Raw genomic sequence first — 54,946 nt, 5'->3', positions numbered from 1 at the left:
TTGCTAACTTCTTCATTAGTTCTCCTACTAATTTATAATCGTTTGAATTCGACGCCTTAATCTCACAGCAAAATCACCATGACAGATCAATTCTCCAAGAAGGCGGAAGCCTGGTCCGCACGTTTCTCCGAACCTGTTTCCGACCTCGTGAAACGTTACACCGCCTCGGTGTTTTTTGACAAGCGCATGGCCAAGGCCGATATCCAGGGTTCCCTGGCCCACGCCGACATGCTGGCCGCGCAGGGCATCATCCCGGCCGCCGACCTGGCCGCCATCCAGAAAGGCCTGGCGCAGATCAGCGGTGAAATCGACGGCGGCCAGTTCGAATGGCAGCTGGACCTGGAAGACGTGCACCTGAATATCGAAAAGCGCCTGACCGAACTGGTTGGCGACGCCGGCAAGCGCCTGCACACCGGCCGCTCGCGCAACGACCAGGTGGCCACCGATATCCGCCTGTACGTGCGTTCCGCCATCGACGACATCACCGGCCTGCTGCAGCAGCTGCGCGGCGCCCTGGTCGACCTGGCCGAGAAGAATGCGGACGTGATCCTGCCCGGCTTCACCCATATGCAGGTGGCGCAGCCGATCACTTTCGGCCACCATATGCTGGCTTACGTTGAAATGTTCGGCCGCGACGTCGAACGCATGCAGGATTGCCGCAAGCGCGTGAACCGCCTGCCGCTGGGCGCCGCTGCCCTGGCCGGCACCACTTTCCCGATCGACCGCCTGCGCGTCGCCAAGACCCTGGGCTTCGACGACGTTTGCCACAACTCGCTGGATGCGGTGTCTGACCGCGACTTCGCGATCGAGTTCACGGCGGCCGCCTCGCTGGTGATGATGCACGTCTCGCGCATGTCGGAAGAACTGATCATCTGGATGAGCCCTCGCGTCGGCTTTATCGATATTGCGGATCGTTTCTGCACCGGCTCGTCGATCATGCCGCAGAAGAAAAACCCGGACGTGCCGGAACTGGCGCGTGGCAAAACTGGCCGTGTCTTTGGCCACCTGATGGGCCTTCTGACCTTGATGAAGGGCCAGCCGCTGGCTTATAACAAGGACAACCAGGAAGACAAAGAGCCGCTGTTCGATACCGTGGATACGATTGTCGATACGCTGCGCATCTTCGCCGATATGGCCGGCGGGATTACCGTCAAGCCGGATGCGATGCGTTCGGCTGCGCTGCAGGGCTATGCTACGGCGACTGACCTGGCGGATTACCTGGTGAAGAAAGGGCTGCCTTTCCGTGACGCGCACGAAGCGGTGGCGCATGCGGTGCGGGCTTGCGATGATCTGAAGATCGACCTGGCGGAGATGTCGCTCGAACAACTGCGCGCGTTCTCGCCGCTGGTGGGGGAGGATGTGTTTGCGGTGCTGACGCTGGAAGGTTCGGTGGCGGCGCGTGATCATGTGGGTGGTACGGCGCCTGACCAGGTGCGTGCGGCCATCGCACGCGTGCGTTCGCAGCTGGCCTAAACCGGGAAACCAGTGTCAGACCCACAGGGTCCGACACTGATACGCGGCGGCCGCGTGGCCAGGTGTCTGACCCCGTGGGTCAGACACCGGTTTACCGGTTTTCCCAAAGCCGCTAATATCCTTGCAATAACTATTCCAACAATGGAGAAAAGTAATGCAAGGATTCCTCCGCCTTTCAGGCTGGCTGGATCGCATCGGCTACCGCTGCGGCCAGCTGGCCAACCTGATGATACTGGCATCCTGCGTCATCAGCGCATCCAACGCCATGATCCGCTACGGCTTCGACTGGAGCTCGAACGCCCTGCTCGAAATGCAGTGGTACCTGTTTGGCGCCGCCGTCATGCTCGGCGCCAGCTACACCTTCCAGCGTAACGAACACGTCCGCGTCGACCTGGTCTACGGCCACGTCTCCGAACGCAAGCAGCTGTGGATTGACATCTTCGGCATCATCTTCTTCCTCTTCCCCGCCTGCATCCTGTTTGCCTGGCTGTCGTGGGAATCACTGTTCCTGCCCTCCTGGGCCATCATGGAACAATCGAGCAACGCCGGCGGCTTGCCGCGCTGGCCGATCAAGTTCGTGGTTCCGGTCGGCTTTGCCCTGCTCACGCTGCAAGGCGTATCGGAACTGATCAAACGCATCGCCCACCTCACCGGCCAAGCGGTCCTGGACAGCAAATACGAAAGGCCAGTGCAATGATTCCATTGGATTTGATGCCGCCGCTGATGTTCGGTGGCCTGGTGGTGTTCATGCTGGTCGGCTTCCCGGTAGCGTTCTCGCTGCTGGCGGTGGGCCTGTTCTTCGGCTTGATCGCGATTTCGGAAGGCTTCTTCGGCGTGCCCTTCCTGCAGGCGGTGCCGCAGAGGATTTTCGGCAGCGTGCTGGCCAACGACCTGCTGCTGGCCATCCCCTTCTTCACCTTCATGGGCGCCATCCTGGAGAAGTGCCGGCTGGCGGAAGACATGCTCGACTCCATGGGCCGCCTGTTCGGCAGCATCCGCGGAGGCCTGGGCTATTCGGTGATTATCGTCGGCTTCATCCTGGGCGCCATCACCGGCACGGTGGCGGCGCAGGTGATCGCCATGGCCATGATCTCGCTGCCGGTGATGATGCGCTACGGCTACCACATGCGCTACGCCACCGGCGTACTGGCCGCTTCGGGCACCATCACGCAGCTGGTACCGCCATCGCTGGTGCTGGTGGTTCTGGCCGACCAGCTGAAAACCCAGACCGCCGCCGCCGACGTGGGCAGCATGTACCTGGGCGCGTGGGGACCTTCACTGGTGCAGATCGCCCTGTTTGCACTGTACACCTTCGTACTGTCGCGCCTGCGGCCGGAATGGCTGCCTGCGGCGCCGCAAAACGAACTGGGCCCGCGTGGCTGGGCGCTGTGGAAACAGTGCCTGCAAGGCATCGTGCCGGCCGCCGTGCTGATCTTCATGGTGCTGGGCACCATGATGCTGGGCGTGGCTACGCCGACCGAGTCGGGCGCGATGGGGGCGCTGGGCGCGGTGATCCTGGCGGCGATCCGCCGGCCGGAATTCAAGGGACGGGATAAAGTCTTCTTCCGCGTCGGTATGGCAGCGTTGCTGGGCGCAGCCCTGGTCGGTGCTGTTATGCCGGAAGCCAAAGCCGCCGTCCAGCTCACCCTGGCCGTGCTGTACATCTGCGTTGCGTGGGTCGTATTCCGCGCCAGCCATATCACCGAGCTGCGCGAACTGATCCAGTTGAGCTACCAGTCCACCATGCGCCTGACCGCCATGGTGGTGTTCATCCTGATCGGCTCCACCTGCTTCTCGGTGGTGTTCCAAGGCGTGGACGGCGGGCTGTGGGTCGAGCACCTGTTCAACGGCATTCCAGGCGGCTGGATCGGCTTTGTGCTGGTGGTGAACCTGTTCGTATTCTTCCTGGCCTTCTTCCTCGATTTCTTCGAGATCGCCTTCATCGTGGTACCGATGCTGGCGCCAGTGGCGCAGAAAGTGCTGGCGCCGCAGCTGGAAGGCATCATGGGTAGTCCGGAAGCGGCGGCATCGGCGTCGCTGGTGTGGTTCGGCGTGATGTTGTGCGTGAACATGCAGACCTCCTTCATGCACCCGCCATTCGGCTTTGCGCTGTTCTACCTGCGCGGCGTGGCGCCGAAGGAAGTGAAATCTTCCGACATCTACTGGGGCGCCCTGCCCTGGGTCGGCCTGCAGATGCTGATGGTGCTGCTGGTGGTACTGCTGCCGCAGACGGTAACGGTCTTCCTGGACCGCGGCGTCGCCGGAAAAGTGGAGTCGGGCGACCTGCGCATCGAGCAGCCGGCCATTCCCGACGCGCTACCGGCGCAAAAGCCCGATGAGGAACAACAGCCGGAACTGAACTTCTCCCAGCCGGAAGAAGAGAAGAAAAAATAAGCGGCTAGAGCGGCCTGCTTAATCCAGCGGGCCGCAGGAGGCCTTGGTGTAGCTCGCCTCCAGCTTGTCGATTTCGTCCTGGGTCCTGGCCATGGCTTCAAGCTGGGAATTGCGGCGGTTGTCGTTGCGCTGGCCGTACAGTTCTTCGCGGCGAAGGCGCAGCTTGTCGCAATCCGACTTGGCCGCGACCTTGCCGGCATTGGCTTCCTTGGTCTCCTGCGCCTCTTCTTTCTCCTCCCTCGCCTTGCGCTCGCGCTCGACACGGTTGCGCTCAGCCAGCTGGTTGGCGCGGTCGCGGTCTTCCTTCAAGCGATCCTGGGCGGCCCTAACCTGGGCGGGGGTTGGCGGCGGCGGCACATCGAGCATCTCACCGCCTTTGGCGCACGGCATGGACTGGTAAGTCACCTTGCCGTCGGCCTTGCATTTGTACAGCCCTTGCGCACCGGCCTGTGATACCGCCGCAAAGCCGAGGACTGCGAACAACAGCGCTTTCTTCATTTTGCGCTTACTCCCAATGGGTCTGGGTCAAGAATTTGAGCCGGTTCCGGTCTGGGTCGAGTACCGACATGACACGCAGGTCGGGGCCCAGGCCGTTGTTCGGCGCTTCCTCTACACTCACGCCGTACTCGAGGAAATCATCGTACAGCGCATCCACGTCCGCAACATAAAAATGCACCAGGCCGCCGGGCTGGCAATCGCCGGTATGCTCGGTCAGGAAGACTTCCATACCGTCGAAGACCATCGAGGCAAAGGTCGGCAGGCCGGGCTCGAAATGGTGGGTCCATTCCTCGCGGAAGCCCAGCGACTCATAGAACGGCTTGCTGGCCGCATAGCTGGCCACCCGCAATGCCGGCACCACCCGCTGCAGTTCACGCTTCACGCCCATAATCCGCCTCCCGGTTATGTTGCTGGACGGCAATGATAATGTAAGCCAGGGCCATCCGGCAAAAATCAATCGTGCGCGGTCAATTTTACGGCAAAGGAACAACAGATTTGACGCCGCGGTTGCTCCGCCTCAAAAAGTACTCCCCAAATTCAAATTGCGCTTCCAGTACTGGATCAACCACTGGAGGCCAATCATGCCATACCGTTACGACCAAGTTGAGCAGCTTGAAAAGCATGAACTGGTAGGAAACGAACAGTGCGTTGCAGTAGTACAGGTTTTCGCCGGCGCTCCCGTTACGGCCAACTGGCGACAAGGTGAGGCAGTGGTCGGCAACAGACTGCTCAGGAAAGGCACCGCGATCGCTACATTCGTTGACGGCCGCTATCCCAACAGACCGCATGGAAATCACGCAGCACTTTATCTGCGACAAGGTATAGGCGGCATTCACGTGATGGACCAATGGAAAACCAAGAAGAGCCATCAGATAAGCTCTCGCTGCATCCCCTCGCTGAGAAAAGACAAAAACGGCAATTATGTTTCGCCGAGCGACAACGCCGATGCGTTCTTTGTCATTAGATGAACCATGGACCTCATCAGGACAACGGCCGCATTACTTGCAGCATTGGCGCTTACGGCATCGGCAAACCAAGCGCCTGCATCGCTGTCGTGCCCAGCTTCGGTCGGCATTACCGTACCAGAGGTAGCTGGTTGGAAAAGCCAAGCCTCATCTGAGCTGTATCTCAATTCGGCGACGCCGATCAGCGGCCCGCCGGACCGGCGTGGCGATCTGGCCAACTACACACGCAAGCAAATGAAGGATGGATGGAGCGAAACCTATGATCTCGACCGTCCTTTCCCGGACGGGAAATGGCTCGAGTGCGGGTATGGCACGCATAATGAAGTGACCTTATCACGTCCCCTGCCCGAACCGTCCAAAGCCTGCACATTCTTTTACCGTAAAGGCGCGAAGGCCGGCCAGCGCTCGATCAAGATCGAGTGCCGTTAGCTGCCCGGCGAAAGCGGCCGCCCGGGGGCGGCTGCTGGCGGCTCAGTGCTTGTGGGCGATCATGTTGGAGAGGACACTGAAGGCGGCGCCCGTGTGTTCCTTCTCCAGCAGCAGCGTGAGCTCGGTGTGGGTCGAGATCAGGTTGATCAGGTTGACCTTGTCCCACGCCAGCTTCTTGAGGATGGCGTGGTAGATGCCCGGCGTGCGCCACGAATCTGCGGTCAGCTGCAGCGTGACGGCGTTCAGGTTCTCCAGCCGCGCCAGCAGGCGTTCGTTGGCGAAGATCTGCTCCACCAGCCCGATGAACGGCCGGCTGCAGATCACCACCACCTCTTCGCTGCCGCGGGTCACGGTCAGGTACAGGCCGTGGCCGGTGCCGGCGCGTTCCAGCAGCTGGCGGTGGCAATCGTCAATGTGGTCGGACCGGCGGAAGGTGAACTCAACGAGGTCGGTACGCGCGGTCAGCTGGCCCGACTGCTGGGCCAACACAAGCTCCTGCGCATCGCGGTCCGGCAAACGGCCCGCCACGCGGCGCAAGGCCATCACCACGGCCGCCTGGCCGACAGGCTTCCACAGGTCGTTCTGGAGCTGCGGCTGCAGCTGGCGCGCCAGTTCCGACAGGTTGATCAAGCCACGACGCAGACCTTCGCTCAGGAAGGGCGACTCCGTGACGATCCTTTCGACTTTGGTAGATATAGACAACATGAGTGATGCGCCCTCACTAAGTGGTACCTCAACTAAACGACGGGCTAGTGTAAAACGGTAAATTCAACTAGTGCAACACGAGCGTGACAATTTGATACATATTTGTGTTGCGTCCAACACGAATCTAGAGAAAACCCTCTATTTCGTTGCATCCTCCCTACAAAATCCAGCAATCGTGCGCCATCTGAAAAAAATGCGAGTTATGGAAATATTCAGGAATATGTAATCAAATGTCTGAATTTGAACAAAATTTGTCGCAACGACTTTTTTTGCAAATTTTTTGACTAGCTCAAGAAAGAGGCATAACTTCCGGCTCTCCCAATAATCACCAAATCCCACAAGGAGAGACATGAAACTTCGCAAAAGCCTGCTAGCCGCAGCCGTCGCAGCTTCGTTCGCACCAGCATTCGCCGGTGTTCTGCCTGATTCCCTGATGGCCGCTCCAGGCCAGCAGATGAGTGTTGAAGCCAAAGCCAACCTGGTCGCCCGCCTGGACGCACGCCGCGCCGCCGCCGGCCTGGATCAAGAACATGGCTACAAGGTGCGCAGCCAGCACCCTGGCATGCACGGCGAGCGCATCGTGCGCGCCGACCACACCTTCAACGGCCTGCGCGTGTTCGGTTCCGAATCCGTGGTCGTGACCGATGAGAACGGCGAGATCGTCAGCGAGTCCGCTTCCGACCGCCGCAACGGCCTGGACGCTTCGCGCGCTTCGCTGGCCGCCGGCAAGACCCCTTCCACCACCGCCGCCTTCAGCGCCGACGAAGCAATCCGCGTCGCCGTTTCGCGCACCCCGGGCAGCGAGCACCGCTTCAAGCCGGAAGCCGAGCTGCTGATCTGGCCGGTGGTCAAGACCGTGCGCACCGCAGCAGCAGCCAACAAGGCCGAAAGCGCCCTGAACGCGCTGGACGTGCAGGACGTGGTCGACCACTACGAGCTGGCGTACCTGGTCAAGACCAAGATGGTCAAGGATGGCCGCGCTACCGCGCGTGACACCGTGATCAACGCCCAGACCGGCGCCGTGATCAAGCAATGGGATTCCCTGCAGACCGTGACCGGTGTAGGCCACAGCCAGTACAACGGCGACGTGCCGATCCAGACCACGCTGAACGGCTCGACCTACCAGATGCTGGACGCCACCCGCGGCACCGGCGGCACCTACGGCGGCATGGCCATCACCAACGCCAACCACTCCTCCGCTTCCAACCCAAGCGCCGGTTCCATCTACACCAACAGCACCAATACCTGGGGCGACGGCCAGAACTACATCAGCGGCGGCAGCACCACCAACGCCAACGGCCAGACCGCTGCAGTAAACGCGCTGTGGGGCCTGATGAACACCTACGACACGATGAAGAACGTGATGGGCTGGTCCTCGCTGGACGGCAACAACACCGCTACCTACATCGCTGTCCACGTTGACAACAACTACGACAACGCCTTCTTCGAATCCGGCTGCAAGTGCATGTACATCGGCGACGGCTCCAGCTTCTACAGCCTGGGCTCGATCGACGTGATCGGCCACGAAATGGGCCACGGCGTTACCGACGCTACTTCCAACCTGACCTACTCCGGCGAATCGGGCGGCCTGAACGAGTCGAACTCCGACATCAACGGCGAAATGGTGGAAGCCTACGCCCGTAACGGCGGCACCGGCACCGTTGTCCCAGCCGGCAACGACTGGATGATGGGCAAGGAAATCAGCAAGACCGGCCAGCCGCTGCGCTGGATGTGGAAGCCATCGAAGGACGGTTCGTCCAAGGACGCCTGGAGCAGCACCCTGGGCAGCCTGAACGTGCACTATTCCTCGGGCCCGAACAACCGCATGTTCTACTTCCTGTCGCAAGGCTCGAACTCCTCGTCCTCCAGCGAGATGTACAGCTCGTACCTGAACAAGCAGCCGCTGGCGATGACCGGTATCGGCAACGACAAGGCATACCGCATCTGGTTCAAGGCCAACACCACCAAGTTCACCGCATCGACCAACTATGCTGATGCGCGCCTGAAAGTGATCCAGTCCGCTGAAGAACTGTATGGCGTAGGCAGCGCTGAATCGATCGCTGTGAAGCGTGCTTACGCTGCGATTAACGTCGGTTCCGACGTTGACGAAATCGGCGCAAGCGGCGTGTCCATCACCACCCAGCCGAACAACGTGACCGTTGCTCCTGGCGGCACCGCCACCTTCTCGGTTGCGGCGACCGGCGGCACCTCGCCTTACAGCTACGCCTGGTACCGTAACGGCACCCAGATTGCGGGCGCGACTTCGGCTACCTACTCGTTCACCGCGCAGACCGCCGACAACGGCGCCGTGTTCAAGGCCATCGTCACCGACTCCTCGTCGCCTGTGAAGACTGCCACCTCGAACAACGCCACCCTGACCGTGGGCACCACCCAGGCGTCGGAACTGGTCGTCAACGGCGGCTTCGAGTCCGGCACCACGCCATGGGCCGGCACTACCGGCGTGATCGGCAACTACAGCGGCCAGACTGCGTACGAAGGCACCCGCTTCGCATGGCTGGGCGGTAACGGCACCACCGCTACCGAAACCCTGTACCAGACCGTGACCATCCCATCGACTGCAACCACCGCGAACTTCTCGTTCGCCCTGCACATCGATACCGCGGAATCGGGCAGCACCGCCTACGACAAGCTGGTTGTGACCGTGAAGAACAGCTCCGGCACCACCCTGGGCACCCTGGCAACCTACAGCAACGTGAACGCTGCCAGCGGCTACCAGATCCGTACCTTCAACCTGCTGCCTTACAAGGGCCAGACCGTGCGCCTGCACTTCAACATGACTGAAGACTCGTCGCTGCAGACTTCGTTCGTCGTTGACAAGGTAAGCCTGCAGGTTCAGTAATAACGCCGTCATGCGGGGGCCAGTCCTCAGGGGCTGGCCCCCGTTTTTTTGCGGCTAGCGTCATGTAATTCATTGTCTAGGAATTAACAAAATCCGGCAAACTGACTTATTTTGCAAGATTTTTGACTTGCCAAAAAAACAGGCATAACGTCGTCTCTCCCAACCACCCAAGTTCCCAAGGAGAGTCGATGAAACTTCGCAAAAGCCTGTTGGCCGCAGCCGTTGCCGCCTCGTTCGCCCCTGCATTTGCAGGCGTCCTGCCAGATACCCTGATGGCCTCTCCAGCGCAACCAATGAGCGTGGAAGCCAAGGCCAACCTGGTCTCGCGCCTGGACGCGCGCCGCGCCGCCGCCGGCCTGGACAGCGAGCATGGTTATAAGCTGCGCGAACAGCACCCAGGCGTCCACGGCGAGCGCATCGTGCGCGCCGACCACACCTTCCAGGGCCTGCGCGTATTCGGTTCCGAATCCGTCGTGGTCACCGATGAAAACGGGGACATCGTCAGCGAGTCCGCTTCCGACCGCCGCAATGGCCTGGACGCTTCACGGGCCGCCAAAGCCGCCGGCAAGGGCGCTCCCGATACCCATCCTGCATTCGCCGCCGATGAAGCGATCCGCGTCGCCGTCTCGCGCACCCCAGGCACCGAGCACCGCAGCAAGCCGGAAGCCGAGCTGCTGATCTGGCCGGTCATGAAGACCGTGCGTACCGCCGCCGCCGCCAACAAGGCTGAAAGCGCCCTGAACGCGCTGGACGTGCAGGACGTGGTCGATCATTATGAGCTGGCCTACCTGGTCAAGACTCGCATGAACAAGGACGGCCGCCCTGTGTTCCGCGACACCGTGATCAACGCCCACACCGGCGCCGTGATCAAGCAGTGGAACGCCCTGCAGACCGTTGTCGGCGTAGGCCATAGCCAGTACAACGGCGACGTGCCGATCCAGACCACCCTGTCCGGCTCCACCTACAAGATGCTGGATGCGACGCGTGGCACCGGCGGTAGCTTCGGCGGCATGGCCATCACCAACGCCAACCACTCGTCGGCGAACAACCCGAGCCCGGGTGCGATCTACACCAACAGCACCAATACCTGGGGCGACGGCCAGAACTACATCAGCGGCGGCAGCACCACCAACGCCAACGGCCAGACCGCTGCAGTGAACGCGCTGTGGGGCATGATGAACACCTACGACACGATGAACAATGCGCTGGGCTGGAAATCGCTGGATGGCAACAACACCGCCACCTACATCGCCGTCCACGTCGACAACAACTACGACAACGCCTTCTACGACTCCGGCTGCAAGTGCATGTATATCGGCGACGGCTCCAGCTTCTACAGCCTGGGCTCGCTCGACGTGATCGGCCACGAAATGGGCCACGGCGTGACCGACGCCACCTCCAACCTGACCTACTCCGGCGAATCTGGCGGCTTGAACGAATCGAGTTCCGACATCAACGGCGAAATGGTGGAAGCCTACGCCCGTAACGGCGGCACCGGCACCACTATCCCTGCCGGCAACGACTGGATGATGGGCAAGGAGATCAGCAAGTCCGGCCAGCCGCTGCGCTGGATGTGGAAGCCTTCCAAGGACGGCTCGTCGCGCGATGCCTGGAGCAGCACCCTGGGCAACCTGGACCCGCACTACTCCTCGGGCCCGAACAACCGCATGTTCTACTTCCTGTCGCAGGGGTCGAACTCCTCGTCTTCCAGTGAGATGTACAGCCAGTACCTGAACAAGACGCCGCTGGCCATGACCGGTATCGGCAACGACAAGGCGTACCGCATCTGGTTCAAGGCCAATACCACCAAGCTGACCTCCTCCTCCAACTACGCCGACGCACGTACCAAGATGATCCAGTCGGCTGAAGAACTGTACGGCGTGGGCAGCGCGGAATCGATCGCCGTGAAACGCGCATACGCCGCGATCAACGTCGGTACCGACGTGGACGAAGCCAACCCAGGCAGCGTCTCGATCACCACCCAGCCAAACAACGTGACTGTTGCTCCTGGCGGCACGGCAAGCTTCACCGTGGGCGCTGCGGGCGGCACCTCGCCTTACAGCTATGCGTGGTACCGCAACGGCACCCAGATCGCGGGCGCTACTTCGGCTACCTACTCCTTCGTCGCGCAGTCGGCCGACAACGGTGCGGTGTTCAAGGCCATCGTCAGCGACTCCTCATCGCCTGTGAAGACCGCCACATCGAACAATGCCACCCTGACCGTGAGCACCACGCCGCCGCCATCGGAGCTGATCGTCAACGGCGGCTTCGAATCCGGCACGTCGCCATGGGCCGGCACCACCGGCGTGATCGGCAACTACAGCGGCCAGACTCCATACGAAGGCACCCGCTTCGCATGGCTGGGCGGTAACGGCACCACCGCTACCGAAACCCTGTACCAGACCATCACCATTCCGTCGACCGCAACGGCGGCAACCCTGTCGTTCGCGCTGCATATCGATACCAACGAATCGGGCAGCACGCCTTACGACAAGATGGTCGTGTCCGTGAAGAACAGCTCCGGCACCACCCTGGGTACCCTGGCGACCTACACCAACGTGAACGCTGCCAGCGGCTACCAGATCCGCACTTTCAACCTGCTGCCATACAAAGGCCAGACCGTGCGCATCCACTTCAACATGAACGAAGACTACTCGCTGCAGACTTCCTTTGTGGTCGATAAGGTCAGCGTGCAAATTCAATAAAGTTAAGTGATTTGAGCAGTTTCCCGGCCGGTATGCGGCTATCGTCATCCCAAAGTACGATAGCTGCATAGCCGGCTTTTTTGCGCCAGCGCGGTGCTATGATGTTCCCCTTGTTTTTAAAGGAGGCAGCATGGGCATTGGTATTGGCGGCAAGACTATGGAAGAGGCACTGGCATCCCTGTCGGACATGACGGCGGGCGCCACGCCGATCTGCAAGGATGAACACCTGGCGCGCATCGAAAAGGCACAGGCCTTCATGCGCCAGCAAGGCATCGCCGCCATCTATATCAACGCCGGCTCCGGCCTGCTCTACTTCACTGGCACCAAATGGCATCCCAGCGAGCGCATGGTCGGCGCCATCCTGCCCGCCAGCGGCGCCGTGGAATACATCGCCCCCGCCTTCGAGGAAGACACGCTGAAGGACTTCATGCTGGTAGAAGGCGCGGTCAATTGCTGGCACGAGCATGAAAGCCCGTACGCGCTGTTCATCGCGGTCCTGAAGAAAATGGGCATTATGCCGAATGCCGCACAGCCGCCGCGGATCGGGCTGGACGAAAGCAGCGCCTTCTTCATCTTCGACGGCATCCGTCCGCTGGCCGAAGGCTATGTACTGGAGAACGCGCGCCCGGTCACCGCCCATTGCCGCACCCGCAAGTCGAAGGCGGAAATCGCCCTGATGCAGCGCGCCAAGGACATGACCCTGGCCGTGCATGTCGCCGCCGCCAGCATCCTGCGTGAAGGCATCACCACCACCGAGGTGGCTGAATTCATCGACAAGGCGCACCGCAAGGTCGGCGCGCCGGCCGGCTCCTATTTCGTGATCGTGCTGTTCGGCGTAGCCAGCTCCTTCCCGCACGGCGTGTCATACGTGCAGACGCTGAAAAAAGGCGACACGGTGCTGATCGACACCGGCTGCAAGCTGCACAACTATATTTCCGACATCACCCGCACCTATGTGTACGGCGAGCCGAGCGCACGCCAGCGCGAAGTGTGGAATGCAGAGAAGGCAGCGCAGCAGGCCGCGTTTGAAGCCGCCAAGCTGGGCGTGCCGTGCGAAGAAGTGGACCAGGCCGCGCGCCGTTCGCTGCTGTCCAACGGCTTCGGCCCGGAATACAAGCTGCCAGGCCTGCCGCACCGCACCGGCCACGGCATCGGCCTGGACATCCACGAGTGGCCGTATCTGGTGGGCGGCGACAAGACACCGCTGGACGTGGGCATGACTTTCTCCAACGAGCCGATGATCGTGGCGCCGGGCGAATTCGGCGTACGCCTGGAAGACCACTTCTACATGGCGGAGGACGGCCCGCGCTGGTTCACGCAGCCATCCCACTCGATCGACGATCCGTTCGGACTGGAAGCCTGAATTTAAATAGCCTTTTGTGGAAAAGTGTGAGAGTTCAGTGCGGGGGAGTCGATTATCATTTCCCCGCACCAAAACTTGTTATCAACTTCCACATAAAACATGAAAATCCTTCCACTCATCGCTATTTCCGCCTCTTTCCTCGTCACCGGTTGCGCATCGGTCAGCATGGCCTCCAAAGAGGATTCAAGCAAAGCGAAACAATTCAATGCACCTGCCGCCAATAATGCCGGGCTCTATGTTTACCGGAACAGCTTTGCAGGCAAGGCGCTGAAAAAGGATATCTGGGTTGACGGCAAATGCCTGGGCGAGAGCGCTGCGGACGTGTTCTTCTACACCGAAGTTGAGGGTGGAAAAATGATCAAGGTCTCCACCGAGTCCGAGTTTTCCCCCAATGACCTGAACCTGAAGGTCGAATCCGGCAAAAACTACTTTGTGCGCCAATATATCAAGCTGGGCGTTTTCGTCGGCGGCGCTGGCGTTGAACAAATGAGCGAAGAACAAGGTAAAACAGATGTCGCCAAGCTTGAAATGGCCAAGCCTGGCACCTGCAGCGGCGCCAAATCCTGAGCTGGCTCCTGCAGCAGCAATTTATTTGCTTCCTGATCCTTGCTGTGGCGGCAGCGTGCGCAAATAGGCCACGATAGCCGCCATGTCCGCGTCGTTGATGTTGTGGTACCAGTCAAAGGCCATGGGCGGCTTGTAGGGCTTGCCGCTGCGGTCTTTGCCGGTACGGATTGCAGCGGCGATCTGTTCGTCGCTCCAGTCGCGCAGGCCTTCAGCGTGCGGCGTCAGGTTGCGCGAGATGCTGTCGCCCCATGGGCCTTTGATATTCTGTCCTCCCGCGCCCAGGCTCGTCATCACCAGCATGCCCCGCTCATCGCGCGGCGTGTGGCACTCCATGCAGTGGGCAATGGCGACCAGGTAGCCGCCATAAGCCACTTTGTCTTTCGGTGATGGCGAAGCGACGTTCTTCAGCGGTGGGCCGTAGTTCGGCGGCAGCGGGAAGTTGAAGGTCGATTTGGGAACCTGGTTCACCACGGCCGGCTGGGCGCGCAAGTACCTGATGGTCGCCGCCAGGTCCGCGTCCGACAGTGACCGGTAGAACTGGATGGGCATGGGCGGTCCGATCAAGCTGCCATCGGGCCTGATGCCCTCGCGTATGGCCTTTGCCAGCTGGGCGTCGGTCCATTTGCCGATGCCGGTTTCGCGGTCCGGCGTGATATTGGAAGCGTAGGACTTGAACATCTCCTCGGCGAACTCGAAGCCGCCCGCCATGCCTTTTTCGGCAATCACCGCACCGGTCTTGTCGCGCACCGCGTGGCAGTTGGCGCAGGCCAGCACCCCCTCGACCAGGTATTTTCCGCGTACCAGTTTCGCATCCGCCGCAACCGCTGCTTGCGCCGACAGCACTGCGCAAGCGAACAACCAGGCGCCAGTCCTCATTTTTCGCCTCCCCTCGCAAAGCATTCATGCTTGCACAGGATTCCGTTATTGCAATACCATTTACTCAACTGTTGCAAAATTTACCCAAGCAGGCAAACGATGTTTCGACTTTCCCCGGTGGGCCAGGCAGTCCGCCTTGCCCTGGCCGCCGCCTTGTGCGCCAGCCCTTTCGCCATCTTCACCCTGTCCGCCCAGGCCCAGACGCCGCCCGCGCAGCAAAGCGCGCCGCAGGCCGAGCGCTCCTTTGAGCGTGGGGCGCCGCTGCCGGCCTGGGTCGATCGCCTGGCCACCCTGCCGGATGCGCTGCAAGGCGAAACTGCCAGCATGCGGTTTGCGGACCTGCAAATCTACGTGGCCGATACCACCAGCTATTACGTGCGGCGGGCGGCGATTGCGCACCAGCCGTCCGGCCTTGAGGGTCTGGCGCAGATCCCGATCGACTTCCAGCCTGACTACCAGCGGCTGTACCTGCACAAGGTAGCCATCCATCGCGGCGGCCAGGTGATCGACAAGACGGCCAGCGCCGACATCCGCTTCCTGCAGCGCGAACGCAACCTGGAACAGGGTATCTACGACGGCACCGTGACCGCGCAAATCGTGGTGAGCGACCTGCGCGTGGGCGATACGCTCGAATATGAATACACCACCAGCGGCCAGAACCCCGTGTTCGGCCAGCACGTGCTGCAGGACGGCCACTGGGACAACAGCTTCCCCTCCGCCTACCGCCGCATCATCCTGAACATGCCGGCAGAGCGCTTCATCAATTACCGCCTGGTTGGCGCCGCCGAAGGCAAAATGGCGCGCCAGTCCGCCGAATACAAGGATGGCCGCCGCATCATGCGCTTCGAGGAAAAAGGCCTGGAGGCGGTGCTGCCGGAGCAGTACGTGCCGGACGACGTGGAGCAGGTGCGCTGGATGCAGTTCTCCGATTTCAAGGACTGGGGCGCGGTCAACGACTGGGCGCTGGACCTGTTCGGCGCCCGCACCGAAGCGGGCGTGCTGGAAGGGCCGCTGCGCGCCGCGCGTGCCGCCCGAACGAAGGAAGAACAGGTTGCAAAGGTGCTGGAATACGTTCAGAACGAGATCCGCTACCTGTCGGTGTCGATGGGAGAGAATTCCCACCGCCCCTTCCCACCGGCGCAGGTGCTGGAGCGACGCTACGGCGATTGCAAGGACAAGAGCCTGCTGGCCGTCTCCATGCTGCGCGCTCTGGGCATCGATGCCGACCCGGTGCTGGTGGCCACCACCACGCACAAGGGATTGGCCAACGTGCTGCCCTCACCCATCGTCTTCAACCACGCCATTGTCCACGTCACGCTGAACGGCAAGGAGTACTACCTGGATCCGACGCGCCGCGGCCAGTACGGCAAGCTCGATGCCATGGGCCAGGCGCACGCGGGGCGCCAGGTGCTGGTGGTCAAGCCCGGCAGCACGGCGCTCAGCGTGATTCCGCAGTCGGCGCCGCAAACCTTGCAGCATCGGCTCAGCGAACGTTTCAACGCACCATCCTTCGACAAGCCGGCCGACCTGGTGCAAAACAGCGAGTTGCACGGCGTAGCGGCGGAGGAAATGCGCGTGGCGCTGGCCGGCATGAGCAAGCAGGAGATTCACAAGGCGTATGAGACCGTGATGGCGCGCCGCTATGCGGAAGCCCAGCTGCTCGGCGAGCCGAAGGTCGAGGATGACCGCATCAACAATATGCTCAAGGTGGAGCTGCGCTTCAGTATTCCAAACCTGTTTTCCGAAATGCGCACGGGCGAAGGCTGGAACATGTCCTACACCCCGAGCAATATGACGGAGATCTTCGCGCCGCCCGGCACTTCGCATCGTAAGCATTCATTGGCGGTGCCGGCATTCCCGGGCAATGCCGAATACGATATCAGCCTGCGCCTGCCGCAAGCGTTCAATATCACGCGCGGCAATGCGGCACGCGATATCGATGACCACGCCTTCCAGCTGCAGCGCAAGCTCGATGTCGACCGCAACAACGTGCACCTGAACCTGCAGCTGTCCATCAAGGCCGACCGCGTGCAGCCGGCGGACATGCCGCAGCACGTGAAGAACATCCAGCAGTACAACGAGATCGTGTCCGGCTCGCTGAACGCCTTCAAGTCCGACATGATTGGCGCTGCCGCGCAGCCTGCGCCTGCCGCGGCACCGGCGGCTGTCCCGGCCCCGCCACTGCAGACGGAGGAGCAGCGCATTGCCGTGCTGGTGGCGAGCACCAGCCGCGCCATCGCGAACACCGAGGCAAGCGGGCGCGATCCGGTGCCGGCCCTGTGTGAGCGCGCCGTCGCACTGGCCTGGCTGGGCCGCAAGGAAGAAGCCTTGAAAGATGCGGCGCGCGCCGTGCAGCTGCAGCCGAGCTCCAGTGCCGCCTTGCGCTGCCGTGCGGAAGCGAACTTCACACTGGGCCGCTTCAAGGAAAGCGAGGCCGATTACAGCAAGGTCATTGCGCGCGGCGCCGATGACGCAGAGGCCTACCTCGCGCGCGGACTGGCCAGCCTTTACCAGGACAAGCTGGCGCCAGCGCAAGCCGACTTCCGCGATGCCATGGTGCGCTACGAGGACCGCACCGACAAGGCGCGCGCTGCACTGTGGCTGCAGATCGCCGGCGGCAAGCCAGCCGCCGCGGACAATGGCGGCGATGCCGACGCCGCCTGGCTCGGCGACGTCAGCGCCATGTTGGACGGAAAGACCGATCCGGAACAGATGATCACCCGTGCCACGCGCAACGCCGGCAGTGGCATCGATGCGCGGCTGGTCGAGACCTATTTCTACATCGGCCGCCACCTGCTCGCAAGCGGCCAGAAGGTCAAAGCCAAAACTTACTTCCAGCGCGCGGTGAACAAGCGCTTGCTGGACAACCCTTACCACGTGGCGGCCCAGCATGAGCTGGCGCGCCTGTGAAAGAAAGCCCCGACGCCAAATGAAATTGAAATCCATCGCCCGTGAATTGCTGCTGGCTCTCGCCGTGGGCGGCGCGCTGGCTGTACCTGCCTTCGCAGCAAATACGGCCGTCACCGCGCCGCCTGCGGCACTGGCTCCGGCATACGCCAAGGACCTGACCGACATCCTGGACGGCCTGCCGTTCTACGAGGCCATGGTTTATGCCAAAGTGACAGAGAATTACAACCGTGCGATGCGCGATTACTTTGTACGCAGGATTTCGAAACAAGAACTCAGCGCCAAGGTGGCGCCGCGCCTCGCAGAAATCCTGCCCCAGGATCTCGCTGCCAGCGTGGCGGCGTCCGTGCGCCATCCTGCATACCGCCATCGGCTGAAAGCCTATGTCGCAGAATGGGGAGCAACAGGTGAAAAAGTCGCGCCGTTGACTGCGGAAGAAACCAAGGTGCTGCAGCGTATCGATAACGACGCATCGAGCAAGAAATTCGCAGAGCTGATGCCGAAGATTTCGGACCTGCTGCGGTCCACAATGGACAGCATCCGCGCAGAACTGGACACCCAGTTGGCCCTGGAAGCGCTGAAAACCATCGAAACGACGCAGGCCGAACTGGCAAAGGTGAGCGAGACCGGCCGTCCGATCGAGATCCGCACCATCGGTTTCGGCCCTTGGGACCAGATCATCCTGGCCCTTGGCCACAGCACGCAAAGATGGCGCTGACTTTCCATCGCTATAATGCGGAGCTCGACAAGATGGATTTCTTCGAGCAGACCAAGCCGGGCGGCATCGTCACAAAACAGAACTATGACGAAGCGGCCGGCGTGGTGGACAAGGCAGAAGACGCGCTGGCCATCGCCCTGAAAGACCTGGACGGCGCGATTCACGACCGCGAGCAGGATATTGGCAAAAGCGAATTTGCGGGGCACCCTAAGTTCCGCGCCAAGATGGACGAGGTGACGGCCAATCTGTACACCTTTGCCGGCGACCTGGGCGAAGCCTATCGCCGGATGTTCTCAGCGCAGCGGCAACTGATCGCCTTCCTGCAGGCGCATAAAGAGCTGGCCAGTGTCGAAGGCGAGACCATCATATTCGAAGACGAAGCCAACGTCGCCGCCGTGAACGGCCTGCTGGGTAGAATCGTTACCGCCGCCAAAGACGTGGAGGCACTGGTCAATCGCCAGACCGCGCTTGAAAATGCGGAATTCGACAAGGCGCGGAAAGCCCTGAAGAAGTCCTGATAAGAAACTGAAGCGGCTTCACCGCCGCTTCATCTCCAGCGCACACAGGCCCGCTACAGTGCGGGCCATGAATACCAATACCTCCCTTGAACGCGTCACGTACGCCTACCTGCTTGCCGTCAGCTGCGCCACAGTGACTTTTGTGAGCGGCAACGAGTTGTGGGACTTCTTCACCAATGGCGATGCGCACATCCGCTTTCCGCTAGCCACGCTGGTACTGGCCTGGATCATGGCTTTTGCCGCCTCGCTGCCGCCATTTGCAGTGAGCATCGCGCTGGCGATCCGCCGCGGCTACGGCAGCGCGCGGTATTTCATGGGCGGCGCCGTTGCCACTGCGCTTGCCTGGCTTCCCTTCCTGGCCTGCGCGTATGCGCCACGCCACCTGCTTCGCCTTGGCCCAATGCTGGCGCTCGCGGGCCTCGCCGCGGGGGGCGCGTGCTGGCTTGTGCTAAAGTCGGCGCACGATGAAGATACTGTTCCTGCTTTTTAGCGCGCTGCTGGTGGCGGCGCTGCTGATGGACCGGCTGCGCCAGTGGCGCGGCGGCCGGCGCAATCAGCGCAGCGCGTGCGCGTTGTGTGCCGCCGAAATCAGACGGAATAACTATGAGGAGCTGCCGCTCGCCAGTGGCGGCGGCGCGAAGATGCGGGTTTGCCAGCGCTGCCACGCAGTCCACTACAGGGTGAAGTGGACTGCGGTGCTGCTGATAGCACTGGGCTTTGCGGCCGTGGCCTTTATGCTCGCTTGGACACCAGCGTAAGGATGTCGTAGCTGGCCACCAGTTCATCGTTCTGGTTGGTCACCTGCACGTCCCACGCCACGACGCCCTGGCCGCGGCCTTTATCGTCGGTGCGGTTGCGGTCAACCTTGCGCTTGCAGGTCAGGCGCGCGCGGATGGTGTCGCCGATCGCCACGGGAGTGATGAAGCGCAGGTTGTCCAGGCCGTAGTTGGCCAGCACAGGGCCTGGCGCAGGCGACACGAACAGGCCCGCCGCTGCCGACAGCACGAAGTAGCCGTGGGCGATGCGCTTGCCGAACTGCGTGTCCTTGGCCGCGATCTCGTCGAAGTGCATGTAGAAGAAGTCGCCGGAAATGCCGCCGAAGTTGACGATATCCGCTTCGCTCACGGTGCGGCGATGGGTCAGCAGCGAGTCGCCGATCTCCAGGTCTTCGAAACACTTGCGGAACGGATGGATATCGCTTTCCTTGACGGCGCCGCCGCGCACGTATTCGCCGATGATGGCGGTCAGCATGGTCGGCGAGCCTTGCACTGCGGCGCGCTGCAGGAAGTGGCGCACCGCGCGGATGCCGCCCAGTTCTTCACCGCCGCCGGCGCGGCCAGGGCCGCCGTGCTTCAGCTGCGGCAGCGGCGAGCCGTGGCCGGTGGAATCGACCGCCGCTTCGCGGTCCAGCACGTGCACACGACCGTGCGAGGCGGCGGCGATCGGCACGGCGTAGGCGGCGATGGCGGGGTCCTTGGTGATCAGCGAAGACACCAGCGAACCCTTGCCGCGTGCGGCCAGTTCCAGTGCTTCGTCGATGGTGTCATAGGTCATCATGGTGCTGACCGGGCCGAAGGCCTCCACGTTGTGTACCGCATCGTTGCTCAGCGCATCGCGGCACAGCAACAGGGTCGGCGAGAAGAAGGCGCCATTCTCAACGCCCTGCCCCACCAGCTTCAGCACACCCGCGCCGCCGAACAGGATCTCGTTGCCTTGCGCCAGTTGCGCCACGCGTTCGGCCACGTCGCGCTGCTGGTCCTTGGAAGCCAATGCGCCCATGCGCACCCCTTCCACCGATGGATCGCCCACCACGACCTTGGCCAAGCGCTCGCGCAGCTTTTCAGCCACGGCATCGGCACGGTCGCGCGGCACGATGATACGGCGCACGGCGGTACACTTCTGGCCGGCCTTGGTGGTCATTTCGCGCTGCACTTCTTTCACGAACAGGTCGAATTCAGGATCGTCAGGCGTGACGTCCGGTGCCAAGATGGCGCAGTTCAGCGAGTCCGCTTCGGCGGTGAACGGTACGGAGTTGGCAATGAGGTTGCGGTTGGAGCGCAGCTTGGCGGCTGTGTCGGCGGAACCGGTGAAGGTCACCACGTCGGCGCCGCCCAGGCGATCCAGCAGGTCGCCGGTGCTGCCGATCACCAGCTGCAGCGAGCCTTCCGGCAGCAGTCCGGAATCGTTGATCATGCGGATCAGGGCTTCAGTCAGGTAGGACGTGGCGCTGGCTGGCTTGCCGATGCACGGCATGGCGGCCAGGAAGGATGGCGCGAACTTTTCCAGCAGGCCCCAGATCGGGAAGTTGAAGGCGTTGATGTGCACCGCGATGCCGCCGCGCGGCACCAGGATGTGGGTACCGGAGAAGCCGCCGCGCTTGCCCAGCGCCATGGCCGGGCCTTCGTGCAGCACGTTCGACGAAGGCAGCTCGCGGCTGCCCATGCTGGCGTAGGCGAACAGGGTGCCGATGCCGCCTTCCACGTCGACCCAGCTGTCCGGGCGGGTGGCGCCGGTCAGGTGCGAGATCGCATACAGTTCTTCCTTGCGCTCCATCAGGTACATCGCCAGGGCTTTCAGGCGCTGGGCGCGAGTCTGGAAGTCCAGCTTCATCAGGCCCGGGATGCCGGTCTTGCGGCCGTAGTGCACGGCTTCGGCAAAGTCGATCTGCTCGGCGTGGGTGTGATAGATGACTCGGTTGTCCAAGGCGCTGTGCAGCGCGTTCGCTGCCTCCTTGCCTTGCCAGCGGCCGCCGATGAAGCTTTGCAGGGTATGTACCATTTAGGGTCTCCGATTACTGTTTATTGTCGAATGCTTGTTTGTGCAGGTGCATGGGGAGCGACGTGTCCCATTGCATGCGCTGGCGGCCCGGCGCAGCCTCTGTGTCGGGCTGGCACTCCACCATCGTCTGCATGGAACGCACGGCAAGCTCGTGATACTGGCCGGTGCCCAGGGTCTTCCAGGCGATCTCGCTGTCGCTGACCTGGCGCAGGATCTTGGCCGGCGCCCCAACCACCATGCTGCGCGGAGGAATTTCCATGCCGGCCTTGACGAAGGCCGCGGCGCCGATGATGCACTCGGCGCCCACCACGGCGTTATCCATCACCACCGCGTTCATGCCCACCAGCGCATTGCGGCCGATGCGGCAGCCGTGCAGCACGGCGCCATGGCCGATATGGCCATCCTGTTCAACCACCGTGTCGCCGCCGGGGAAGCCGTGCATCACGCAGGTGTCCTGCACATTGGCGCCCTCTTCCAGGATCAGGCGGCCGAAGTCGCCGCGCAGCGAGGCCAGCGGCGCGACGTAGCAGCGCGGGCCGACAATCACGTCGCCGACCAGCACTGCGGTCGGGTGCACATAGGCGGTGGGATGGACCACCGGCCTTACACCATTGATTTCGTAGCAAGGCATGCTCAGACTCGCTCAATGACCAGCGCAATACCCTGGCCCACGCCGATGCACATGGTGCACAGCGCGTAGCGGCCGCCGGTACGTTCCAGCTGGTTCAGCGCCGTGGTCACCAGGCGTGCGCCCGAGGCTCCCAGCGGATGGCCGATGGCGATGGCGCCGCCGTTCGGGTTCACGCGGGCGTCGTCGTCGGCCAGGCCCAGGTCGCGGGTTACGGCGAGGCCCTGTGCGGCAAAGGCTTCGTTCAGCTCGATCACGTCCATCTGCTCGATGGTCATGCCCAGCTGCGCCAGCAGCTTCTTGCTGGCCGGCGACGGGCCAAAGCCCATGATGCGCGGCGCCAGGCCGGCAGTGGCCATGCCCAGCACCTTGGCGCGCGGCTTCAGCCCGAATTTGTCGACGGCGGCGCCGGATGCCAGCAGCAGCGCGCAGGCGCCGTCGTTGACACCGGATGCGTTGCCGGCGGTGACCGAGCCATCGGGCTTGACCACGCCTTTCAGCTTGGCCAGCGCTTCGATGGTAGTGTCCGGGCGCGGATGCTCGTCGGTGTCGACGACCTTGGGATCACCTTTCTTCTGAGGGATGGTGACCGGCACGATCTCGCCTTTGAAGAAACCTGCCGCGTGCGCGGCGGCCCAGCGCTGCTGGCTGCGGATGGCGAAGGCATCCTGGTCGGCGCGCGCCACGGTCCATTGCTCGGCCACGTTTTCTGCGGTCTCCGGCATGGAGTCGATGCCGTACTGCTGCTTCATCAGCGGATTGACGAAGCGCCAGCCGATGGTGGTGTCTTCGATCCTGGCGCTGCGCGAGAACGCGCTGTCGGCCTTGCCCATCACGAACGGCGCGCGGGTCATGCTCTCCACGCCGCCGGCGATGATCAGCTGCGCCTCGCCGGATTTGATGGCGCGCGCCGCCATGCCCACCGCGTCCAGCGAGGAGCCGCACAGGCGGTTGATGGTGGTGCCCGGCACTTCCACCGGCAGGCCTGCCAGCAGGCCCGCCATGCGGCCCACGTTGCGGTTGTCCTCACCCGCGCCGTTGGCGCAGCCGTAGTAGACGTCGTCCACCTGCTTCCAGTCCACGGAAGGATTGCGCGCCACCAGGGCGGCAATCGGGATCGCCGCCAGGTCGTCTGCGCGCACGCCTGCCAGTGCGCCGCCGTAGCGGCCGAATGGGGTGCGAACGGCGTCGCAGATGAATGCTTCGGTCATGTTATTCCTTTGGTCGTTTGTCTATTACTCGTTTGGCCTTGCCGGTCGCGGTGCGTTCGATGCCGCCCGGTCCCAGCAGCGTGACTTTTGTGCTCACGCCGACATTGGTCTTGATACGGTGCTCCAGCTCGCGCGCCACGTCCCCCGCATCGCTGCGGGCGATGCCGGCGCGCAGCTCCACCAGCACTTCCAGCTTGTCCAGGTGGCCGTCGCGGCTGACCACCAGCTGGTATTGCGGTTCAAGCTTCGGCAGTTTGCAGATCTGTTCCTCGATCTGGGTCGGGAACACGTTCACGCCGCGGATGATCAGCATGTCGTCCGAGCGGCCGGTGATCTTGCCGATGCGGCGCATGGAGCGCGAAGTCGGCGGCAGCAGGCGCGTGAGGTCACGCGTGCGGTAGCGCACCACCGGCATCGCTTCCTTGCTCAGGGAAGTGAATACCAGCTCGCCCTCTTCGCCGTCCGGCAGGACTTCGCCCGTTTCCGGGTCGATGATCTCGGGGTAGAAATGGTCTTCCCAGATGACCGGACCGTCCTTCGACTCGATGCATTCGCTGGCCACGCCGGGGCCGATCACTTCGGACAGGCCGTAGATGTCGACCGCGTCGATGCCGGCGCGCTGCTCGATCTCGCCGCGCATGGCGTTGGTCCAGGGCTCGGCGCCGAAGATGCCGACCTTCAGCGACGACTCGGCGCACTCCAGTCCTTGCCGCTGGAATTCTTCCACGATGTTCAGCATGTAGGAAGGCGTGACCATGATGATCGACGGCTTGAAGTCCTGGATCAGCTGCACCTGTTTTTCGGTCTGGCCGCCGGACATCGGGATCACGGTGCAGCCCAGGCGCTCGGCGCCGTAGTGCGCACCCAGGCCGCCGGTGAACAGGCCGTAGCCGTACGAGATGTGCACCATGTCGCCGGCGCGCCCGCCTGCGGCGCGGATGGAACGGGCCACCATATCGGCCCACATGTCGACGTCCTTCTGCGTGTACCCGACCACGGTCGGCCTGCCGGTGGTGCCGCTGGAAGCGTGCACGCGCACGACTTTCTCGCGCGGCACGGCGAACAGGCCGAAGGGATAGTTGTCGCGCAGGGTCTTCTTGTCGGTGAAGGGGAACTTCGCCAGGTCGGACAGCGATTTCAGGTCGTCCGGGTGCACGCCTTTGGCGTCAAAGGCGTCGCGGTAGTGCTTGACGTTCTCGTAGGCGTGCTTCAGCGACCACTTCAGGCGCTCAAGCTGCAGCGCTTGCAGTTCATCGCGGCTGGCGCGCTCGATCGGCTCCAGGTCGTTCGGTGCGGGGGTGCGTTGGACCATCGGTACTACCTCCATCAACTAGCTATGGGTTGGAACCACCTCTCCGGCCACGCGGTGCGATTTGCCGCGGAAGGTGGCGATCATCTTGCCCTCCTGGTTGGTGACGTTGACATCGTAGATGCCGGTCTTGCCGGCCAGCGTGCGCTCGATCGCTTCCGCCGTCAGCAGGTCGTCCAACCGCCCAGGGGCGAGGTAGTCGATCGTGCAGCCTGCGCCAACCGTCGTGTGGTTATGGCTGTTGCACGCGAATGCGAAAGCACTATCCGCCAACGCAAAGATGAAGCCGCCGTGGCAAGTCTGGTGCCCGTTCAGCATATCGGTCCGCACCGGCATGGCCATGCGCGCATAGCCGGGGCGGATTTCTACCAACTTCATACCCAGGGCCTGGCTGGCGGCGTCGCGCGCGTACATGGCCGCGCCGGCGGCTTCTGCCAGGGCCTGTGGATTCGTCTTAGGGTTATGCATGGATCCTCGCTCCGCTCAGTTGGCGGCGGCGCAGCAGGGGCGACACGCGATAGCGGTCCTCTCCATAGCTGCTTGCCAGGTTTTCCAGCACGGTAACGATGTGCGGCACACCGACCAAATCCGCCCAGGCCAGCGGGCCGCGCGGATAATTGACGCCCTTCTGCATCGCCACGTCGGCGGCCTGCGCGCTGCAAACGCCCTGGTTGACGGCATCGGCTGCCTCGTTGGCCAGCATGGCGACGGTGCGCATCACGGCCAGGCCAGGCACGTCATCCAGGCGCGTGACCGTGAAGCCGGCCGCCTGGAACATGCCGATGGCCGATGCCATGGCACGCGGGCTGCACTGGTCGGAGCAGGCGATGGCGATGCGCGGCGACTTGGCAAAATCGAATACCAGGTCGTACACCACCATGTCGTCGTGCTTGTCGTCGCGCGCGCGCTGGGTCGCGGTGCGGCCGTCGGTGAGGTAGATGGCGGCGCCGTTGCAGTGAAATGCCGGCGCTTCAGTCGAACGGTGGCCTTCGGCGGAGTTACGCTTGGTGACGGCGATACCGCGCTCTTTCATGCGCTCGATGATGGTGGTGGCGATGGCCGTGTGTGCGCCCGGCTCAAAACTGTAGCCGATGTATTCCGGCGTCGGTTGCGGCGCTTCGGCACGCGGCTGCGGCGCCGCGGCACCTTCGCCGTAGTCGTAGAAACCGCGGCCCGATTTGCGGCCCAGGAAGCCGGCGTTGACCATCTCCTGCTGCAGCACCGACGGCGTGAAGCGCGGGTCGTTGTAGTAGGCGCGGAATACGGATTCGGTGACGGAGTAATTCACGTCATGGCCGATCAGGTCCATCAGCTCGAATGGGCCCATGCGGAAGCCGCCGCCTTCACGCATCACCGCGTCGATGGTGGCGGGGTCGGCGGCCTGCTCGTTCAGCAGGCGCCAGCCTTCGGCGTAGTACGGGCGCGCCACGCGGTTGACGATAAAACCTGGGGTGGACTTGGCATGCACTGGGTTCTTGGCCCAGGCGATAGAGGTGTCGTACACCGTTTCCGCGACGGCGGCGTCGGTCGCCAGGCCGCTGATCACCTCCACCAGCGCCATCAGCGGCACCGGGTTGAAGAAGTGCATGCCAACCAGGCGCTGCGGCTTGCGCAGCCTGGCGGCGATGGCGGTGACGGAAATCGAGGAAGTGTTGGTGGCCAGGATGGCGTCGTCGGCGACGATGCCTTCCAGGTCGGAGAACAGGCCGCGCTTGACGTCCAGGTTTTCGACGATGGCTTCGACCACCAGCTTTGCATCGGCGACATCGGCCAGGCCGGCAACGCCGTGCAGGCGTGCACGCGCACTGTCCGCATCGGCGGCGCTCATCTTGCCTTTTTCAACCAGCTTGCCGTACACCTTGCCGATATCGGCGATGGCCTTCGCCACCGCCTCCGCACGCGTGTCGAACAGCTTGACCGTGTAGCCGGACGCTGCCGCCACCTGCGCGATGCCGGAACCCATTGCCCCGCTGCCGATCACGGCAACGACACTGCCTTGCGCCAGAGCCGCCATGCTTATTCTCCCTTGAAGTTTGGAGCGCGCTTATTGATGAAGGCGTCCACGCCTTCGCGGTAGTCGTGGCTGTAGCCAAGCTCGCGCATCATTTCGCCTTCCAGTTTGAGCTGGTCGGCCAGGGTGTTGCCGTAGCTTGCCTGCAATGCGTGCTTGGTGAAAGCCAGTCCCTTGGTCGGGGCGCCGGCGAAGTGTTTGGCCATGGCCATGGCTTCGTTCATCAGTTCTTCATCCGGTACCGCTTTCCAGATCAGGCCCCATTGCTCGGCGCGTTCGGCGGACAGCTTTTCGCCCAGCATGGCGAGGCCGGTGGCGCGCGCGTGGCCGATCAAGCGCGGCAGATGCCAGGTGCCGCCGGTGTCGGGGATCAGGCCCAGTTTGCAGAAAGCCTCGATGAAGCTGGCGGATTTGGCGGCGAGGACGATGTCGCAGGCCAGGGCCAGGTTGGCGCCGGCGCCGGCGGCGACGCCATTCACGGCGCAGATGACGGGCATCGGCAGTTCGCGCAGGGCGAGGACCAGGGGGGCGTAGAACTTTTCGACGGATTCGCCAAGGTCCACTGCGGCGCCGCCCGGGGCGACGGCGCGGTCGCCGAGGTCCTGGCCGGCGCAGAAGCCGCGGCCGGCGCCTGTCAGCACCAGGACGCGGACGGATTTGTCGGCGCGCAGTTGCTGCAGCGCTTCGCGCACTTCAAGGTGCATGGCTTGCGTGAAGCTGTTCAGCTTATCGGGACGGTTCAGGGTCAGCTTGGCGACGCCTGCTTCGATTTCAAACTGGATGTTCTCGTAGGTCACTCTTGTCTCCTCTTTTCTTAGACCCTGTAAACCCGGGTCTGACCCAGGTTTACCGGGTTTGGGGTTATTCAGCCTGGTCGAAATCGACAACCACTTTATCAGTCACCGGGAACGCCTGGCAGCTCAACACAAACCCACGTGCAATCTCGTAGTCTTCCAGCGCGTAGTTGACGTCCATATCCACCTTCCCCTCCACCATCTTGCAGCGGCAGGTAGAGCATACGCCTCCCTTGCAGGAGTAGCGCATATCCAGTCCAGCACGCAAGCCGGCATCAAGGATCGATTCCTTATCCTTCTCCATGGTGAAGGACGCCGCATTGCCATCCATGATCACAGTGACTTCGGTCAGGTGCGGCGCCGCATCGGCCACTGGACGCGGCTTATGCGTGTGCTTTGGAATGCTGGCGGCGAACAGTTCGATCTTGATGTTCGATTTCGGCATGCCCGCCTCCTGCAGCGCAGCCGAAACGCCCAGCATCATGTCTTCCGGCCCGCAGATAAAGGCGGTGTCGTAATCCTTGATATCGATCCAGTGCTGCAGGAACTGCTCGGTCTTTTCCTTGGTGATGCGGCCGTTGAACAGCTCAATATCCTGCTGCTCGCGCGACATCACATAGACGATATTCAAGCGCTCCAGGTAAGTATCCTTCAGCTCCATCAGCTCCGTCTTGAAGATCACCGACGACGACGCGCGATTACCGTAGAACAGCGTGAAGCGGCTGGTCGGTTCCGTCATCAGCGTGGTCTTGATAATCGACAGGATAGGCGTGATACCGCTGCCGGCCGCAAAGGCCAGGTAGTTCTTGCACTGCCCCGCGTCCAGCGGCACGTTGAAGTGGCCCATCGGCGGCATGACTTCGATGGTGGCGCCAGGCTTGAGCGATTCATTGGCCCAGGTGGAGAACATGCCGCCCGGCGTGCGCTTGATCGCCACGCGCAGGGCGCCGTCCTGCACGGCGGAGCAGATCGAGTACGAACGGCGCACGTCTTCGTTATTGATATTGGTGCGCAAGGTCAGGTGCTGGCCTTGCTGGTACTTGAAGCTTTCCTGCAGTTCGGCAGGCACGGCGAAGGTGACGGCGATGCAATCGCGGGTTTCCTGCTGCACCTTGGCGACGGACAGTGGATAGAATTTGCTCATGATGTCAGTGGCACTTGAAGTAGTCAAAAGGCTCGCGGCAGTCGAGGCACTTGTACAGCGCCTTGCAGGGCGTGGAACCGAACTGGCTGGTGATTTCCGTGTGGTCGGAGCCGCAGTGCGGGCAGATCACTTTCGGCGCTGGCACGGCGCCGCGCGCAATGCCGGCCTTGAGCGGATCGAGCGGCGCGGCGGCCGGACGCGGCGTACGCAGGCCGCTGATGTCGACCACTTTCTGGGCCGGAGGGGCAATGCCGTAGCCTTTCAGCTTGGCCTTGCCCGAGTCGCTCATCCAGTCGGTGGTCCATGCCGGCGACAGACGGGTGATGATATCGACCTGCTGGATGCCGGCGTCCTGCAGTGCGCTCTGCACCGCATCCGCAATCACCTGCATGGCCGGGCAGCCGGAATAAGTCGGCGTGATCGTGACCGCGCAGGAAGAAGGCCCGGTCACCTGCACATCGCGCACGATGCCCAGGTCCACCACTGAAATCACCGGGATCTCCGGGTCGGACACCTGTTCCAGCAGGGACCAGACACGCGTCGCGTCCATCACCACTCCGAACCAGGGTAGGCGCGCTGCAGGAACTGCATCTCGGCCAGCAGGTAGCCCAGGTGCTCGCTATGGCGGCCTTGCTTGCCGCCCTTCTGCATCCATGCGTCGGCCGGCGGCATGGCCAGCGTTGCCTCGCCAAGGATATCGGAAACGTGCGACAGCCACTGTTCGCGCAGCATGGCGGCCGGCGGCGCAATGCCTTCCGCAACCATGGCTTCATCGACAGCGTCGTAGTTGAACACCTCACCTGTGTACATCCACAGTTCATCAACAGCAGTCTGCGTGAAATGGTGAGAAACATCGGTGCCATCGCCCAGGCGCACCACCAGGTCGCCGCTGCGGCGCAGGTGGTAGGTCACCTCCTTCAGCGATTTCTCGGCAATTTCCGCGATGCGCGCATCGCTGCACTTGGTCAGCGCGCCGATCAGGAAGTAATGCCAGGCATCGAAGAAGAACTGGCGCACCAGCGTGTGCGCGTAGTTGCCGTTCGGCTGTTCGACCAGCAGCACATTCTTGTAGTCCTGCGCATCGCGCAGGTAAGCCAGCTTGTCCTCATCGCGGCCCGCGCCTTCCAGTTCGGCGGCGAAGGTGTACCACATGCGGGTCTGGCCCAGCAGGTCCAGCGACACATTGGACAGCGCCATGTCCTCTTCCAGCGCCGGGCCCTTGCCGCACAACTCGCACAGGCGCTGGCTCAGCACCATGGCGTTGTCGCCCAGGCGCAGCAGGTAATTGACCTTGTTATCCATGTCGCAGCCTTACAGGTTCTTCACTTCTTCCGGCATCGGGAAGAAGGTCGGGTGGCGATACACCTTGCTGTTGGAAGGCTCGAACAGCGGGCCCTTGTCGGCCGGCGCGCTGGCGACGATGTCGGAAGCGCGCACCACCCAGATGCTCACGCCTTCATTGCGGCGGGTGTAGACGTCGCGCGCGTTATTGACTGCCATCTCCGCATCCGGTGCATGCAGGCTGCCCACATGCTTGTGCGCCAGGCCGTGCTGGCTGCGAATGAAGACTTCCCACAGTGGCCATTCTTTGCTCATCTTGTCTCCTCTCAGGCCGCAGCCTGCTCCTTATTGTGTTTGTCGGCGTAGGCTACCAGCGCGTCGCGGAACCATGCGCCGTCTTCGTAGGCTTTGACGCGGGTGCGCAGGCGCTCGCGGTTGCAAGGGCCATTGCCCTTCAGGACCTGGTGGAATTCTTCCCAATCGATTTCACCGAAGTCGTAGGAGCCGCGCTCCTCGTTCCACTTCAAGTCAGGGTCGGGGATGGTCAGGCCCAGGAATTCGGCTTGCGGCACGGTCTGGTCGACCATGCGCTGGCGCAGTTCATCGTTGGAGAACAGCTTGATGCGCCATGCGCTCGATTGCGCGCTGTTGACGGAAGCCGCATCGGAAGGGCCGAACATCATCAGAGATGGCCACCACCAGCGGTTCAGCGCATCCTGCGCCATCGCCTTCTGCTCCGGCGTGCCCTTGGCCAGCGACATCATGATGTCGTAGCCCTGGCGCGCGTGGAAGGACTCCTCCTTGCAGACGCGGATCATGGCGCGCGAGTACGGGCCGTAAGAGCAGCGGCACAGCGGGATCTGGTTGATGATGGCCGAACCATCCACCAGCCAGCCGATGGCGCCCATATCGGCCCAGCTCAGGGTCGGATAATTGAAGATCGACGAGTACTTGGCTTTGCCGCTATGCAGGGCCGCCAGCAGTTCATCGCGCGATACGCCCAGGGTTTCTGCGGCGCTGTACAGATAGAGGCCATGGCCCGCTTCATCCTGGATTTTGGCCAGCAGGATGGATTTGCGCTTCAAGGTCGGCGCGCGGGTCACCCAGTTACCTTCAGGCAACTGCCCGACGATTTCGGAGTGGGCGTGCTGGGAGATCTGGCGGATCAGGGTCTTGCGGTAAGCCTCCGGCATCCAGTCTTTCGGCTCGATCTTGATACCGGCGTCGATGCGCGCCTGGAACTCGCGCTCCTGCGCGTCCATATCTTCTACGGTCTGGACCTTCTTCAGGCCGGTTTCCACCATTTGTGCGTACATAAGGAGGGCCTCCTTGTTCGGGATAGACTCATAATACGATACAAAATCGGATTTGCAAACGAATTTTGTGTGTCATTTAAAAATTCTGTATCCAGATCAATGACAGTGTATAAAATCGGTCTATGCAAAAAAACCAGAAAATCAATGGCTGGATTGAAGAATTCCTGGCCAGCGACCCGCCACGCTCCAAATCGCTGGTCATGACCATCTTCGGCGATGCCATCGTCCCGCACGGCGGCATGGTGTGGACGGGCAGCCTGATCGAGCTGCTGGCCCCCTTCGGCGTGAACGACCGCCTGCTGCGCACCTCCGTTTTCCGGCTGGCGCAGGAAGGCTGGCTGGGCGCCCAGCGCGACGGCCGCCGCAGCAGCTACGCCATCACGCCCGACGCCATGCGCCGCTTCAGCCGCGCCTTCCGCCGCATCTACGCCCCTCTGAACGTGCACTGGAACGGCCAGTGGACCCTGGTGCTGGCCGCCGACGGGCTGGACGCGCCGGCGCGCAGCCAGCTGCGCAAGGAGTTGTTGTGGGAAGGCTATAGCGTGATCGCGCCAGGAATCGCCGGCCATCCCGCCGGCGACATCGAAGCCCTGGAAGCCCTGCTGACGCGCCTTAGCCTGCTGCACAAAGTGTACGTGGTCCAAGCGAGCGAAGTGCCCGGCCTGCGCGCGCGCCCGCTGGGCGAAATGATCGCCGAAGGCTGGGACCTGAGCGAGGTGATCGCAGGCTACGAAAAATTCGCCGCCCAGTTCGGGAGCCTGCCTGCGCTGCTGGACGAAGCAGGAACGGCAGGCATCGACCCCGAGCAAGCCTTCGTCCTGCGCACCCTGCTGATCCACGCCTACCGCCGCGTGCAGCTGCACGACCCGCAATTGCCGATCGAGCTGCTGCCCGAGCCCTGGCCCGGCGCCCGCGCCTACGAACTGGCCAGCCAGCTCTACCGTCAGCTGCAAGCCCCCGCCGAGCAACACATCCTCGCCGCCCTGCAGCGCGAAGACCCAAGCGCCCCGCACCCCGAGGCCAGCTTCTACCAGCGCTTCAGCGGCCAATAGCAGAGCTCGTGTCCCCCTGGGGTCACACCCGAAATGAGACACAAGCCCAACCGTGACCACGGTTGGGCTTGTGTCTCATTTCGGGTGTGACCCCAGGGTGGGACACGAGCGCGGCTGTAGGGGGTGGTGTATCATGTCGGGCTTCGCGCGACGGCGCCCCTTTTTCCGACAGGACACACAATGTCTATCAAAATCAGCAGCCAGTTCGATGCTGGCGCCATCGATGTGGTCAGCGTTACCTCCGCTGGCGATATCGACGTCAATATCCGCAAGGACTCCCACGCGGACATCATCCAGTGGTTCTATTTCCGTGTGCAGGGCGCGCAAGCGGTGCCTCTGACCATCCGTTTCCTGAACGCCGGCAAGGCCGCGTATGCCGAGGGCTGGAAGGGCTACAACGCCGTCGCTTCCTACGACCGCGATAACTGGTTCCGTGTACCGACTTCCTTCGATGGCGATGTGATGACCATCGAGCACGCGCCGGAACATGATTCCGTCTACTACGCCTATTTCGAGCCGTATTCGTGGGAACGCCACCTGTCCCTGCTGGACTCCGCGCAGTTGCACCCGCTGACCGAACTGGTGGACCTGGGCAGCACCGTGGAAGGCCGCGACATGAACATGCTGGTGATCGGCGACCAGCAGGCCGAGAAAAAGGTGTGGGTCATCGCCCGCCAGCACCCTGGCGAAACCATGGCTGAATGGTTCGTGGAAGGCATGGTCGAAGCCCTGCTCGACGCGGCCAATCCATACGCCCGCCAATGCCTGCAGGACGCTTGCTTCTACGTGGTGCCGAACATGAACCCGGACGGCTCCGTGCGCGGCAACCTGCGCACCAATGCCGCCGGCGCCAACCTGAACCGCGAGTGGAACGAGCCGACCATGGAGCGTTCGCCGGAAGTCTTCCTGGTCAAAGAGAAGATGAAGGAAATCGGCTGCGACCTGTTCCTGGACGTGCACGGCGACGAAGGCCTGCCGTACGTCTTCGTGGCCGGCAGCGATGCCCTGCCGAACTTCACCAGGGAGCAGAAGGCCGCGCAGGAAAAGTTCATCGCCGACTTCAAGCTGGCGTCGCCGGACTTCCAATCGGAACACGGCTACCCTGACTCGCCCTACACGCCGGAAGTGCTGACCATGGGTTCGCCGCACATCACCCACCTGTTCGGCTGCCTGTCGCTGACCCTGGAACTGCCGTTCAAGGACAACGCCAACGATCCGGACGAACTGGTAGGCTGGAATGGCGCCCGCTCCGCCAAGCTGGGTGCTGACGTGCTGCAAGCTATCCTGCGCACCCTGCGCAACTTCTAAGCCTTTACGCCGCTTAGCGCTGCAGCGCCCGGAATGCTTTCGGTATCCACGGGCGCGCAGCCAGCATGATGGTCACGGCGCGGCGCTGCTCCCACGGCAGCCGCGCATCATCCTGGTGCTGCAGCGAGAATTCGTCCGCCACCTGCTTCAAACGTTCCAGCAAGGCGCGCGTCGATTGCTGCGACAGCATCACGCTCACCAGCCGCTGCACCTCATGATGGCCGTCGAAACGGCTATCGAAATAGTCGCCATATGCCTCTTCGCGGAAGAAAGCCTGGATCGGGCCATTCGGCAGCCAGCTGAAGGTACGCGACACCAGCAGCTTGACCTTGTTGTTCGGCTTGAGCATCAGGAAGCCGATCTTGTCCAGCCTTAGCAGGCAGGCCGTCGCTTCCGCGGCGCTGATCTTGTAATTGGCCACCACTTCCTCGATCGGCACCTGGTTCAGTGCCAGCACGGCCACCACCAGCAGCTTGGTGTCGCTGATGATTTCCTTTTCCTGCGCATAGGTGAGCTGCGATATCAGCTGCGGCGTATCGGCACTGGCTTGCGCCAGTTCGGCAAAGTCCATGTCCAGCACGGCCAGCACCTGCTCCAGCCGCTCCAGCGTGAAATTGCGGGCCGCGAACATACGCTTGATGCTCGGTTCGGACAGGCCGATTTCCTGGCCCAGCGCGGCGTAGGTAATGCCGCGCGCCTTGAGCTGGCGTTTGAGTGCTTCAACCAGGCGGCTGACGTTGGACATAATGCAATTCCGATAATTGGTATCGGATTATGATACCACCAGCATGGCCGGGCGCTACAGTGCGGACCGCGGTTGCCCCAGGCGCGGGTCCGCGCCAAGATTGCCGCACTTTCATCCACAGGAGTACGAAATGAAACGCGTCCTGATCGCCACCATGCTCGCCATGGCGTGCACCGCCAGCCAGGCGGAAGGCGATTCGCAAACATTGAGCAACGGCGCCAGCGGCCTGTCCGCCGTCGTGGTAGCCGGTTCCGCGCTGACGGTATCGGGCGCCGGTGCGCTGGTGGTCGAATCGGTTGAAGTCGTGGGCGACAGCGTCGTCGTCGTGCTGAAAGCCGCCGGCGATGGCAGCAAGGCCAGCGTGCAGTTCAGCGGCAAGGCGCTGGAAGGCGTTTCTGTCGCAGCCGGAACCGCCGTCAGCGTCGTAGCCATGTCGGCGGGCCACGCGCTCGTCGTGTCAGGCCAGGTCATCGCTTTCCTGCCGAACGAGGCGGGCAAAGCGCTGCTGCACCATAGCCGCGTGAGCTAAGCGATGAAGCGCCTCTTGGCAGCCATGCTGCTGCTCGCCGCGGCGATCGCCCACGCCGGCCAGAACTGCGAGCCGAAACCCATGACGGTGGATGAAGTCCGGCGCTCACTGGACCTTGCCGAGCGCAGCATGCAGGCACTCGATGCCAGCGGCGCGCAAGTGGCGATCATTGCGCGCGCAGGACAGAACCTGTCGCAGTACGGCTTGCGTTATTCCCACGTCGGCCTGGCATGGCGCGATCACCCTGCCGGACGCTGGGTCGTGGTGCAGTTGCTGAACGATTGCGGCACCGCCGATTCCGCGCTGTACAACGACGGCTTGGGCAACTTCTTCATGAGCGGCCTGTATCGCTACCAGGCGCTGGTGATGCTGCCTTCGCCCGAAGTGCAGCAACGGCTGGCGCAGGTACTCGCATCGCGCACGCCGCTGCGCCTGCACGAAGCGAACTACAGCATGCTGGCCTACGCCTTCTCCACCCGCTACCAGAACTCCAACCAGTGGGCATTGGAGACGCTGGCCGCAGCCAGCGCGCCCCCAGGCAAGGTGGAGACGCGCGCCGAGGCGCAGCAGTGGCTTGCTGAAGCGGGCTTTCACCCTGTCGGCGTAGACGTTGGGCTGGGCGCGCGCGTCGGCGCCCGCCTGTTCCGCGCCAATGTGGCATTTGACGATCACCCGACCGGGCCGCGCCTGCGTGGCCACTTCGATACCGTGACGGTAGATGGGATCGAACAGTTCGTGCGCAGCCACGATCGTGGCGCGCAGATTCTCGAACTGTGATTATTTGCGGCTGAGCTTACGCAGGCAGATAAGGTGCTTGCGCCGCAGCCGCTCCAGTTCCCTCGCCTGCGGATAGCCCGGCTGGCCAGGTGAACGCAGGTGGGGCGGGACGCCCGGCTGAGCAAGCTCCGGTTCGCTATTCAGCGGCGGCAGGCGCTCGATTTGTCGTTTGCTGACCATGCTTCATGTTAGCTGCGGCGTTCCGAAGTTGCCAGTTTTGCGCCGCCGCAAGGGCCGTGCTGCGATCTGCGGCGATCACGCGGCTTTGTGGTGGCGAACATGAAGCTAATTTTCATAGCGCTCGCTTGCGGCTTGCTCGTCGGCAGCGCAAACGATACGCATCAACCCAGGCGTTGCCCGAATGGCCGCGTGTGGCCGGCCGCGTAGTGCGCTTTGCGAATGATCTCGTACACCTTGCCTGCATCCGCAATGGTGTCGAAGCGTGGAATCGTATTGTCGCCCGGCCAGGCAGCCAGGCCGGTGAAGCGGGTGCCCGCAGCCGACACGCCGAAAGAAATTGTCCCTTCGCCCTTGTTATTTTCCGTCAAGGCAAAATCGCCCAGCGCGCGCAGTTCCAGGCTTTGCGCGCGGCGGCGCAAAATGCCGGAACGGATAATGATGCGTTCATTGGTCACCACATATTCGGTCCTTGCGCGCTGCCAGGCTTCGATAACGAAGCGGCCGCCGACCATATAAGCGCCCATCAGCACGAAAGGAATGCTCCACAGGCGCAGCACCATCGGCGCATCGGAGCGCATCACCGAGTATTCGAGGAACAGGCTGAAACCGCCCCACAGCAGGCTGAATGGAATCATCAGGACATCTGCGCCGCGCAGCATCAGGCCTTGGCGCGGAACGCCTTGCCATAAAACGCGTTCATTGGTCGAAAGAGCATCCATACCGCTATCTTACCCGGCAGCAAGGCGCTTAAATCTGGCAGATTCTCACTTCCAGAAGAAAAGTACGCGATTCCACCAGCTGCGGCGCGGCCCCGGCAGGTCGCGGATTCCCGGCACGACGGCAAAATCAGTGACCAGTGCGGTCACGCGGCCGGCGCCATCGTAAGCAAAATAAGAAGGATAAAGGCCGGCGCCAACTGAGAATTCGACGCTGCTGTCGCCGCTGGCGAAGCAGGCGCTCCCCGATGCCACGGCGTAGCCGAACATTTCGCCATCATTCAGCGTGCGCGCATCCTGGTCGGCGGTGAGTGCGGGATACCAGTGTGCAGGAGCTGCGCCATCGAGCAGTACGCGTGCATATGCGATGCGCTCTTCGCCATTCTCGAAGCGCGCCAGCGCCAGCGTGACGGGAAATTCGCCATTCGGCACGCACTGCGTGAAAGGTTCCGGCGCGGGATCAGCCTGCGTGTCGCCGGCGGCGATCCTGCCATTGGCGACCGTCAGCCGGCCGGCTTCCACCAGCGCGAACTGCACAGAGGTCTCTTCAAACGAAAAGCGCTCCGCGGCAAAGGCGGAGCGCAGTCCTTCGGGGTTTGGCGCGTAACTCATGCGCCCATCATATTACTTTTGCAGCCGCGCCAGCAATTCCTTGCCCACCAGTGGCGCCGATGCAGGGTTCTGGCCGGTGACCAGTTCGCGGTCCGTCACCATATTGCCCTGCCAGTTGGGGGCTTTGGAGAAGGTAAGGCCAGCCTTTACCAGCGCGGTCTCCGGGTAGAACTTCATTTCGCCGCCACCCAGCTGGCCCTTGGACGCTTCCTCTTCATCGTTGGTGAAGACGGTCACCTTGTAGCCGGAGTAGATCCACTTCGGCTGCGTTGGCGTCGCGCCTTGCGCCAGCTTCATCGTGAAGCCTTTCGCGTCCGGCATGGCCGACAGCAGCGCGATCGGGCCATGGCATACCAGCGCGGTTGTTTTGCCGTCCTGGTGGAAGGCGGCCAGCACCTTACCCAAAGCGGCGCTGGTGAGCAAGTCCTGCATCGGCGCGTGGCCGCCCGGCACGTAGACCGCATCGTATTTGCCGTAGCCCTGCTGCTCAACGCGCGCCAGGCTGATGACAGGCGAGTTGGCGCTGTCGGTCAGGCGCAGCTGCTCCAGCAGTTTCTGGTGCGCTTCCAATGCGGCCTGGTCGCCGCCGAAGAACATGGCGTTGACCGAACCCTTGTCCAGGGTAGGCGCTTTGCCGGTCGGAGTGGCGAAGGTCACGGTATGGCCGGCGTCCAGCAGCATCTTCACGGGCTGCATCAGCTCGTTCAGGTAGAAGCCGGTCTGGAAGGTCTTGCCGGCCTTCAGGTCCAGCGTGGACTCATCGGACAGGACGACCAGCACGTTGCCGGCGTGGGCAGCGCTGGCGCCCAATGCGGCGGCTGCAAGGGCGATTGCGGTGAATTTCTTGAACATCGTTAGCTCCTTGGGAAGTTGATGGTGCTACTTTATTCAAACCTCCAACGGCGATAAACTACCGCCCAGCCAAACCATTTTTCCCTTAAAGGCAATAATGAGCCGGAAATACGATCACCTGAGCGATGTCGAGACCTTTGTCACGGTCGTCGAGCGCGGCTCGCTGACGGCGGCCGCCGTGGCCCTGTCCACCACGCCCTCCGTGGTCAGCCGCGCGCTGGCGCGGCTGGAAAAGCGCCTTGGCACCCAACTGCTGCGCCGCACCACGCGCAGCCTGGGCCTGACCGATGCCGGCAGCCTTTACCTGGAGCAGACGCGCACCGCGCTCTGCCTCATCGACGATGCCGAGCGCGCCGTGCAGGCTAAAGGCGGCGAGGTGACGGGCCGCCTGCGCATCAGCGCGCCCACTACCTACGGCCACTACCGCCTGCCTGCCCTGCTGCGGCAATTCGCCGAGCGCTATCCCGCAGTGCGCGTCGAGTTGAATATCACCAACCGCAACGTCGACCTGGCCGCAGAGAATTTCGACTTCGCCATCCGCCAGGGCGTATTGAAGGACAGCGGCATGATCGCCCGCAAACTGGAAGACGCGGAACTGGTGCTGGTCTGCGCGCCCGCCTACGCAAAGCGGCGCGGCCTGCCGCGCAACCTCGACGCCCTGGCACAGCACGACTGCCTCACCTTCCAGCTCCCAAGCACCGGCCGCACCTTCCCCTGGCAATTCATGCGCAACGGAGAAGAACTCGATTGGCCGCCGGAATCCGCGCTGCAGGTAACGGACGACGCCTTGGGTACGGTATCGCTGGCGGAAGCAGGCCTGGGCATCTGCCAGACCTTCCGCTTCATCGCGCAAGACCGCCTTCGACGCGGCGTACTGGTGGAAGTGCTGCCGGCACTGAAGGGGCGCAGCCGTCCTTTCTCGCTGCTCTACACGCCGCAGCGCCGTATGACGGCAGCGGCGCGCGCGCTGCTGACCTGCCTCGCCGAGCAGGTGTGAGAATCCAAGCATTTTTTCGCCCCGGCAAGATGGTATTCTCGGCTCAGTGGAAACCGGCATTCGGCCGGCAATGGACGATCAACATTGAGGACTCAGCGTGAAACTCCTGTCATTCATCAGCTTCCTGCCTTTTGTGCTTGGCAGTCCGCTTGCCGCGGCACAGGAACAACCTCCAGCGAACTTTGAGAACTGGGGAGTCTGTCCCTTTGAATGCTGTCAGTACCGGGACTGGGTTGCCGATGACGACATTCCGGTGCATCAAAGCCGCAGCGACCAATCGGCGGTCATCTTTCATCTACACCGGCAAGAGAAGTTCTGCGCCCTGACGGGGGTCGTGGTCACTGAAAAACCTGGTGTCGTTCTGATCGACAAGCCCGTTCAAGACGGCTATGTCAAAGGCAACAACAAGCCACAACTTACGCTTAACGCAGGCGACAAAATTTACATGCTGTCTCCCTTGGGAGAAGGCGCCTACCTCTTCTGGTATCGGGGCAAGGTATATTCGAGCGGCACCGGCCTCGCGGCAATGCCCGGCGCAGATGGCAAAGATGCTCGCATGACTTGGTGGAAGCAGGTCAAGAATAAAGCGGGGAAACGGGGATGGACAACGTCGGACAAGTTTTCGAATGCAGATAGCTGCGGGTGAAGGGTGGCCGCGACAGCGTATGACCTGCTCAATTGCCACGCCGGGCGGCATTAAGTGGGGTTTTCCTACACATGAGAGAAGATATCAATGAAGTTCGGGCGCCGATTGTTGCTGGTAGGATCAGTCGTTACGCTGATTGCCGTCAGCGGAGGATATACGATCAGAAATTCCTTCAAGGCCGAGCCATTAATTGGATACGTCAACAATTTCCCGTCTGAAGACAATCAATGGATTGCAACCTTGGAAGAAGTCGACAATGGCCTCGGGTTCGGCCAAGGCATGTTGTACGACGAAATTCATATTCATCACCCAGGAGAAGTAATCGCCGATCATGGTGAAAACGATCGATCGGCAATTTTCTATGCCAACTCGATGGGGCGACAGTCAGACGAACGGCCCCAAATCCAATGGATCGATTCGACTCATCTCTTGATCACATATAGTCCGTCAAGAATCGAAGGCGGGATGCCGGGCAAAGCACTGAAGCTGTATGGAGACATACATGTAAGCTACCTTCACGCACAGTGAAGCGATAGGTTAGATTACCTTGGCTCCTTTTGTCGCTGCGCACCTCCGCGGCCAATTGCGTCAAACGTTAGGGACCACCATGAACCACTTCAAACTAGCTGCATCCCTATTTGCTACGGTATTTGCTTTTAGCGCATTTTCCGCGGATTTCAATTTTAGCGCCTACACACCTAAGCCACTTGCTCAGATCCAGAGTGATTATGATGCAGTCGCAATGGATCTCGAAAAAGGCAAAAGCTTGTATTTACCCGTCCTGGAGAAACGAAATTTTGAAATAAACTATACGGGCGAGTTCAGCGATATCGATGAAACCAGGACAAAATTCATCAGGAATTTTAGCAAATACGCCAATTTGGATTCCGCACATGTAAATCTCTACAGACATGTGTTAAAGGTGAGCGATGCCGGTAAGGATTACTACCTTCCTGTTCAAGAGCCGCTAATCTCTTATATGGTCCGTGAGTTGGCAATCGGCCAAAAAATAAATGTTTACGTACTTTTCGCTGGTAGCGATTCCAACGGCTTAGTGCTCTTGATTAGCGAATTCAAAGATTCCTAACATTTGCTCGCAAGCTCGCTCCACTTCGTTCCGCCGGACGCACTGACGTACGCCACTTAGCTCTACGCTAAACGACCGCCTGCACGCCGCAACGCCGGATGGCGGCTGCGGCGCATGTCCCGCTTATTTGCCTCCGCGGCCAGCCTTGATCAGGTAGTTCTGGATGGTGGACTCGGCGATCGAGGCCCACTGGTTCTGGTCACTGCGGAAGCGCTTCCACGGCTCGTAGATCTTGGCGAACTTGGAGTTCTTGGACGCTTCTTCGTTCATCTGTTCGATGGTGGCCTTGTAAGCCGCATCCATGATGTCCGGCGAGTAGTTGCGCAGCTTGACGCCGTTCTTCAGCAAGCGGCCCAGCGCGGTCGGGTTCTTGAAGTCGTACTCGGCCTGCATCACTACGTGCGCCTCGTAGGAAGCGCATTCCAGAGCGGCCTGGTATTCCTTCGGCAGTTTCTCCCACTCCTTGATGTTGACGTACAGGGTGAACGAAGCACCAGCTTCCCACCAGCCCGGATAGTAGTAGTACGGCGCGATCTTATAGAAGCCCAGCTTCTCGTCGTCGTATGGGCCGACCCACTCCGCCGCATCAATGGTGCCTTTTTCCAGCGCCGGGTAGATGTCGCCGCCGGCCAGCTGCTGCGGCACCGCGCCGAGGCGCTCCATCACCTTGCCGGCCAGGCCGGCGATACGCATCTTGGTGCCTTTCAGGTCGGCCACGGTTTTCACTTCCTTGCGGAACCAGCCGCCCATCTGGGTGCCCGAGTTGCCGGCGATGAAGTTGATGATGCCGTAGTCCTTGAAGAAGGAACGCAGCAGCTCCTTGCCGCCGCCCTGGTCGTACCAGGCGGTCTGCTGGCGCGAGGTCAAGCCGAACGGCACCGCGCAGTCGAAGGAGAACGTCGCGTCCTTGCCGTAGTAGTAGTACGAAGCGCTATGGCCGCATTCCACGGTACCCGATTGCACCGCGTCGAGCACGCCCAGGCCAGGCACCACTTCGCCGGCCGCGAACACGCGGATGTTGAACTTACCGCCCGTCAGCTGGTGTACGCGTTTGGTGAACGTATCGGCCGCACCGTAAATGGTGTCGAGGGATTTGGGGAAGCTGGATGCCAGGCGCCAGTTAATGGCGGGCAGTTCGGCAGCGATGGCTGGTGCGGCGATAACTCCTGCGCCGGCACCGGCTGCCGCCTTTTTGATAAAGGAACGACGTTCCATACGTACTGTCTCCTTAGGGGTTGTTTGGAAACAGTGTATGGAAATATTTAGTTTCCGGCAACCACCATCTTTTCAATGAGGATCGAGCCGGTATTCTTGGTGCCGCGCACCAAGGTGTCGGTGCCGATGCCGACGATATCCTTGAACATATCTTTCATATTGCCGGCGATGGTGATCTCTTCCACCGGGTACTGGATCACGCCATTCTCCACCCAGTAACCGGAAGCGCCGCGGCTGTAATCGCCGGTTACATAGTTGGTGCCCTGGCCCATCAACTCGGTCACCAGCAAGCCGGTGCCCATCTTGCGCAGCATGCCGGCAAAGTCGTCGCCTTTTTTGGTGAGCGACGATGTGATGGTCAGGTTGTGCGAGCCGCCGGCGTTGCCGGTGGTCTTCATGCCCAGCTTGCGCGCCGAGTAAGTCGACAGGAAATAGCCTTGCAGTACCCCGTTCAGGATCACGTCGCGCTTGTGGGTGCGCACGCCTTCCTCGTCGAACGGGGCAGAACCGATGGCGCCCACGACGTGCGGGTCTTCCTTCACCTGGATATGGGAGGGGAAGATTTCCTTCCCCAGCGAGTCGACCAGGAAGGAAGACTTGCGGTACAGCGCACCGCCCGACGTCGCCTGCACGAAGGCACCCAGCAGGCCGGCGGCCAGCGGCGCTTCGAACAGCACTGGGCAGGTGCGGGTGGCCAGCTTGCGCGCGTTCAGGCGGGCCAGCGAGCGTTCCGCGGCGTAGCGGCCGACGGCTTCCGCGCTGGCCATTTTTTTCGGGTCGCGCACCGAGGTGTACCAGTCGTCGCGCTGCATCTTGGCGCCCTTGCCGGCAATCGGGGTCACCGACAGGGTGTGGCGCGAATAGGGATAACCGCCGATGAAGCCGCGCGAGTTGGCCGACACGAAATGCGACTGCTGCACGTGCACGCCGGCGCCTTCGCTATTGGTCACGCGCGGGTCGACCGCGAAGGCGGCCGCTTCGGCGCGCTGCGCCAGGGCCACGGCCTCCTCGGTGGAGATCGCCCATGGGTAGAACAGTTTCAGGTCCTGCGGGTTCTTTTCCAGCAGCTCTTCTTCAGCAAGGCCGGCGCAATCGTCTTCCGCCGTGAAGCGGGCGATGTTGTAGGCTGCTTCCACCGTCGCCTTCAGCGAAGCGGCGGAAAAATCGGAAGTGCTGGCATTGCCGCGCTTCTTGCCGATGAAGACCGTGACGCCAATGCCCTTGTCGCGGTTTTGCTCGATCGTCTCGATCTTGCTCTTGCGGACCGACACCGAAAGTCCGCTGCCTTCGCTGATTTCAACAGCGGCATCGGTCCCTCCCTGCTCGCGCGCGTATTTCAAAACGTCGCGTGCCAGCTGTTTCAACTGGTCCTGGGAATAGGAGAAGGCGGATTCGCTCATGGGGTCTTTTTGGGGGGCTTGGCATTAAAACAGTTATCATAGCAGCCGTTTACTGTTTTTACAGGTAGGGTGTGTCTTCCCCCTACCCCTCTATCATGCCTAATCCAAACCGTGGCTCTGTTGGTTTCCAGTCCAGCGAGTTCGAACAAGAATACGAACGCCCTTCCAAAACCGAGATGAAACGCCAGTCCGACGCCCTGCAGGCGCTGGGTAAAGAACTGGTGGAAGCGCCGCGCGACCGCGTCAAGCGCGTGCCGATGCCGGAAGATGTGCGCGATGCCATTCTGGAATGCCAGAATATCAACAATCACGAAGGCCGCCGCCGCCAGATGCAATTCATCGGCAAGAAGATGCGTACCCTGTCGGAAGAAGAAGTGGCGATCATCAAGCGCACCATCGAGGGCTGGAAAGGCGCCTCCAAGGCCGATACCGCCGCCCTGCACGCGCTGGAACGCCGCCGCGACAAACTGCTGGCCGACGACAAGGCCCTGACCGTGCTGCTGGAAGAAGCGCCGCACCTGGACGTGCAGCACCTGCGCACCCTGATCCGCAACGCGCGCAAGGAGCAGGCCGAGAACAAGCCGCCGAAGGCTTACCGCGAGATCTTCCAGATCCTGAAAGACCTGCAGAAGGCGCCTTCCGCTGAGCCTTCGCCAGGCCCGGATGTCGACGTCGACGCCCCGGACGACGAAGACCATGAGTGACGAAACCCTCGTCGTTGGCCTGGTATCCATTTCCGACCGCGCCAGCGGCGGCGTGTACCAGGACCAGGGCATCCCCGCCCTGGAAGAGTGGCTGCGCAGCGCGCTGACCACGCCGCTGCGCTTCGAGACCCGCCTGATTCCCGACGAGCGTCCGCAGATCGAGTCCACCCTGGTGGACCTGGTCGACAACGTGCACTGCCACCTGGTGCTGACCACCGGCGGCACCGGCCCCGCACGCCGCGACGTGACCCCGGAAGCCACGCTCGCCATCGCCACCAAGGAAATGCCGGGCTTCGGCGAGCAGATGCGCCAGGTCAGCCTGGCCTTCGTGCCGACCGCCATCCTGTCGCGCCAGGTCGCGGTGATCCGCGAAACCGCCGGCCATGCTGCCCTGGTGATCAACCTGCCTGGCCAGCCCAAAGCCATCAAGGAAACCCTGGAAGGCTTGAAGGATGCCGACGGCAAGCAGATCGTCGGCGGCGTCTTTGCAGCCGTCCCCTACTGCATCGACCTGATCGGCGGCCCTTACGCCGAAACCAATGACGCGGTGTGCAAGGCATTCCGCCCCAAATCCGCCATCCGCAAGAAGGACAACGCATGACCCACCTGCTGGACTCCATCGTCATCGACACCGCCCCCAATCCAGAATATTCCGTAATCTGGATGCACGGCCTGGGCGACAGCGGCGAAGGCTGGGCGCCTATCGTCAATGAGCTGGACCTGCGCGGCCTGCCGGGCATCCGCTTCATCTTCCCGCATGCGAACACCATGCCGGTGACCCTCAACGGCGGCTATGTCATGCGCTCGTGGTACGACATCATCAGCATCGAACCGAGCGAGCGCCGCGAAGACGAAAAAGGCCTGCGTGAATCGCAGATCCTGGTCGACGCCCTGATCGAGCGCGAGATCGCGCGCGGCGTCCCCGCCAAGCGCATCGTGCTGGGCGGTTTCTCGCAGGGCTGCGCCATGACGCTGCAGACCGGCCTGCGCTTCCCGCAAAAACTGGCGGGCCTGATGTGCCTTTCCGGCTACCTGCCGCTGGCCGACAAGGTCGCCGCCGAGCGCCACGCCGCCAACCAGGACACCCCGCTGTTCATGGTGCACGGCAAGATGGACCCCGTGATCGATATCAGCCGCGCCATTGCCTCGCGCGACCTGCTCCAGCAACTGGGCTACCAGATCGAATGGCACGACTACCCGATGCAGCACTCGGTTTGCGCCGAAGAAGTGCGGGACATTTCGGCATGGCTGAAGAAAGTGTTCGCATAAGCCTGTGCCAGGTACGCGCCGGCCTGGGCGCGTGGCTGCTCGCCGCCGGCACAGCCTGCGCCGCCAATGCCAGCGTCGCACCATCCCGGCCATTGCCGGCGGCAAGCAGCGCGGCCGCCGCCCCCTGGTGCGACAGGATCTCCGCCCGCCTGCCGACCGTCTCAGCTTCCACCTGCCGCCAAAGCGCGGTGGTGCCAAGCGGCGCCAAATCGAATAACGGATTCCCCATCCTGGAACGCGACATCGGCGCCAGCGCAGGCAGTACGGCGCCGCGTGTGCTGCTACTGGGCGGCATCCATGGCGACGAACTCACCGCCTCGGCCCTGGTCTTCCGCTGGCTGCAAACAATCGACACGCCCGCCGCCCAAGGCCTGAACTGGAAAGTCGTCCCGCTGCTGAATCCCGACGGCCTGCTGGCCGCCAAACCCCAGCGCGTCAACGCCCACGGCGTGGACCTGAACCGCAATTTCCCCACACCCGACTGGCAGCGTGAAGCCCCGCGCTACTGGGCCAAGGTCACGCGCAGCGACCCGCGCCGCTTCCCCGGCAAGAGTCCGTTGTCGGAACCCGAAAGCCGCTGGGTACATCAAACCATCGAGAACTTCCACCCCGACCTGGTCGTCTCCGTGCATGCGCCCTTCGGCGTACTCGATTTCGACGGCGATGCCGAACCACCGCGCAAATTCGGCCGTTTGAATTATCGGAAAGTGGGGGTCTACCCAGGCTCGCTGGGCAACTACAGCGGCCAGCACAAGCAGGTGCCGGTGATCACCATCGAACTGCCGCACGCCCAGGCCATGCCGTCGGACGCGGAAATCCAGCGCATCTGGCTCGATATGCTGGAATGGATACGCACCAACCTTAACTGAGGTTGCGGCTCAACTTGTCCAGTCCCGCCGCCAGCCGCTCGACGTCGCCGGCCGTGATGGCGCAGGCTTCGGCAATCTGCTGGCTCACCTTCCAGCCCTCGGCGCGCAATTTGCGGCCCTTGTCGGTCAGGGTCAGCACGCGGTTCCGCTCGTCGTTGGGATCGCGGTCGCGCACCAGGTAGCCCTCCGCTTCCAGCCGCTTGACCAGGGGCGTGATCGAACCCGGATCCTGCTGCAGGCGCTCAGCCAGGCCTTTGATGCCCAGCCCCTCCTCTTCCCACAGCACGACCATCACCAGGTACTGCGGATAGGTCAGGTTGAGGGGCGCGAGGATAGGCTTGTACAGCTGCGTCATCTTCAGCGATGTCGAATACAGCTTGAAGCAGAGGTGCTGGTCCAGCGTAGGGGGCGTGCGTTTTTCCATGGCGCGTACTTTAGCATAGCCCCCTCACGACCAATCAGCGCTTGGCCGCTTCCAGGATCACTTTCGCCACAGCTTCCGGCTGCGACGCCATCGGCACGTGGCTGCTGGCTACCGTCGTGGTGGTGGCGTGGATCTTGGCGGCGAAGGTCTTCTGCAGGCCAGGATCAATCATGCGGTCCTTGGACGCGACGATGTAGTAGCTTGGCTTGTTCTTCCATGCCGCCACGTCCACCTTGTCGCCGAAGGCGCTGGCTTTGATCGGGCCCTGGGTCACGGTCATCAGGCTTTGTTCGGCCTTGCTCAGGTCCGGCGCGAAGTTGACCGCCATCGATTCGGCCGAGAGATAGATAAAGCCGTTATTGTCAGGCTTCAGTGTCGCGATGCCAGGAGGCAGGGGGAAATCCTTGCCCAATTCACCGATCGTCTCGCCTTCCGACGGCGCGAAGGCTGCAACGTAGACCAGCGATTTCACCTTGTCGCTGGCGCCGGCTTGGGTGATCACGGCGCCGCCCCAGGAGTGCCCCACCAGGACCACCTTGCCGCTTTGCGCATCGATCACACGCTGGGTGAAGGCCACATCGTCGGCCAGGGACGTCAGCGGGTTCTGCACCGCTACCACTTTCAGGCCCTGCTTTTGCAGCAGCGGAATTACCTTGTTCCAGCCCGAACCGTCAGCGAAGGCGCCGTGTACCAGCACGACGGTGGTGTCCTCGGCGGCATGGACTTGGGCGGCGCCTGCCAGCAGGGAGGCAGCGATCAGGGCGGATTTGATGGTCTTGGTCATGGCATTTCTCCTTTGATTAGTTCGTTAATGATTAGCGCGCTAAGCTACTGGATTGAAATATAACGCACTATTCGTTAGTGTGCAAATTATTTTTACTGAACGATCGTTCGCAAGGAATTCATACCTAATGTTCCGTGCAATTAAAGTCTGAGACATGTAATTAAAGTCTGAGACATGTAATTAAAGTCTGAGACAGGGGCTCTTCCATAACTAAGACTGATTGTCGTTGTGCCGGTAACCCATCCAAGGTCAACGATGACATCCTAATGAACCGTCGATCCACACGGATCGGCGTTTTTTCTCTTCGCCTAGTAACTCTTACATTCGGTCTCCCGGCCAGTAGTCGTCGGCTCGCACGAGCTTCCATTGGCCATTCGCTGAAAATGAGTTCAATACGCGAAGCTACATTTCGTCAACTTCAGACTTGAAATATTTCTAATAAGGCATATATAGTTCTATAAAGTCATCCTGATTTCCTAGACTATGCCAGCGGACACTACCTCTCCCGGATCCTCGAACACTACGTCGCAAAGCTCCGCTTCGCTGAGTGGATTCGACGACGCACGTCTTGCTGAGTGGCTTAACGAACGGAGGGTGGCGAAGAAAGAGGTTGTACTTGTGCATGCTGGGACTACTTGTAAGGTTTACGAGAAGGCTGACAACCGCGGTGTCCTATATTCTGTCGACCCAGAGGGCAAATCGAAGACTGCCTTTAAGGCACTGGCTCGGCAGAAGCGACTCTTCACTGTCGAAATTTCGCCGTCCGAAATGGCCGTTGCCGCGATAACTTCTACAGCATGGGTACCTCAACAAAAGTCCGAAGAAAACATCGAAGTTTTGCTCGAGGAGCGCAAGGTCCACCTGGGACGTGTGGATGGGCGCGGAGAACCCGTCAGCCTTCAAACTGCGAATCAAGTCTGGGCCGATGCGGGCGGGTGCTGCATGTTTAAAGGTTGTGGAGACGATTTGAGCATTGTTCCCCTGTACAACAAAGGGGCGCGCATCGCCTACCTGGCTCACATCATTGCTTCGGACCCCGACGGACCGCGCGGGACAATGGAAGAATCACACGTCCTATCGAATCGCCCTGACAATATTATGTTGATGTGCGACGCACATCACCGTCTGATTGACTCCTTCGCACCTGACTTATACAAGGCTCCCCGGTTGCGTGAGATGCGGCGCGAGCACACGTTGAAGGTTCGTAGTTATCGTGCGGCAATGCGGTATCCCGAAGCACAAGTACTTACACTTTTCGCGGATCTCGGCAATATTCCAACTCATTTCCCCGATAGTGAATTCATGGAAGCGCTCCTTGCCGAGGAATTTTCCATGCATTCTGACGTGAAAAGACATCTTACGTATCAGAACCGCGATGACCGAACCGCTCCCGACTTTTGGGGAAACTATCTCCGGGAGATGGAGTTACCCATCCGCAATATGGTTCAAGACCTCGGCAGGCGATCTGCGGCAGAAGCACTCGCAGTGTTTCCTCTGCATCACACCCCCACTTTGGTACTTGCTGGCCGAATTGTAGGGGAAGCCCGAAAGGTGCACGTGTTTCAGCGCTCTCGCCAACGCCAGTCTTGGCAATGGAATCTAAATGCTTCGAAACATCCGGTCGGCACGTTTGCAGTATCTGGGCTAACAAACGCCCAGGTGGATGAAGTGCTATTAACGGTCGAATTGACTGCTCGTATTGATGAGCAGGCCCTTCCGGACGGTATTATTAAGGCGGTGGCCAATGGCAATTTGCCTTGGATTCGACTCACGACGGGTGATCCCAATGCAGAGTGCATACAGAGGAAGGAAGACCTGGAGCAAGTTATAGATTCCGCTCGATGTGCAATCAATTCCATCCAAGACAAAATGCACGCTAAGCGTGTGCATCTCATCGTCGTCTCTCCGGCCAGTGCTGCCTTTGGCATCGGTCAGCTCATGCAAGCAGGACATCACGCGGTGTTCACCCTGTACGACCGCCCGAATGGCCAGCAACTGTTCAGAGAAGCATTCACCATTAATGGCCATAGTGTCGTTCCTCCGGCAGGGTCGACACAGCCCCCTATTTCCATTCGCTAAAGGAACCCTCTATGGCACTGACCAAAAATGCTATGCTCGTTGAGGCCGCAATTCAGCGTCGCGGTGGCGTCGCTGAACTGTCGAAGTCTTTTTCCTTTGCAGTAGAAGGGCTAAATGTTAGCGTATTCGATAACGTCGAAGGCCATGCAGGTCGTGTACGCGTTAAGCAAAAGCGGGAACCATACGCTTACGCGTTGAGCCTGGTAAACGACCACATTACAGTAAAACAAGAGATAATTGACGAGGCTTCCGCTGCCTACAGCGACATCGCAAATCGTTTGGCATCGAAACTGAATTGGCCACTTAGCGCTATCAAAATTTTTCCTCAGGGCTCTGCAAGCACGAAAACGCTGATTCGAACAATTGGGAATCGCAAATTTGACATTGACGCGGTGTGCGAAGTGGACATTTCTGAGCTTCAAGCTCAGGACCCAATGGCGTTCTTTAATGCCTTTGGGAGTGCTCTGGACGAATTGAATGCGGAACCGAAAAGGCGCTGCTGGAACATTAACCTTACTGACAAGCCGTTTTATCTCGAATTCACCCCTTCAGTTCCCTTAACCACGGTTCCTTTGACCTCGCGTCAGCAGCGTGGACTCAAAAATCCCGAGCTCGAGTTCGCGGCATCCGCTTTGGCAGTGGTCGATACCCCTCTGCAAAATTGGAAGACTTCGAACCCTGCCGGTATTAGGGAGTGGGTCAACCGCGCTTCGGAAAGAACCATCGTATGGGAACTTGTGACTGAGGCGTTTGACAGCGTCCGTGCAAGCATTGAACCGGTTGCTAAGCAAAGTGTTGAAGTTGAAGAGACGCTTCGAGTGGCGATCCGCCTGTTCAAGCGCCATCGCGATATGTGTGTCCATCGCGGCCATCTTTCAGCGGAAACTCAGCCGATCTCCATCATCCTGGTGACCCTTCTGACCACTTGCTATGAAGGCCTCGCGGACTTAATTGAAGACGGAACGCGAGTACCTTTCGCCCATGTCGTAGATGCCCTTATTGCTTTGGCAGAACTGCTGCCAGAAATGATTCCACATTATCCGGACCTAGGTTATTACCTGGCTAACCCCACAGTAGTCGATGAAAACTTTGCAGAGCGCTGGAACACTGACGGAGGCGAGCGCGCAGAGGCGTTCCGGACGTGGTGTGGACTCTTGCAAGCGGACCTCGCAATAATCGCAGCTCAGACGGACATTGAGAAAATTGCGACAAAAACTCTCGAAGTCTTCGGTTGCACTGCTGCAGGCAGTCCGAAGGGTGGCAACGGCAATTCCGGTCCAGGCGTGACTCCGCCGCCGCCGTCGCCAGCTCCTCGAACATCTGGTCTTGCTTAACGCTCCTTGCATGAGCACTGAGCCTCCTTCGCTTTCCAGTACACTCGCGGCAGTACTGATAGAACCACCAACCATTCGCAGGAATGATGGCGCCATCGTATATCGAATCAAGCTTCCGGAACTTCAAACTGGACGCTTGATTGCGTTCGCTGAGCTTATATTGCCGAAAGGTTTTCCTGAAGAGGCTGTTGCGCGAATCCGCCTCCCTTCCGACGCGGTACTGCGAGTGCCTCATGTTGAAATCGACGGACTCCTTTGTATAGATGGCGACCCGGGGCCCGGCCGAGGGCTCGACGGAACTCAACGTTTGCAGACGCTACTCTATAAGTTTTACACTGAGTTCCTCGATCCGTGGAGCAATGGCGATCTCGACGGAGATTTTTCAAAAGAACCTCAGAACTATTGGGCCGTCAACGTAGCTCAAATTAAAACAAAAGACGACTCCGCTCGCAAATTGTGGACCGTAGATGATGTCCCACGAAAGGCACGAGTTCGCGAAGGGCTCTTGCTACTTCCTGGGCGGCTCATCGTAGCTGGTGATGGTGAGAACCTATATGTGCAGCGCATTATTGCATCGCTCGGAAATCGGGCGAAGCAGCGTGTGCGTGTAATCATCGCCGACATTCCAATCTCATACTCTTTCGTGCCAGAGACTTGGCCGCGAAATGTTGACGCATTACTGAGTGTTCTGCGAGCACGTCTGAAGCCCCCAGAGTATCGCCGTTTTTTTGAGCAACGTCTTCGTCAGCGGCGTTCGAGAGAACATCGAGTAGCTCTGTTCCGAAATCACGACGGAGGCTTCGCGTTTCTATTACCGGGCGGCCCCCCCGTTATTCATCAAGAGTTGGGTCGTCACCGCGCGCGCCGTCCGCCCGCGAAGATTCAACCGCTATTGGTAGAGCGCATTGATCCTGAATGGACTGTAGGTCGCGACCAAATTTCACAAGTATCCACTCGACAACGGAAGCATGTGGTGGTGCTTGGCGCCGGTGCCCTCGGTAGCCCGGTCGTTGAGCAACTGGCGAAGGCGGGCATCGGTCAAATCACGCTCGCCGATCCTGACACTATGGAAACGGCAAATTTAGGGCGTCACCTTCTCGGCATCCAACATGTGGGCTTTGCTAAAGCAGAGGCCGTTGCAGATCATTTAAAGCGCAAATATCCGTCTTGCATTGTCAAGCCTTATTACGGTAGGGCCGAACAATGGCTGAAGTCCAACACGCTGAAAGATGTCGAAGCTGTTTTGGATTTAACTGGCGAGCCCGAGGTGCGATGGCATCTGAACGAGGCCCGGCGAAAACATCCATGTAAATTGGTTGTCGGCTGGATGGAGCCGTTCGTTGCGGCAGCACATGTTTGCATATTGAGGCCTGATACGCTCTGGTTCTCTGAAGAGGCGAGCACAGAGGACCGACTCAACCGGCTCGAAGCGGTCGATTGGCCTGCGGACGTTGTTCGACAAGTCCCTGGGTGCAGTAGTCGCTTCCAAGCTTACACTTCTGCGAACGCAGCATATGCGGTTGCATTGGTCTCCGAAAATGCACTTCGGGCGATCGATGATGAAGTGGACAATTCCAAAGTTCTTAGTTGGGTGCGAGGCCGGCAATTCCTGGACAAGCAATGGCCGAAGCTGAGATATCGGGAATGGGCGGCTGACGCCGCGCAACACCTTGGAGTCACGATGGAACGGCCATTCCAATGAAGTATCGTACTTTCTTTTCGCCTGACAGGGCCCGCTATATTTTGTTTACTGAGAGCGCGCTTCGTCATATGTATGGCTACGCGCAACGAAAATGGTATCAAAATGAAGCTGGTGGCGAAATCTATTCGCCGACACCATACTCATCGAGCCTTCTAGTCGATGTCGTGGTAGGGCCTCACCAAAGAGACCGCCGAAGCCGACACTCATTCAACCCAGATGTTGAGTCTACAACGCAAGCGCGCAATGAACAGTTTGAGAATGGCCGACACGCTATTGGCTTATGGCACACTCATCCTGAGTCTCAGCCCCATCCATCTGGGCCGGATAGAAAGACCACAGAAGACTATCTTCGGGCATTTGGCAATAACCGCGAGCGATACTTGACTGTCATCATCGGGAACCGTGGTGAAGTTCCGGCAATAACGGTCTGGTCTGCGGAAAAATGCGGAAACTGGCTACGTTGGGGCGAGCTCCACGACCACCCGGCCGAGTTATTAATGGCAGAGCTTTCGATGAGATAGCACTAGACAGAATCGCCGGGTATGTTGCCTCTGAAGGGCGCCTACTCTCGGCAAAGACGGAGATTCGAATGGAAGTTCGGAATGAGGTTTTTATATCGGTGGACATTGAGACGTCTGGTCCAATCCCTGGCGTGTACAGCATGCTCTCAATCGGCGCTTGCCTAGTCGATAGGCCTGAGACAATTTTCGAGTGTACGTTAAAGCCCCTTAACCGGAACGCAGACTTGGAAGCGCTAGCAGTAACAGGGTTCTCACTTGCGGATCTCGAACTGAGCGGCGCGGAACCCCGTCAAGCCATGACTGAATTCGATATGTGGATCAAAGCAGCCCGCGGCGAAGGGGGGACCGCAGTGTTCGTTGGCCTAAATGCCCCCTTCGACTGGTCCTTCATCAACTATTACTTCCATAATTTTTACGGCGAAAACCCCTTCGGGTTCACTGCACTGGACATCAAAGCCTACTACATGGGCGTAACTGGATCGTCCTGGACGGAGACCCGTTCTAGCGTAATGGCGAGTCGCCTGGGCCCTGCACACAAAGCGAACCATAATGCTGTACAAGATGCCGTCTACCAGGCTGAGCTGTTCCGTCTAACTCGACAGCTCGGGCGGAAAAGCAAGCTCTGAGCATTTGTGGGCCAACGTTTTCGTTCAGTCGCTGAGAGAAGGCAGCGAACAAAAGGGCCAAATGAACATTAATTAGCTGCGGAAACAAGAAAAGCGCCTTCGACCGAAGGCGCTTTTTCCGCGGCTACGCACGGTTAGCGTCTATTCGCAGAGGCGTGACCAAAATTTCTTCAGACACCTGAAATCTACGCGCCTGGTAACGGCGTGCCATCCCTTTTGCAATTGCACCTTCAACTTAATGAACGATATTTGTTCGCGTGACTATTGTCTGTGGACTTTCTCCTCTCAAGTGCGAATATGAGAATTAGTACAGCCACAAGTCTACATATATCGAACTCAACGTCATTAACTAACGGAGGCAAGGACGGGGAACTAGCTTAGAAAAAAAGCACCAGGTCGGCAAACCGGGCGCTTTTGCTGGGATTGACCCAGATTTCTAATTGACACTTGAAATCTACACGCCCCCTCAGGGCGCGTCAATCCCCTCTCTTACACGAAAAACGACACGGGTCAGTGGCGATGGATTCGCTCGCCCAAAAGAAAGGGAAATCATGCGCAAAGGACAGAGATTCACACCGACAAAAATTGCGAACTGGGAGACGCAAGGCCGCGGCGCCGGCGTCTTCGCAGAGTATCAACCATGGCATCAGGTAACGCGAGGAGATCCTGCAAGCAGAGGCAGATCCCACATTATGCAGTGGGCAGCGAGCCAGCGTAGCCATCACTTCTTATCGGATGGCGAGGCTGACGTCTTTGCATTTATCACGATGCTGCCGGACATCGTTGACGTGCGAGAGCAGGTGCCTCTGGCTTTGGATTGGCAGGGTCCTCAGATCGCGGCATACAGCATGTCTCATCCAAATCACCTAGTGCCGGGCACGTTGGCATGTGCCGAGCTCATTGGAGTCAAGCATCCGCAGCTACGCGCAGAGGGTTCAGTTTGAACCGGACCGGAAATCTGGGAGGCTCCAACATTTGAGAGAATGGAGCTTATGAAACGCAAATCTACCAAGTTTTCCCCAGAGGTGATGGAGCGCGCGGTGCGCATGGTCGAGGAGTCCGCTGGCC

General features: G+C 60.9%; 57 protein-coding genes (1 of these 57 cut by a window edge). 31 read left to right on the top strand and 26 right to left on the bottom strand.

Annotated features, from left to right (window positions below; all coding sequences use genetic code 11):
- Positions 1–16 carry the 5' portion of a hypothetical protein gene (locus GM658_RS06425; RefSeq protein ID WP_229416790.1) on the bottom strand. The gene continues 500 nt to the left of window position 1, outside the view, so only the first 16 of its 516 coding nucleotides appear in the window; the start codon lies at positions 14–16; its stop codon lies beyond the left edge, outside the window.
- Positions 17–78: 62 nt separating this feature from the next.
- On the opposite strand from GM658_RS06425, the gene argH reads away from it, so the two are divergent.
- From argH to GM658_RS06410, 3 genes are all read left to right on the top strand, one after another.
- On the top strand, positions 79–1,473 hold the full coding sequence (gene argH / locus GM658_RS06420) for an argininosuccinate lyase (RefSeq protein WP_155453194.1): 1,395 nt from the start codon (positions 79–81) through the stop codon (positions 1,471–1,473).
- A gap of 154 nt (positions 1,474–1,627) precedes the next feature.
- Positions 1,628–2,170 carry a TRAP transporter small permease subunit gene (locus GM658_RS06415; RefSeq protein WP_155453193.1) on the top strand — a complete coding sequence of 181 codons (543 nt, stop codon included), beginning with the start codon at positions 1,628–1,630 and terminating at the stop codon, positions 2,168–2,170.
- The gene (locus tag GM658_RS06410) at positions 2,167–3,867 is read left to right on the top strand and encodes a TRAP transporter large permease (protein WP_155453192.1); all 1,701 of its coding nucleotides are present in this window, start codon (positions 2,167–2,169) and stop codon (positions 3,865–3,867) included. The genes GM658_RS06415 and GM658_RS06410 overlap by 4 nt, the downstream gene beginning before the upstream one ends.
- 18 nt (positions 3,868–3,885) lie before the next feature.
- Here the strand turns inward: GM658_RS06410 and GM658_RS06405 are convergent, their stop codons facing one another.
- The gene (locus GM658_RS06405) at positions 3,886–4,365 is read right to left on the bottom strand and encodes a DUF4124 domain-containing protein (protein ID WP_155453191.1); all 480 of its coding nucleotides are present in this window, start codon (positions 4,363–4,365) and stop codon (positions 3,886–3,888) included.
- 7 nt (positions 4,366–4,372) lie between these two features.
- Complete coding sequence (locus tag GM658_RS06400) at positions 4,373–4,753, bottom strand: glyoxalase superfamily protein (RefSeq protein ID WP_155453190.1); 381 nt, start codon at positions 4,751–4,753, stop codon at positions 4,373–4,375.
- Between the two features lie 193 nt (positions 4,754–4,946).
- Between GM658_RS06400 and GM658_RS06395 the strand changes: the two genes are divergently transcribed.
- Both GM658_RS06395 and GM658_RS06390 read left to right on the top strand, forming a co-directional pair.
- Positions 4,947–5,333 carry a BPSL0067 family protein gene (locus tag GM658_RS06395; RefSeq protein WP_155453189.1) on the top strand — a complete coding sequence of 129 codons (387 nt, stop codon included), beginning with the start codon at positions 4,947–4,949 and terminating at the stop codon, positions 5,331–5,333.
- Between the two features lie 3 nt (positions 5,334–5,336).
- On the top strand, positions 5,337–5,759 hold the full coding sequence (locus tag GM658_RS06390) for an STY0301 family protein (protein WP_155453188.1): 423 nt from the start codon (positions 5,337–5,339) through the stop codon (positions 5,757–5,759).
- Positions 5,760–5,801: 42 nt separating this feature from the next.
- On the opposite strand, the gene GM658_RS06385 is transcribed toward GM658_RS06390, so the two are convergent.
- The gene (locus GM658_RS06385; protein ID WP_155453187.1) at positions 5,802–6,464 is read right to left on the bottom strand and encodes a hypothetical protein; all 663 of its coding nucleotides are present in this window, start codon (positions 6,462–6,464) and stop codon (positions 5,802–5,804) included.
- A 349-nt stretch (positions 6,465–6,813) separates the two neighbouring features.
- On the opposite strand from GM658_RS06385, the gene GM658_RS06380 reads away from it, so the two are divergent.
- From GM658_RS06380 to GM658_RS06365, 4 genes are all read left to right on the top strand, one after another.
- Positions 6,814–9,324, top strand: coding sequence for a M4 family metallopeptidase (locus tag GM658_RS06380; RefSeq protein WP_155453186.1), 2,511 nt, complete (start codon positions 6,814–6,816; stop codon positions 9,322–9,324).
- A gap of 188 nt (positions 9,325–9,512) precedes the next feature.
- The gene (locus GM658_RS06375; RefSeq protein ID WP_155453185.1) at positions 9,513–12,029 is read left to right on the top strand and encodes a M4 family metallopeptidase; all 2,517 of its coding nucleotides are present in this window, start codon (positions 9,513–9,515) and stop codon (positions 12,027–12,029) included.
- A gap of 136 nt (positions 12,030–12,165) precedes the next feature.
- Positions 12,166–13,392: a M24 family metallopeptidase gene (locus tag GM658_RS06370; RefSeq protein WP_371865056.1), complete on the top strand. Its 1,227-nt coding sequence runs from the start codon at positions 12,166–12,168 to the stop codon at positions 13,390–13,392.
- A 99-nt stretch (positions 13,393–13,491) separates the two neighbouring features.
- On the top strand, positions 13,492–13,959 hold the full coding sequence (locus tag GM658_RS06365) for a DUF2846 domain-containing protein (protein ID WP_155453183.1): 468 nt from the start codon (positions 13,492–13,494) through the stop codon (positions 13,957–13,959).
- Positions 13,960–13,980: 21 nt separating this feature from the next.
- Here GM658_RS06365 and GM658_RS06360 read toward each other — a convergent pair whose 3' ends face one another.
- A complete protein-coding gene (locus tag GM658_RS06360) occupies positions 13,981–14,835 on the bottom strand; it encodes a c-type cytochrome (protein ID WP_211841822.1) in 855 nt (284 codons plus the stop codon).
- 99 nt (positions 14,836–14,934) lie between these two features.
- Between GM658_RS06360 and GM658_RS06355 the strand changes: the two genes are divergently transcribed.
- The 5 genes from GM658_RS06355 (at position 14,935) to GM658_RS06335 (ending at position 19,736) form a co-directional block, all read left to right on the top strand.
- Positions 14,935–17,745, top strand: a complete 2,811-nt coding sequence (locus tag GM658_RS06355; protein WP_155453181.1) for a DUF3857 domain-containing protein — start codon at positions 14,935–14,937, stop codon at positions 17,743–17,745.
- Between the two features lie 19 nt (positions 17,746–17,764).
- The gene (locus tag GM658_RS06350) at positions 17,765–18,460 is read left to right on the top strand and encodes a hypothetical protein (protein ID WP_155453180.1); all 696 of its coding nucleotides are present in this window, start codon (positions 17,765–17,767) and stop codon (positions 18,458–18,460) included.
- A complete protein-coding gene (locus GM658_RS06345) occupies positions 18,451–18,978 on the top strand; it encodes a hypothetical protein (RefSeq protein ID WP_155453179.1) in 528 nt (175 codons plus the stop codon). The genes GM658_RS06350 and GM658_RS06345 overlap by 10 nt, the downstream gene beginning before the upstream one ends.
- A gap of 67 nt (positions 18,979–19,045) precedes the next feature.
- Complete coding sequence (locus GM658_RS29235) at positions 19,046–19,468, top strand: hypothetical protein (protein ID WP_229416789.1); 423 nt, start codon at positions 19,046–19,048, stop codon at positions 19,466–19,468.
- Positions 19,443–19,736 carry a hypothetical protein gene (locus GM658_RS06335; protein WP_155453178.1) on the top strand — a complete coding sequence of 98 codons (294 nt, stop codon included), beginning with the start codon at positions 19,443–19,445 and terminating at the stop codon, positions 19,734–19,736. The genes GM658_RS29235 and GM658_RS06335 overlap by 26 nt, the downstream gene beginning before the upstream one ends.
- Here the strand turns inward: GM658_RS06335 and paaZ are convergent.
- The 12 genes from paaZ to paaA form a co-directional block, all read right to left on the bottom strand.
- Positions 19,711–21,756 carry a phenylacetic acid degradation bifunctional protein PaaZ gene (paaZ, locus tag GM658_RS06330; RefSeq protein ID WP_155453177.1) on the bottom strand — a complete coding sequence of 682 codons (2,046 nt, stop codon included), beginning with the start codon at positions 21,754–21,756 and terminating at the stop codon, positions 19,711–19,713. The two genes, GM658_RS06335 and paaZ, sit on opposite strands and share 26 nt — an antisense overlap.
- Before the next feature lie 13 nt (positions 21,757–21,769).
- Positions 21,770–22,387, bottom strand: coding sequence for a phenylacetic acid degradation protein PaaY (paaY, locus tag GM658_RS06325; protein ID WP_155453176.1), 618 nt, complete (start codon positions 22,385–22,387; stop codon positions 21,770–21,772).
- Positions 22,388–22,389: 2 nt separating this feature from the next.
- Entirely contained in the window at positions 22,390–23,595 is a 1,206-nt protein-coding gene (pcaF, locus tag GM658_RS06320; protein ID WP_155453175.1) for a 3-oxoadipyl-CoA thiolase, read from the bottom strand.
- Between the two features lies 1 nt (position 23,596).
- Entirely contained in the window at positions 23,597–24,907 is a 1,311-nt protein-coding gene (paaK, locus tag GM658_RS06315) for a phenylacetate--CoA ligase PaaK (RefSeq protein WP_155453174.1), read from the bottom strand.
- Between the two features lie 18 nt (positions 24,908–24,925).
- Complete coding sequence (gene paaI / locus GM658_RS06310) at positions 24,926–25,372, bottom strand: hydroxyphenylacetyl-CoA thioesterase PaaI (protein WP_155453173.1); 447 nt, start codon at positions 25,370–25,372, stop codon at positions 24,926–24,928.
- On the bottom strand, positions 25,365–26,918 hold the full coding sequence (paaH, locus tag GM658_RS06305) for a 3-hydroxyacyl-CoA dehydrogenase PaaH (RefSeq protein ID WP_155453172.1): 1,554 nt from the start codon (positions 26,916–26,918) through the stop codon (positions 25,365–25,367). Before paaH ends, paaI begins: the two co-directional genes overlap by 8 nt.
- 2 nt (positions 26,919–26,920) lie before the next feature.
- Positions 26,921–27,712: a 2-(1,2-epoxy-1,2-dihydrophenyl)acetyl-CoA isomerase PaaG gene (gene paaG / locus GM658_RS06300; protein ID WP_170298702.1), complete on the bottom strand. Its 792-nt coding sequence runs from the start codon at positions 27,710–27,712 to the stop codon at positions 26,921–26,923.
- A 64-nt stretch (positions 27,713–27,776) separates the two neighbouring features.
- On the bottom strand, positions 27,777–28,853 hold the full coding sequence (gene paaE / locus GM658_RS06295) for a 1,2-phenylacetyl-CoA epoxidase subunit PaaE (protein WP_155453171.1): 1,077 nt from the start codon (positions 28,851–28,853) through the stop codon (positions 27,777–27,779).
- Positions 28,854–28,857: 4 nt separating this feature from the next.
- Positions 28,858–29,403, bottom strand: a complete 546-nt coding sequence (gene paaD / locus GM658_RS06290; protein ID WP_155453170.1) for a 1,2-phenylacetyl-CoA epoxidase subunit PaaD — start codon at positions 29,401–29,403, stop codon at positions 28,858–28,860.
- Positions 29,403–30,155, bottom strand: a complete 753-nt coding sequence (paaC, locus tag GM658_RS06285) for a 1,2-phenylacetyl-CoA epoxidase subunit PaaC (protein ID WP_155453169.1) — start codon at positions 30,153–30,155, stop codon at positions 29,403–29,405. The genes paaD and paaC overlap by 1 nt, the downstream gene beginning before the upstream one ends.
- Before the next feature lie 9 nt (positions 30,156–30,164).
- Positions 30,165–30,449, bottom strand: coding sequence for a 1,2-phenylacetyl-CoA epoxidase subunit PaaB (gene paaB / locus GM658_RS06280; protein ID WP_028101924.1), 285 nt, complete (start codon positions 30,447–30,449; stop codon positions 30,165–30,167).
- Between the two features lie 11 nt (positions 30,450–30,460).
- Positions 30,461–31,450: a 1,2-phenylacetyl-CoA epoxidase subunit PaaA gene (paaA, locus tag GM658_RS06275; protein ID WP_155453168.1), complete on the bottom strand. Its 990-nt coding sequence runs from the start codon at positions 31,448–31,450 to the stop codon at positions 30,461–30,463.
- Between the two features lie 122 nt (positions 31,451–31,572).
- Between paaA and paaX the strand changes: the two genes are divergently transcribed.
- Together paaX and GM658_RS06265 are read left to right on the top strand one after the other, a co-directional pair.
- A complete protein-coding gene (gene paaX / locus GM658_RS06270; RefSeq protein WP_155453167.1) occupies positions 31,573–32,502 on the top strand; it encodes a phenylacetic acid degradation operon negative regulatory protein PaaX in 930 nt (309 codons plus the stop codon).
- 180 nt (positions 32,503–32,682) lie between these two features.
- Positions 32,683–33,810, top strand: coding sequence for a M14 family metallopeptidase (locus tag GM658_RS06265; protein WP_155453166.1), 1,128 nt, complete (start codon positions 32,683–32,685; stop codon positions 33,808–33,810).
- A gap of 13 nt (positions 33,811–33,823) precedes the next feature.
- On the opposite strand, the gene GM658_RS06260 is transcribed toward GM658_RS06265, so the two are convergent.
- Positions 33,824–34,555: a helix-turn-helix domain-containing protein gene (locus GM658_RS06260; protein WP_155453165.1), complete on the bottom strand. Its 732-nt coding sequence runs from the start codon at positions 34,553–34,555 to the stop codon at positions 33,824–33,826.
- A gap of 130 nt (positions 34,556–34,685) precedes the next feature.
- On the opposite strand from GM658_RS06260, the gene GM658_RS06255 reads away from it, so the two are divergent.
- Together GM658_RS06255 and GM658_RS06250 are read left to right on the top strand one after the other, a co-directional pair.
- Complete coding sequence (locus GM658_RS06255) at positions 34,686–35,084, top strand: hypothetical protein (protein WP_155453164.1); 399 nt, start codon at positions 34,686–34,688, stop codon at positions 35,082–35,084.
- A gap of 3 nt (positions 35,085–35,087) precedes the next feature.
- Positions 35,088–35,861, top strand: coding sequence for a DUF2145 domain-containing protein (locus GM658_RS06250; RefSeq protein WP_155453163.1), 774 nt, complete (start codon positions 35,088–35,090; stop codon positions 35,859–35,861).
- On the opposite strand, the gene GM658_RS06245 is transcribed toward GM658_RS06250, so the two are convergent.
- From GM658_RS06245 to GM658_RS06230, 4 genes are all read right to left on the bottom strand, one after another.
- Positions 35,862–36,041 (bottom strand): hypothetical protein, encoded by a 180-nt coding sequence (locus GM658_RS06245; RefSeq protein WP_155453162.1) that lies wholly within the window; start codon positions 36,039–36,041, stop codon positions 35,862–35,864.
- A gap of 161 nt (positions 36,042–36,202) precedes the next feature.
- Positions 36,203–36,760 (bottom strand): PH domain-containing protein, encoded by a 558-nt coding sequence (locus GM658_RS06240; RefSeq protein WP_155453161.1) that lies wholly within the window; start codon positions 36,758–36,760, stop codon positions 36,203–36,205.
- Positions 36,761–36,805: 45 nt separating this feature from the next.
- A complete protein-coding gene (locus GM658_RS06235) occupies positions 36,806–37,369 on the bottom strand; it encodes a DUF4241 domain-containing protein (protein ID WP_155453160.1) in 564 nt (187 codons plus the stop codon).
- 12 nt (positions 37,370–37,381) lie between these two features.
- Positions 37,382–38,221: a type 1 glutamine amidotransferase domain-containing protein gene (locus tag GM658_RS06230; protein ID WP_155453159.1), complete on the bottom strand. Its 840-nt coding sequence runs from the start codon at positions 38,219–38,221 to the stop codon at positions 37,382–37,384.
- A gap of 97 nt (positions 38,222–38,318) precedes the next feature.
- On the opposite strand from GM658_RS06230, the gene GM658_RS06225 reads away from it, so the two are divergent.
- The 4 genes from GM658_RS06225 to GM658_RS06210 all read left to right on the top strand — a co-directional run bounded on the left by GM658_RS06225 (position 38,319) and on the right by GM658_RS06210 (position 40,951).
- A complete protein-coding gene (locus tag GM658_RS06225; protein ID WP_155453158.1) occupies positions 38,319–39,218 on the top strand; it encodes a LysR family transcriptional regulator in 900 nt (299 codons plus the stop codon).
- A 97-nt stretch (positions 39,219–39,315) separates the two neighbouring features.
- The gene (locus tag GM658_RS06220; RefSeq protein WP_155453157.1) at positions 39,316–39,864 is read left to right on the top strand and encodes a hypothetical protein; all 549 of its coding nucleotides are present in this window, start codon (positions 39,316–39,318) and stop codon (positions 39,862–39,864) included.
- 87 nt (positions 39,865–39,951) lie between these two features.
- Complete coding sequence (locus GM658_RS06215; protein ID WP_155453156.1) at positions 39,952–40,392, top strand: hypothetical protein; 441 nt, start codon at positions 39,952–39,954, stop codon at positions 40,390–40,392.
- 79 nt (positions 40,393–40,471) lie between these two features.
- Entirely contained in the window at positions 40,472–40,951 is a 480-nt protein-coding gene (locus GM658_RS06210; protein ID WP_155453155.1) for a hypothetical protein, read from the top strand.
- A 123-nt stretch (positions 40,952–41,074) separates the two neighbouring features.
- Here the strand turns inward: GM658_RS06210 and GM658_RS06205 are convergent, their stop codons facing one another.
- Entirely contained in the window at positions 41,075–42,166 is a 1,092-nt protein-coding gene (locus tag GM658_RS06205) for a TRAP transporter substrate-binding protein (RefSeq protein WP_155453154.1), read from the bottom strand.
- A gap of 47 nt (positions 42,167–42,213) precedes the next feature.
- Positions 42,214–43,566, bottom strand: a complete 1,353-nt coding sequence (pmbA, locus tag GM658_RS06200; protein ID WP_155453153.1) for a metalloprotease PmbA — start codon at positions 43,564–43,566, stop codon at positions 42,214–42,216.
- Between the two features lie 95 nt (positions 43,567–43,661).
- Here pmbA and yjgA point away from each other — a divergent pair, with 95 nt between their 5' ends.
- From yjgA to GM658_RS06180, 4 genes are read left to right on the top strand one after another with little or no spacing between them, the layout of a single operon-like run.
- Positions 43,662–44,270, top strand: a complete 609-nt coding sequence (gene yjgA / locus GM658_RS06195; RefSeq protein ID WP_155453152.1) for a ribosome biogenesis factor YjgA — start codon at positions 43,662–43,664, stop codon at positions 44,268–44,270.
- Positions 44,263–44,871, top strand: coding sequence for a molybdopterin adenylyltransferase (mog, locus tag GM658_RS06190; RefSeq protein WP_155453151.1), 609 nt, complete (start codon positions 44,263–44,265; stop codon positions 44,869–44,871). The genes yjgA and mog overlap by 8 nt, the downstream gene beginning before the upstream one ends.
- Complete coding sequence (locus GM658_RS06185) at positions 44,868–45,539, top strand: alpha/beta hydrolase (protein WP_155453150.1); 672 nt, start codon at positions 44,868–44,870, stop codon at positions 45,537–45,539. Before mog ends, GM658_RS06185 begins: the two co-directional genes overlap by 4 nt.
- Positions 45,515–46,408: a M14 family zinc carboxypeptidase gene (locus GM658_RS06180; RefSeq protein ID WP_155453149.1), complete on the top strand. Its 894-nt coding sequence runs from the start codon at positions 45,515–45,517 to the stop codon at positions 46,406–46,408. The genes GM658_RS06185 and GM658_RS06180 overlap by 25 nt, the downstream gene beginning before the upstream one ends.
- Here the strand turns inward: GM658_RS06180 and GM658_RS06175 are convergent.
- Entirely contained in the window at positions 46,401–46,832 is a 432-nt protein-coding gene (locus GM658_RS06175; protein WP_155453148.1) for a MarR family winged helix-turn-helix transcriptional regulator, read from the bottom strand. The two genes, GM658_RS06180 and GM658_RS06175, sit on opposite strands and share 8 nt — an antisense overlap.
- A 34-nt stretch (positions 46,833–46,866) precedes the next feature.
- Complete coding sequence (locus tag GM658_RS06170) at positions 46,867–47,616, bottom strand: alpha/beta fold hydrolase (RefSeq protein ID WP_155453147.1); 750 nt, start codon at positions 47,614–47,616, stop codon at positions 46,867–46,869.
- A gap of 594 nt (positions 47,617–48,210) precedes the next feature.
- Between GM658_RS06170 and GM658_RS06165 the strand changes: the two genes are divergently transcribed.
- From GM658_RS06165 to GM658_RS06145, 5 genes are read left to right on the top strand one after another with little or no spacing between them, the layout of a single operon-like run.
- Entirely contained in the window at positions 48,211–49,695 is a 1,485-nt protein-coding gene (locus GM658_RS06165) for an SAVED domain-containing protein (protein ID WP_371865043.1), read from the top strand.
- Positions 49,696–49,706: 11 nt separating this feature from the next.
- Positions 49,707–51,029: a nucleotidyltransferase domain-containing protein gene (locus GM658_RS06160; protein ID WP_155453145.1), complete on the top strand. Its 1,323-nt coding sequence runs from the start codon at positions 49,707–49,709 to the stop codon at positions 51,027–51,029.
- Positions 51,030–51,039: 10 nt separating this feature from the next.
- Entirely contained in the window at positions 51,040–52,731 is a 1,692-nt protein-coding gene (locus GM658_RS06155) for a ThiF family adenylyltransferase (RefSeq protein WP_155453144.1), read from the top strand.
- Positions 52,728–53,252, top strand: a complete 525-nt coding sequence (locus tag GM658_RS06150) for a Mov34/MPN/PAD-1 family protein (RefSeq protein ID WP_229416788.1) — start codon at positions 52,728–52,730, stop codon at positions 53,250–53,252. Before GM658_RS06155 ends, GM658_RS06150 begins: the two co-directional genes overlap by 4 nt.
- On the top strand, positions 53,174–53,878 hold the full coding sequence (locus GM658_RS06145; protein WP_308612908.1) for a 3'-5' exonuclease: 705 nt from the start codon (positions 53,174–53,176) through the stop codon (positions 53,876–53,878). The genes GM658_RS06150 and GM658_RS06145 overlap by 79 nt, the downstream gene beginning before the upstream one ends.
- Positions 53,879–54,946 lie beyond the last annotated feature (1,068 nt).

The sequence above is a fragment of the Massilia eburnea genome (assembly GCF_009720745.1).
Taxonomy (GTDB): domain Bacteria; phylum Pseudomonadota; class Gammaproteobacteria; order Burkholderiales; family Burkholderiaceae_D; genus Rugamonas; species Rugamonas eburnea.
The sequence above is the reverse complement of the archived record's forward strand: the minus strand, read 5'-3'. Positions and strand labels throughout refer to the sequence as shown.

Excerpts from the sequence above, each read along its gene's own strand:
- argH (WP_155453194.1), top strand. The coding sequence starts at position 79 with ATGACAGATCAATTCTCCAAGAAGGCGGAAGCCTGGTCCGCACGTTTC.
- GM658_RS06415 (WP_155453193.1), top strand. The coding sequence starts at position 1,628 with ATGCAAGGATTCCTCCGCCTTTCAGGCTGGCTGGATCGCATCGGCTAC.
- GM658_RS06410 (WP_155453192.1), top strand. The coding sequence starts at position 2,167 with ATGATTCCATTGGATTTGATGCCGCCGCTGATGTTCGGTGGCCTGGTG.
- GM658_RS06405 (WP_155453191.1), bottom strand. The coding sequence starts at position 4,365 with ATGAAGAAAGCGCTGTTGTTCGCAGTCCTCGGCTTTGCGGCGGTATCA.
- GM658_RS06400 (WP_155453190.1), bottom strand. The coding sequence starts at position 4,753 with ATGGGCGTGAAGCGTGAACTGCAGCGGGTGGTGCCGGCATTGCGGGTG.
- GM658_RS06395 (WP_155453189.1), top strand. The coding sequence starts at position 4,947 with ATGCCATACCGTTACGACCAAGTTGAGCAGCTTGAAAAGCATGAACTG.
- GM658_RS06390 (WP_155453188.1), top strand. The coding sequence starts at position 5,337 with ATGGACCTCATCAGGACAACGGCCGCATTACTTGCAGCATTGGCGCTT.
- GM658_RS06385 (WP_155453187.1), bottom strand. The coding sequence starts at position 6,464 with ATGTTGTCTATATCTACCAAAGTCGAAAGGATCGTCACGGAGTCGCCC.
- GM658_RS06380 (WP_155453186.1), top strand. The coding sequence starts at position 6,814 with ATGAAACTTCGCAAAAGCCTGCTAGCCGCAGCCGTCGCAGCTTCGTTC.
- GM658_RS06375 (WP_155453185.1), top strand. The coding sequence starts at position 9,513 with ATGAAACTTCGCAAAAGCCTGTTGGCCGCAGCCGTTGCCGCCTCGTTC.
- GM658_RS06365 (WP_155453183.1), top strand. The coding sequence starts at position 13,492 with ATGAAAATCCTTCCACTCATCGCTATTTCCGCCTCTTTCCTCGTCACC.
- GM658_RS06360 (WP_211841822.1), bottom strand. The coding sequence starts at position 14,835 with ATGAGGACTGGCGCCTGGTTGTTCGCTTGCGCAGTGCTGTCGGCGCAA.
- GM658_RS06355 (WP_155453181.1), top strand. The coding sequence starts at position 14,935 with ATGTTTCGACTTTCCCCGGTGGGCCAGGCAGTCCGCCTTGCCCTGGCC.
- GM658_RS06350 (WP_155453180.1), top strand. The coding sequence starts at position 17,765 with ATGAAATTGAAATCCATCGCCCGTGAATTGCTGCTGGCTCTCGCCGTG.
- GM658_RS06345 (WP_155453179.1), top strand. The coding sequence starts at position 18,451 with ATGGCGCTGACTTTCCATCGCTATAATGCGGAGCTCGACAAGATGGAT.
- GM658_RS29235 (WP_229416789.1), top strand. The coding sequence starts at position 19,046 with ATGAATACCAATACCTCCCTTGAACGCGTCACGTACGCCTACCTGCTT.
- GM658_RS06335 (WP_155453178.1), top strand. The coding sequence starts at position 19,443 with ATGAAGATACTGTTCCTGCTTTTTAGCGCGCTGCTGGTGGCGGCGCTG.
- paaZ (WP_155453177.1), bottom strand. The coding sequence starts at position 21,756 with ATGGTACATACCCTGCAAAGCTTCATCGGCGGCCGCTGGCAAGGCAAG.
- paaY (WP_155453176.1), bottom strand. The coding sequence starts at position 22,387 with ATGCCTTGCTACGAAATCAATGGTGTAAGGCCGGTGGTCCATCCCACC.
- pcaF (WP_155453175.1), bottom strand. The coding sequence starts at position 23,595 with ATGACCGAAGCATTCATCTGCGACGCCGTTCGCACCCCATTCGGCCGC.
- paaK (WP_155453174.1), bottom strand. The coding sequence starts at position 24,907 with ATGGTCCAACGCACCCCCGCACCGAACGACCTGGAGCCGATCGAGCGC.
- paaI (WP_155453173.1), bottom strand. The coding sequence starts at position 25,372 with ATGCATAACCCTAAGACGAATCCACAGGCCCTGGCAGAAGCCGCCGGC.
- paaH (WP_155453172.1), bottom strand. The coding sequence starts at position 26,918 with ATGGCGGCTCTGGCGCAAGGCAGTGTCGTTGCCGTGATCGGCAGCGGG.
- paaE (WP_155453171.1), bottom strand. The coding sequence starts at position 28,853 with ATGAGCAAATTCTATCCACTGTCCGTCGCCAAGGTGCAGCAGGAAACC.
- paaD (WP_155453170.1), bottom strand. The coding sequence starts at position 29,403 with ATGGACGCGACGCGTGTCTGGTCCCTGCTGGAACAGGTGTCCGACCCG.
- paaC (WP_155453169.1), bottom strand. The coding sequence starts at position 30,155 with ATGGATAACAAGGTCAATTACCTGCTGCGCCTGGGCGACAACGCCATG.
- paaB (WP_028101924.1), bottom strand. The coding sequence starts at position 30,449 with ATGAGCAAAGAATGGCCACTGTGGGAAGTCTTCATTCGCAGCCAGCAC.
- paaA (WP_155453168.1), bottom strand. The coding sequence starts at position 31,450 with ATGTACGCACAAATGGTGGAAACCGGCCTGAAGAAGGTCCAGACCGTA.
- paaX (WP_155453167.1), top strand. The coding sequence starts at position 31,573 with ATGCAAAAAAACCAGAAAATCAATGGCTGGATTGAAGAATTCCTGGCC.
- GM658_RS06265 (WP_155453166.1), top strand. The coding sequence starts at position 32,683 with ATGTCTATCAAAATCAGCAGCCAGTTCGATGCTGGCGCCATCGATGTG.
- GM658_RS06260 (WP_155453165.1), bottom strand. The coding sequence starts at position 34,555 with ATGTCCAACGTCAGCCGCCTGGTTGAAGCACTCAAACGCCAGCTCAAG.
- GM658_RS06255 (WP_155453164.1), top strand. The coding sequence starts at position 34,686 with ATGAAACGCGTCCTGATCGCCACCATGCTCGCCATGGCGTGCACCGCC.
- GM658_RS06250 (WP_155453163.1), top strand. The coding sequence starts at position 35,088 with ATGAAGCGCCTCTTGGCAGCCATGCTGCTGCTCGCCGCGGCGATCGCC.
- GM658_RS06245 (WP_155453162.1), bottom strand. The coding sequence starts at position 36,041 with ATGGTCAGCAAACGACAAATCGAGCGCCTGCCGCCGCTGAATAGCGAA.
- GM658_RS06240 (WP_155453161.1), bottom strand. The coding sequence starts at position 36,760 with ATGGATGCTCTTTCGACCAATGAACGCGTTTTATGGCAAGGCGTTCCG.
- GM658_RS06235 (WP_155453160.1), bottom strand. The coding sequence starts at position 37,369 with ATGAGTTACGCGCCAAACCCCGAAGGACTGCGCTCCGCCTTTGCCGCG.
- GM658_RS06230 (WP_155453159.1), bottom strand. The coding sequence starts at position 38,221 with ATGTTCAAGAAATTCACCGCAATCGCCCTTGCAGCCGCCGCATTGGGC.
- GM658_RS06225 (WP_155453158.1), top strand. The coding sequence starts at position 38,319 with ATGAGCCGGAAATACGATCACCTGAGCGATGTCGAGACCTTTGTCACG.
- GM658_RS06215 (WP_155453156.1), top strand. The coding sequence starts at position 39,952 with ATGAAGTTCGGGCGCCGATTGTTGCTGGTAGGATCAGTCGTTACGCTG.
- GM658_RS06210 (WP_155453155.1), top strand. The coding sequence starts at position 40,472 with ATGAACCACTTCAAACTAGCTGCATCCCTATTTGCTACGGTATTTGCT.
- GM658_RS06205 (WP_155453154.1), bottom strand. The coding sequence starts at position 42,166 with ATGGAACGTCGTTCCTTTATCAAAAAGGCGGCAGCCGGTGCCGGCGCA.
- pmbA (WP_155453153.1), bottom strand. The coding sequence starts at position 43,566 with ATGAGCGAATCCGCCTTCTCCTATTCCCAGGACCAGTTGAAACAGCTG.
- yjgA (WP_155453152.1), top strand. The coding sequence starts at position 43,662 with ATGCCTAATCCAAACCGTGGCTCTGTTGGTTTCCAGTCCAGCGAGTTC.
- mog (WP_155453151.1), top strand. The coding sequence starts at position 44,263 with ATGAGTGACGAAACCCTCGTCGTTGGCCTGGTATCCATTTCCGACCGC.
- GM658_RS06185 (WP_155453150.1), top strand. The coding sequence starts at position 44,868 with ATGACCCACCTGCTGGACTCCATCGTCATCGACACCGCCCCCAATCCA.
- GM658_RS06180 (WP_155453149.1), top strand. The coding sequence starts at position 45,515 with ATGGCTGAAGAAAGTGTTCGCATAAGCCTGTGCCAGGTACGCGCCGGC.
- GM658_RS06175 (WP_155453148.1), bottom strand. The coding sequence starts at position 46,832 with ATGGAAAAACGCACGCCCCCTACGCTGGACCAGCACCTCTGCTTCAAG.
- GM658_RS06170 (WP_155453147.1), bottom strand. The coding sequence starts at position 47,616 with ATGACCAAGACCATCAAATCCGCCCTGATCGCTGCCTCCCTGCTGGCA.
- GM658_RS06160 (WP_155453145.1), top strand. The coding sequence starts at position 49,707 with ATGGCACTGACCAAAAATGCTATGCTCGTTGAGGCCGCAATTCAGCGT.
- GM658_RS06155 (WP_155453144.1), top strand. The coding sequence starts at position 51,040 with ATGAGCACTGAGCCTCCTTCGCTTTCCAGTACACTCGCGGCAGTACTG.
- GM658_RS06150 (WP_229416788.1), top strand. The coding sequence starts at position 52,728 with ATGAAGTATCGTACTTTCTTTTCGCCTGACAGGGCCCGCTATATTTTG.
- GM658_RS06145 (WP_308612908.1), top strand. The coding sequence starts at position 53,174 with ATGCGGAAACTGGCTACGTTGGGGCGAGCTCCACGACCACCCGGCCGA.